This is a genomic window from Dyella sp. 05T440 (assembly GCF_056395965.1).
The window spans coordinates 343,630-400,244 of sequence record NZ_JBFTKN010000001.1 but is presented as its reverse complement, the minus strand read 5'-3'; the positions used below and the strand labels follow the sequence as shown (position 1 = coordinate 400,244).

The 56,615-nt window shown below is 64.9% G+C and carries 54 protein-coding genes (2 of these 54 only partly in view); 31 read left to right on the top strand and 23 right to left on the bottom strand.

Annotation, left to right across the window (positions count from 1 at the left end):
- The 13 genes from AC1DE1_RS01660 to AC1DE1_RS01600 form a co-directional block, all read left to right on the top strand.
- A protein-coding gene (locus AC1DE1_RS01660; RefSeq protein ID WP_441605502.1) for an AAA family ATPase crosses the window boundary here: on the top strand, positions 1–2,198 show its 3' portion. Its footprint begins 595 nt before the window's first position; the window shows 2,198 of its 2,793 coding nt (coding positions 596–2,793); the start codon falls outside the window, past its left edge; it ends in the stop codon at positions 2,196–2,198.
- On the top strand, positions 2,198–2,539 hold the full coding sequence (locus AC1DE1_RS01655; protein WP_441605554.1) for an EF-hand domain-containing protein: 342 nt from the start codon (positions 2,198–2,200) through the stop codon (positions 2,537–2,539). Before AC1DE1_RS01660 ends, AC1DE1_RS01655 begins: the two co-directional genes overlap by 1 nt.
- 162 nt (positions 2,540–2,701) lie before the next feature.
- Complete coding sequence (locus tag AC1DE1_RS01650) at positions 2,702–4,078, top strand: TCR/Tet family MFS transporter (protein WP_441605503.1); 1,377 nt, start codon at positions 2,702–2,704, stop codon at positions 4,076–4,078.
- Positions 4,075–4,581 (top strand): DUF1993 domain-containing protein, encoded by a 507-nt coding sequence (locus AC1DE1_RS01645; protein WP_441605504.1) that lies wholly within the window; start codon positions 4,075–4,077, stop codon positions 4,579–4,581. Before AC1DE1_RS01650 ends, AC1DE1_RS01645 begins: the two co-directional genes overlap by 4 nt.
- Before the next feature lie 174 nt (positions 4,582–4,755).
- A complete protein-coding gene (locus AC1DE1_RS01640) occupies positions 4,756–5,409 on the top strand; it encodes a DsbA family oxidoreductase (protein WP_441605505.1) in 654 nt (217 codons plus the stop codon).
- A gap of 156 nt (positions 5,410–5,565) precedes the next feature.
- Complete coding sequence (locus AC1DE1_RS01635; RefSeq protein ID WP_441605506.1) at positions 5,566–7,203, top strand: NAD(P)/FAD-dependent oxidoreductase; 1,638 nt, start codon at positions 5,566–5,568, stop codon at positions 7,201–7,203.
- A gap of 82 nt (positions 7,204–7,285) precedes the next feature.
- Positions 7,286–7,438, top strand: a complete 153-nt coding sequence (locus tag AC1DE1_RS01630) for a hypothetical protein (protein ID WP_441605507.1) — start codon at positions 7,286–7,288, stop codon at positions 7,436–7,438.
- A 72-nt stretch (positions 7,439–7,510) separates the two neighbouring features.
- Positions 7,511–9,613 (top strand): ATP-dependent DNA helicase DinG, encoded by a 2,103-nt coding sequence (dinG, locus tag AC1DE1_RS01625; RefSeq protein WP_441605555.1) that lies wholly within the window; start codon positions 7,511–7,513, stop codon positions 9,611–9,613.
- Positions 9,610–10,170, top strand: coding sequence for a HutD/Ves family protein (locus AC1DE1_RS01620; protein WP_441605508.1), 561 nt, complete (start codon positions 9,610–9,612; stop codon positions 10,168–10,170). Before dinG ends, AC1DE1_RS01620 begins: the two co-directional genes overlap by 4 nt.
- Before the next feature lie 78 nt (positions 10,171–10,248).
- Positions 10,249–10,827, top strand: a complete 579-nt coding sequence (locus AC1DE1_RS01615; protein ID WP_441605509.1) for an NnrU family protein — start codon at positions 10,249–10,251, stop codon at positions 10,825–10,827.
- Between the two features lie 69 nt (positions 10,828–10,896).
- Complete coding sequence (locus AC1DE1_RS01610) at positions 10,897–11,094, top strand: hypothetical protein (RefSeq protein ID WP_441605510.1); 198 nt, start codon at positions 10,897–10,899, stop codon at positions 11,092–11,094.
- On the top strand, positions 11,095–11,688 hold the full coding sequence (locus tag AC1DE1_RS01605) for a DUF938 domain-containing protein (protein WP_441605511.1): 594 nt from the start codon (positions 11,095–11,097) through the stop codon (positions 11,686–11,688).
- Positions 11,689–11,778: 90 nt separating this feature from the next.
- Positions 11,779–12,201, top strand: a complete 423-nt coding sequence (locus AC1DE1_RS01600; RefSeq protein ID WP_441605512.1) for a YchJ family protein — start codon at positions 11,779–11,781, stop codon at positions 12,199–12,201.
- Between the two features lie 107 nt (positions 12,202–12,308).
- Here the strand turns inward: AC1DE1_RS01600 and AC1DE1_RS01595 are convergent, their stop codons facing one another.
- The 4 genes from AC1DE1_RS01595 to gltB all read right to left on the bottom strand — a co-directional run bounded on the left by AC1DE1_RS01595 (position 12,309) and on the right by gltB (position 20,067).
- Positions 12,309–13,064 carry an NRDE family protein gene (locus tag AC1DE1_RS01595; RefSeq protein ID WP_441605513.1) on the bottom strand — a complete coding sequence of 252 codons (756 nt, stop codon included), beginning with the start codon at positions 13,062–13,064 and terminating at the stop codon, positions 12,309–12,311.
- A gap of 59 nt (positions 13,065–13,123) precedes the next feature.
- Positions 13,124–13,993 (bottom strand): methylglyoxal synthase, encoded by an 870-nt coding sequence (locus tag AC1DE1_RS01590; protein ID WP_441605514.1) that lies wholly within the window; start codon positions 13,991–13,993, stop codon positions 13,124–13,126.
- Between the two features lie 186 nt (positions 13,994–14,179).
- Positions 14,180–15,625, bottom strand: a complete 1,446-nt coding sequence (locus AC1DE1_RS01585; RefSeq protein ID WP_441605515.1) for an FAD-dependent oxidoreductase — start codon at positions 15,623–15,625, stop codon at positions 14,180–14,182.
- Entirely contained in the window at positions 15,622–20,067 is a 4,446-nt protein-coding gene (gltB, locus tag AC1DE1_RS01580) for a glutamate synthase large subunit (protein ID WP_441611470.1), read from the bottom strand. The genes AC1DE1_RS01585 and gltB overlap by 4 nt, the downstream gene beginning before the upstream one ends.
- Positions 20,068–20,454: 387 nt before the next feature.
- On the opposite strand from gltB, the gene AC1DE1_RS01575 reads away from it, so the two are divergent.
- Positions 20,455–21,654 carry a murein hydrolase activator EnvC family protein gene (locus AC1DE1_RS01575; RefSeq protein ID WP_441605517.1) on the top strand — a complete coding sequence of 400 codons (1,200 nt, stop codon included), beginning with the start codon at positions 20,455–20,457 and terminating at the stop codon, positions 21,652–21,654.
- 159 nt (positions 21,655–21,813) lie between these two features.
- On the top strand, positions 21,814–23,193 hold the full coding sequence (locus AC1DE1_RS01570) for a S41 family peptidase (RefSeq protein WP_441605518.1): 1,380 nt from the start codon (positions 21,814–21,816) through the stop codon (positions 23,191–23,193).
- Between the two features lie 512 nt (positions 23,194–23,705).
- On the opposite strand, the gene AC1DE1_RS01565 is transcribed toward AC1DE1_RS01570, so the two are convergent.
- From AC1DE1_RS01565 to AC1DE1_RS01540, 6 genes are all read right to left on the bottom strand, one after another.
- Entirely contained in the window at positions 23,706–24,101 is a 396-nt protein-coding gene (locus AC1DE1_RS01565; RefSeq protein WP_441605519.1) for a hypothetical protein, read from the bottom strand.
- Positions 24,102–24,268: 167 nt separating this feature from the next.
- Entirely contained in the window at positions 24,269–24,751 is a 483-nt protein-coding gene (locus AC1DE1_RS01560) for a cupin domain-containing protein (protein ID WP_441605520.1), read from the bottom strand.
- Positions 24,748–25,512, bottom strand: a complete 765-nt coding sequence (gene tatC / locus AC1DE1_RS01555) for a twin-arginine translocase subunit TatC (protein WP_441605521.1) — start codon at positions 25,510–25,512, stop codon at positions 24,748–24,750. Before tatC ends, AC1DE1_RS01560 begins: the two co-directional genes overlap by 4 nt.
- The gene (gene tatB, locus AC1DE1_RS01550) at positions 25,499–25,864 is read right to left on the bottom strand and encodes a Sec-independent protein translocase protein TatB (RefSeq protein ID WP_441605522.1); all 366 of its coding nucleotides are present in this window, start codon (positions 25,862–25,864) and stop codon (positions 25,499–25,501) included. Before tatB ends, tatC begins: the two co-directional genes overlap by 14 nt.
- Positions 25,865–25,879: 15 nt before the next feature.
- A complete protein-coding gene (gene tatA / locus AC1DE1_RS01545; RefSeq protein ID WP_441605523.1) occupies positions 25,880–26,116 on the bottom strand; it encodes a twin-arginine translocase TatA/TatE family subunit in 237 nt (78 codons plus the stop codon).
- Between the two features lie 66 nt (positions 26,117–26,182).
- Positions 26,183–26,872 (bottom strand): lipid-binding SYLF domain-containing protein, encoded by a 690-nt coding sequence (locus AC1DE1_RS01540; RefSeq protein WP_441605524.1) that lies wholly within the window; start codon positions 26,870–26,872, stop codon positions 26,183–26,185.
- 109 nt (positions 26,873–26,981) lie between these two features.
- On the opposite strand from AC1DE1_RS01540, the gene hemH reads away from it, so the two are divergent.
- The 4 genes from hemH to AC1DE1_RS01520 all read left to right on the top strand — a co-directional run bounded on the left by hemH (position 26,982) and on the right by AC1DE1_RS01520 (position 31,690).
- Positions 26,982–28,046 carry a ferrochelatase gene (gene hemH / locus AC1DE1_RS01535; RefSeq protein ID WP_441605525.1) on the top strand — a complete coding sequence of 355 codons (1,065 nt, stop codon included), beginning with the start codon at positions 26,982–26,984 and terminating at the stop codon, positions 28,044–28,046.
- Entirely contained in the window at positions 28,043–28,900 is an 858-nt protein-coding gene (locus AC1DE1_RS01530; protein WP_441605526.1) for an alpha/beta fold hydrolase, read from the top strand. The genes hemH and AC1DE1_RS01530 overlap by 4 nt, the downstream gene beginning before the upstream one ends.
- 44 nt (positions 28,901–28,944) lie before the next feature.
- Positions 28,945–29,742: an AraC family transcriptional regulator gene (locus AC1DE1_RS01525; protein WP_441605527.1), complete on the top strand. Its 798-nt coding sequence runs from the start codon at positions 28,945–28,947 to the stop codon at positions 29,740–29,742.
- Between the two features lie 73 nt (positions 29,743–29,815).
- Positions 29,816–31,690, top strand: coding sequence for an aspartyl protease family protein (locus tag AC1DE1_RS01520; RefSeq protein ID WP_441605528.1), 1,875 nt, complete (start codon positions 29,816–29,818; stop codon positions 31,688–31,690).
- Between the two features lie 109 nt (positions 31,691–31,799).
- Here the strand turns inward: AC1DE1_RS01520 and AC1DE1_RS01515 are convergent, their stop codons facing one another.
- The 7 genes from AC1DE1_RS01515 to AC1DE1_RS01485 form a co-directional block, all read right to left on the bottom strand.
- Entirely contained in the window at positions 31,800–32,255 is a 456-nt protein-coding gene (locus AC1DE1_RS01515; protein WP_441605529.1) for an REP-associated tyrosine transposase, read from the bottom strand.
- Positions 32,256–32,406: 151 nt separating this feature from the next.
- Positions 32,407–34,110 carry a dipeptidyl-peptidase 3 family protein gene (locus AC1DE1_RS01510; protein WP_441605530.1) on the bottom strand — a complete coding sequence of 568 codons (1,704 nt, stop codon included), beginning with the start codon at positions 34,108–34,110 and terminating at the stop codon, positions 32,407–32,409.
- Between the two features lie 118 nt (positions 34,111–34,228).
- Entirely contained in the window at positions 34,229–35,431 is a 1,203-nt protein-coding gene (locus AC1DE1_RS01505; protein WP_441605556.1) for an ABC transporter permease, read from the bottom strand.
- Between the two features lie 2 nt (positions 35,432–35,433).
- Positions 35,434–36,168, bottom strand: coding sequence for an ABC transporter ATP-binding protein (locus AC1DE1_RS01500; RefSeq protein ID WP_441605531.1), 735 nt, complete (start codon positions 36,166–36,168; stop codon positions 35,434–35,436).
- Positions 36,165–37,742 (bottom strand): alpha/beta hydrolase, encoded by a 1,578-nt coding sequence (locus AC1DE1_RS01495; RefSeq protein WP_441605532.1) that lies wholly within the window; start codon positions 37,740–37,742, stop codon positions 36,165–36,167. Before AC1DE1_RS01495 ends, AC1DE1_RS01500 begins: the two co-directional genes overlap by 4 nt.
- 13 nt (positions 37,743–37,755) lie before the next feature.
- Positions 37,756–37,989 carry a helix-turn-helix transcriptional regulator gene (locus AC1DE1_RS01490; protein ID WP_441605533.1) on the bottom strand — a complete coding sequence of 78 codons (234 nt, stop codon included), beginning with the start codon at positions 37,987–37,989 and terminating at the stop codon, positions 37,756–37,758.
- 30 nt (positions 37,990–38,019) lie between these two features.
- Positions 38,020–38,625 (bottom strand): hypothetical protein, encoded by a 606-nt coding sequence (locus AC1DE1_RS01485; RefSeq protein ID WP_441605534.1) that lies wholly within the window; start codon positions 38,623–38,625, stop codon positions 38,020–38,022.
- Between the two features lie 441 nt (positions 38,626–39,066).
- Here AC1DE1_RS01485 and AC1DE1_RS01480 point away from each other — a divergent pair, with 441 nt between their 5' ends.
- From AC1DE1_RS01480 to AC1DE1_RS01460, 5 genes are all read left to right on the top strand, one after another.
- A complete protein-coding gene (locus AC1DE1_RS01480; protein ID WP_441605535.1) occupies positions 39,067–39,600 on the top strand; it encodes a fimbrial protein in 534 nt (177 codons plus the stop codon).
- An 85-nt stretch (positions 39,601–39,685) separates the two neighbouring features.
- Positions 39,686–40,429, top strand: a complete 744-nt coding sequence (locus AC1DE1_RS01475; protein WP_441605536.1) for a fimbrial biogenesis chaperone — start codon at positions 39,686–39,688, stop codon at positions 40,427–40,429.
- Positions 40,426–43,200 (top strand): fimbria/pilus outer membrane usher protein, encoded by a 2,775-nt coding sequence (locus tag AC1DE1_RS01470; protein ID WP_441605537.1) that lies wholly within the window; start codon positions 40,426–40,428, stop codon positions 43,198–43,200. The genes AC1DE1_RS01475 and AC1DE1_RS01470 overlap by 4 nt, the downstream gene beginning before the upstream one ends.
- Positions 43,197–44,153: a fimbrial protein gene (locus AC1DE1_RS01465; RefSeq protein ID WP_441605538.1), complete on the top strand. Its 957-nt coding sequence runs from the start codon at positions 43,197–43,199 to the stop codon at positions 44,151–44,153. The genes AC1DE1_RS01470 and AC1DE1_RS01465 overlap by 4 nt, the downstream gene beginning before the upstream one ends.
- Before the next feature lie 78 nt (positions 44,154–44,231).
- On the top strand, positions 44,232–45,245 hold the full coding sequence (locus tag AC1DE1_RS01460; RefSeq protein ID WP_441611468.1) for a fimbrial protein: 1,014 nt from the start codon (positions 44,232–44,234) through the stop codon (positions 45,243–45,245).
- A gap of 48 nt (positions 45,246–45,293) precedes the next feature.
- Here the strand turns inward: AC1DE1_RS01460 and AC1DE1_RS01455 are convergent, their stop codons facing one another.
- Entirely contained in the window at positions 45,294–45,674 is a 381-nt protein-coding gene (locus AC1DE1_RS01455) for a hypothetical protein (RefSeq protein ID WP_441605540.1), read from the bottom strand.
- Between the two features lie 260 nt (positions 45,675–45,934).
- Positions 45,935–46,678: an FAD-binding oxidoreductase gene (locus tag AC1DE1_RS01450; RefSeq protein ID WP_441605541.1), complete on the bottom strand. Its 744-nt coding sequence runs from the start codon at positions 46,676–46,678 to the stop codon at positions 45,935–45,937.
- 92 nt (positions 46,679–46,770) lie between these two features.
- On the opposite strand from AC1DE1_RS01450, the gene AC1DE1_RS01445 reads away from it, so the two are divergent.
- The 3 genes from AC1DE1_RS01445 to rluF all read left to right on the top strand — a co-directional run bounded on the left by AC1DE1_RS01445 (position 46,771) and on the right by rluF (position 49,327).
- Positions 46,771–47,724, top strand: coding sequence for an ABC transporter ATP-binding protein (locus tag AC1DE1_RS01445; protein ID WP_441605542.1), 954 nt, complete (start codon positions 46,771–46,773; stop codon positions 47,722–47,724).
- A complete protein-coding gene (locus AC1DE1_RS01440; protein ID WP_441605543.1) occupies positions 47,721–48,494 on the top strand; it encodes an ABC transporter permease in 774 nt (257 codons plus the stop codon). Before AC1DE1_RS01445 ends, AC1DE1_RS01440 begins: the two co-directional genes overlap by 4 nt.
- 113 nt (positions 48,495–48,607) lie before the next feature.
- Positions 48,608–49,327, top strand: a complete 720-nt coding sequence (gene rluF / locus AC1DE1_RS01435; RefSeq protein ID WP_441605544.1) for a 23S rRNA pseudouridine(2604) synthase RluF — start codon at positions 48,608–48,610, stop codon at positions 49,325–49,327.
- 314 nt (positions 49,328–49,641) lie between these two features.
- Here the strand turns inward: rluF and AC1DE1_RS01430 are convergent, their stop codons facing one another.
- From AC1DE1_RS01430 to AC1DE1_RS01420, 3 genes are all read right to left on the bottom strand, one after another.
- Positions 49,642–50,088: a DUF6491 family protein gene (locus AC1DE1_RS01430; protein WP_441605545.1), complete on the bottom strand. Its 447-nt coding sequence runs from the start codon at positions 50,086–50,088 to the stop codon at positions 49,642–49,644.
- A gap of 58 nt (positions 50,089–50,146) precedes the next feature.
- Entirely contained in the window at positions 50,147–50,878 is a 732-nt protein-coding gene (locus AC1DE1_RS01425) for a hypothetical protein (RefSeq protein ID WP_441605546.1), read from the bottom strand.
- 120 nt (positions 50,879–50,998) lie between these two features.
- Entirely contained in the window at positions 50,999–51,892 is an 894-nt protein-coding gene (locus tag AC1DE1_RS01420) for a LytTR family DNA-binding domain-containing protein (RefSeq protein ID WP_441605547.1), read from the bottom strand.
- 154 nt (positions 51,893–52,046) lie between these two features.
- Here AC1DE1_RS01420 and AC1DE1_RS01415 point away from each other — a divergent pair, with 154 nt between their 5' ends.
- Positions 52,047–53,270 (top strand): acyltransferase family protein, encoded by a 1,224-nt coding sequence (locus AC1DE1_RS01415; protein WP_441605548.1) that lies wholly within the window; start codon positions 52,047–52,049, stop codon positions 53,268–53,270.
- Positions 53,271–53,291: 21 nt separating this feature from the next.
- On the opposite strand, the gene AC1DE1_RS01410 is transcribed toward AC1DE1_RS01415, so the two are convergent.
- Positions 53,292–53,591 carry a DUF3247 family protein gene (locus tag AC1DE1_RS01410; RefSeq protein WP_441605549.1) on the bottom strand — a complete coding sequence of 100 codons (300 nt, stop codon included), beginning with the start codon at positions 53,589–53,591 and terminating at the stop codon, positions 53,292–53,294.
- 139 nt (positions 53,592–53,730) lie between these two features.
- On the opposite strand from AC1DE1_RS01410, the gene AC1DE1_RS01405 reads away from it, so the two are divergent.
- From AC1DE1_RS01405 to AC1DE1_RS01395, 3 genes are all read left to right on the top strand, one after another.
- Positions 53,731–55,005 carry an MFS transporter gene (locus tag AC1DE1_RS01405; RefSeq protein ID WP_441605550.1) on the top strand — a complete coding sequence of 425 codons (1,275 nt, stop codon included), beginning with the start codon at positions 53,731–53,733 and terminating at the stop codon, positions 55,003–55,005.
- Between the two features lie 102 nt (positions 55,006–55,107).
- Entirely contained in the window at positions 55,108–56,313 is a 1,206-nt protein-coding gene (gene ubiM / locus AC1DE1_RS01400) for a 5-demethoxyubiquinol-8 5-hydroxylase UbiM (RefSeq protein ID WP_441611466.1), read from the top strand.
- 75 nt (positions 56,314–56,388) lie between these two features.
- Positions 56,389–56,615, top strand: the 5' portion of a protein-coding gene (locus AC1DE1_RS01395; protein WP_441605552.1) for a hypothetical protein. The gene runs 94 nt beyond the window's last position; only the first 227 of its 321 coding nucleotides appear in the window; its start codon is at positions 56,389–56,391; its stop codon lies off the right edge, out of view.

Here is a 56,615-nt window from a genome sequence, read left to right as displayed (position 1 = left end):
CCGATCGCGAGCTGCACGGCCTGGAACATCAGCTCTCCCTGATCGGCGTGAGCCTGCAGGAGGCCGAGGGCCGCGTGCGCTCATGGCAGGAGTGGGATGCGCTCAAACATGAGCACACCGACCTGGTCGCCGAAACGCTCCCGCGCACCGAACTGGCCGAACTGCACGCGGCCATCCGTGGTGCGCGTCCCCAGTTGCTCGGCCTCAAGCGCAAGTGTCGCGATCTGTCCGCGCGCGACGTGGAGCTGCAGCGGGGCCTGCAAGCGCTGGACGTCAAGGAAGAATCGCTGCGAGGCGAACAGCACGCAGCCGACCAGGTCCGCCAGCAGGCCAAGCAGCAGCTCGACGAAGCGCGCCGCGCCGAAACAGAGAACGCCACCTTGCTCAAGCAGGAGCAGCATCTGCGCAAACTGGTCGCCGAACAGGACGGCGCCGATCACGAGCAGCAAGGCAAGCAGCTTGTCGAAGCACGCAGCCAGCTTGGTCGCCTGCAGAATGACGAAGCACGACTGCGCGAGCAGTTGTCGACACTGACCGCGCAACTCGGCGCCTGGCGTCGCGGCCAGCGCTACACGCCGGAGTTCGAGCAATCGTTCCGACGCGCCCTGGACGAGGCCAGCATCGGCCACAGCATGCTCAGCGAGATCGTCGAGATCACCGAGCCGCGCTGGCAGGCAGCAGTGGAAGCGGTGCTCGCCGGCTATCGCCATGTGGTGCTGCTCGATCACCCGCGTGACCGCGAAGCAGCGTGGCGCCTGGGCGAGCAACACCGCTACAAGCATTTCGTGGTGGCCGAACGCTCGCCCAGCATCGCGGCCACGCGTGGCTCGCTGCTGGAAGTGGTCGACTTCACCGCAGCGGCGCCGGAATGGCTGCTGCGCCAGCTCGACCGCATCCGCCGCGTGGAAGACGTGGCCGACGGCGCCAAGCTCGGCAAGGAGCAGGACTGGATCACGCCGCAGGGTTATTTCCGCGAGCGCCGCGGCGGACGTCACCTCGGTGTCGACGATGTGTACTTCGGCAGTGCCGCGCGCGAACGCCAGCTGCGCGAGGGCGAAGAGCGACTGCAGCAGATCGAGAAACAGCTGCGCGCCATCGGCGACAAGCGCAAGACCTGGCAGGAACAGGCCAGCGACGCCGAAAGCCTGCTGCGCGGCGCCAACGCCAGCAACCAGCTCGCCGACCGCGCCGATGAATTTGCCGTGGCGCACGAAGCGCTGTCTTCGCTGCAGGACGACGTGCAGCGCTGCGCCGACAGCTACGCCGCTGCCGAGGCGCATTACGAAGGCGTGCGCGAGCAGCGCCAGCAGAACTCCCGCCAGCGCGACAACGAAGCGCGCGAGCACAAACAGGCGCAGCAGCAGCTGGCCGACAGCGCGCGCCAGTTTGCGCAATACCGTCACGAGCAGGTCGATCGCCTGAAGGCTTTCCGCCACAAGCGCAGCCACGTGCGCCCGTCGCATCGTTCGCGCCGCGCCATGCTGGAACTGCGCGAACGCTATGAGTCGCCCGCTGCCGTACGTCGCGAGATCGACCGCATCGAGCGTCGCCTCAACGAAGGGCACTGGGAAACCGACGACGGCGTGCTGCCGCTGCGCGACAAATACGCCAACGACCACGAAGGCCTGCGCGAGGATCTGCAGCGCCGTCGCGTGCATCTGGAACGTGCCGGCCGCATCACGACGGAAGCGCGCGCCGCGTATCTCAACGTGCTGCGCAATACGGTCAAGCGTTATGCGCGCAACCTGAAAGTGCTGGCGGATCTGGCCGGCATCGGCGTGGAAACGGACCTGCCTGAATTGGTGAATGAAGACCTCGCCCTGGCCCAGGCCGGCCTCAACGTGCGCTTCGAGTTCGACAAGAAGGGCTGGATCGGCATGGACGACGGCGAGGCCTCGGGCGGCCAGCAGGTGATGAAGTCACTCTTGCTGCTGGTGGCGTTGATGCGCGACGAGGATCGCCCCGGCGGCTTCGTCTTCATCGACGAGCCGTTCGCGCACCTGGACATCTTCAACATCGACAAGGTGGGTGCCTTCCTCAAGTCCACGCGCGCCCAGTACATCCTCACCACGCCGGCCACGCACAACATCAACGTGTTCCAGCCCAGCGACCTCACCCTGGTCACCAGCAAGCGCCGCCCCGGCGCCACCTGGGCGCAGCCGCTGGCCGTGCTGCGCCGCCGGACCGAAGCCGCATGATGCGGCGGCCTGCCCGCGCTGCAATGCTGGCAGGCCTGCTGCTGGGGCCGGTGATCGCGTGGGCGCAGTCCACGCCGGCCGAATACCTGCGGGAGTTCGACACCGATGGCGATGGGCGGGTGAGCGAGGCGGAGTACGTGGCGCATCTGAGCCAGGGCTTCTACCGGCTCGATACCAATGGTGACGGCGTGCTCCAAACCGATGAGTTGCCCGGCGGCCACGGCAAACCCATCACGCTCAAGCAGTTCCAGGACAACCTGCGCCGTCAGTTCCACAAGCTGGACCGCAATCACGACGGCTATCTCGACGCGCGCGAGCTGACGCAGCCACCGCAGGGTTGAATCGCCCTCACCCCTCTGTTGTTGTGGGAGCGCACCCTGTGCGCGACTGGCCTCACCGGTCGGCTTCGTAGCGACTGTCGCGCACAGGGTGCGCTCCCACAACAGAAGGCGTTGCGCCCTCCTACTGCACTGCACACACAGCGTCATCTGGAATCGGCTATCGTGCGCGTCTCACCGCCAGCCGCCCCCATGGACCAGACCGCCGACCCCGAGCTCCATCCGCGCCGCCGCGCCGCGCTGGCGTTCATTTTCGTCACCGTGGTGCTGGACATGTTGGCGTTCGGCATCGTCATCCCGGTGCTGCCGCATTTGATCGAGCAGCTCGCCGGTGGCGGCATCGCGAATGCGGCCTGGTGGGTCGGCGTGTTCAGCACGGTGTTTGCGATCGTGCAGTTCGCGTTCTCGCCGGTGCAGGGCGCGTTGTCCGATCGCTTTGGGCGCCGGCCGGTGATCCTGATCTCCAATGCGGGCCTGGCCATCGACTTCTTCGTGCTCGCGATGGCCCCCACGCTATGGCTGTTGTTCGTGGCGCGCGTGGTGCTGGGCATGACGGCCGCGAGCTTCACCACGGCCAATGCGTATATCGCCGATATCACGCCCAAGGAAAAACGCGCGGCGGCCTACGGCATCCTCGGCAGCGCGTTCGGGCTGGGTTTCATCATCGGGCCGGGGCTGGGCGGTTTCCTCGGTGATATCCACCTGCGCCTGCCGTTCTGGGTGGCCGGTAGCCTGGCCGCCTGCAATTTCCTCTACGGCTTTTTCGTGCTGCCCGAATCGCTGCCCAAGGAACGCCGCACGCCGCGCTTCGAAATGCACAGCGCGCACCCGCTCGGCTCGCTGAAACTGCTCGCGCGCTATCCGCTGGTGATGCGCCTGGCCGTGGTGATGTTCCTGGTGTATCTGGCGCATTACGTGCTGCAGACCACCTTCGTGCTGTACGCCGATTATCGCTACCACTGGGGTCCGCAGGCGGTGGGTTATGTGCTGATGCTTGTCGGCGCCTGCGATGGCTTCGTACAGGCCGTGCTGACCCGACGTCTGGCCCCGCGTTTCGGCGAACGCCGGCTGATGCTGGGCGGCATGCTGTGCGGCATCGGCTCGTTCCTGGTGATGGGCCTGGCCGACACCGGTTTTGCCTTCCTGATGGGTATTCCGCTGATGGCGCTGTGGGGCCTCTCGCAGCCGCCGATCCAGTCGCTGATGACGCACGAAGTGGATGCGGCCGAACAAGGTCGCCTGCAGGGCGCCATCAGCAGCCTGGCGAGTTTTGCGGGCATCTTTGGCCCGTTCCTGTTCGCCCAGGTGTTTTCGTTCTCGATTTCGCCGTCGTCGCCGTATCACCTGCCTGGCCTGGCCTTCGTGCTGTCGGCCGTATTGCTGGCCATCGGCACCGTGATCGCGCTGCGCGCGACGCGGCATACGCAGGACCTCGCCAAGGGCGAGGAACCCGTGCCTCATACCATCCCGGGCGAACCGTCCTCGGTGATCCCTTTGCAAGCCACCATCACTCCCCTAGAACCACCGGAGCATTCCCCATGACTTTGTCGATGTACCAGGCTTCCGTTCCTGTTTTCCTGCGCGCCCTGAGCAATCTGCAGCACGTGCTGCGCAAGGGCGAGGCGCACGCGCAGGCGCGCAAGTTCGAGCCCTCCCTGCTGCTGCAGGCCCGCCTCACCGCCGACATGCTGCCGCTGACCAGCCAGGTGCAGATCGCCACCGACATGGCCAAGAACGCCTGCGCGCGACTGGCCGGCGTGGATCCGCTGAAGTTCGAGGACAACGAAACCACCTTCGCCGAACTGCATGCACGCATCGAGCGCGCTATCGACTACATCAAGAGCTTCAAGGCCGACCAGATCGACGGCAGCGAAACGCGCGCGATCACGCTCAAGATGCGTTCGGGCGAGCAGCACTTCGAAGGCGAAGGCTATCTGCTGCACTTTGTGATCCCGAACGTGTTCTTCCACTGCACCACTGCCTACGCGATTCTTCGCGAGGCGGGTGCCGAGCTGGGCAAGATGGATTTCATCGGCAAGCCGTAAGCCGGGCTGCAAGACCGGGGCGGCGCAGGGCTTTGCGAACCTGCGCCGCCCTTTTTTTTGGCCAGCAGCCGCAACATCCCGGACGCCTGGGGAATGGGTCTGGCGGACCGGGGCGGCACTTGATTGGCGCCTTGTCCGATCCCATTTAGCCGGGATCGCATCGAGGACTTGCCCATGGCCAACGCCAAACCCATCAAGATCGACTTCGTCTCCGACGTGGTGTGCCCGTGGTGCGCCGTCGGCCTCAAATCGCTGGAGCAGGCGCTGCAGAATCTGGGCGACGAGGTGGCGGTGGAATTGCATTTCCAGCCATTCGAGCTGAACCCGAAGATGGCGCCCGAGGGCGAAGACATCATCGAGCACATCGCGCACAAGTACGGCAGCTCGCCGGCGCAGATCAAGCAGAACCAGGAAGCCATCCGCGAACGCGGCGCTGCGCTGGGCTTCACCTTCAACATGGACAAGCGCAACCGCATCGTCAATACCTTCGATGCGCATCGCTTGCTGCATTGGGCCGCGCTCGAAGGCCGCCAGGCGGAACTCAAGCAGGCCTTGCTGGGGGCGTACTTCACCGACGGCCGTGACGTGAGCTCGCGCGACGTGTTGGTCGACGTGGCCGCATCGGTGGGTCTGGACGCCGGTGAAGCGCGCCGCGTGCTGGACGAGGGCCGCTACGCGCAGGATGTCCGCGCGCAGGAGCAGTTCTACCAGTCGCAGGGCGTGCGCGCGGTGCCGTCGGTGATCATCAATGATCGGTACCTGGTGCAGGGTGGCCAGCCGCCTGAGGTGTTTGAGCAGACGTTGCGGCAGGTGGCGGCGGAGGGCTGACCGCTGTCGCAAGATTGAGTCGCGCACAGGGTGCGCTCCCACAGGGGCACCGGCAGCCCTTGTGGGAGCGCACCCTGTGCGCGACTGGGCGCTGCAGAACCCCAAACCCCCAGACATGCGAAAATCCCCGGCCAGACCGCCTGACCCCGTGCCCGCATGATCCGACTCACCGACATCAAGCTCCCGCTCGACCACGCCGAGGGCGCCATCGATGCTGCCGTGCGCGCCAAGCTGGGGCTGGGCAAGGACGGCCTGCACAGCGTTTCGGTCTTCCGTCGCGGCTATGACGCGCGCAAGCGAGGCAGCATCCAGCTGATCTACACGCTGGATGTGGAAGTGGCCGATGAAGCCGGCCTGCTCAAGCGCCATGCCGACGACAAGCATGTGCAGCCCACGCCCGACACGAACTATCGCTTCGTGGCGCAGGCGCCGACCGATCTCAAGCAGCGCCCGATCGTGATCGGCTTCGGTCCCTGCGGCCTGTTCGCCGGATTGCTGCTGGCGCAGATGGGCTACAAGCCCATCATTCTCGATCGCGGCAAGGCCGTGCGCGAACGCACGGTGGATACCTGGGGCCTGTGGCGCAAGCGCCAGCTCGAGCCCGAATCCAACGTGCAGTTCGGCGAAGGCGGCGCGGGCACGTTTTCCGACGGCAAGCTGCACAGCCAGATTTCCGATCCGCATCACCATGGGCGCAAGGTGCTCACGGAATTCGTGAATGCGGGTGCCCCGGAAGAAATCCTATACGTCAGCAAGCCGCATATCGGCACGTTCCGCCTCGTGACGATGGTGGAAGCGATGCGCGAAACCATTCAGGCACTCGGCGGCGAAATCCGCTTCACTCAGCGCGTGGATGATCTGCTGGTGGACACCGCTGCCGATGGCTCGCGCCAGCTGCGCGGCGTAGTGCTGGCCAGTGGCGAGCAGCTGCTGAGCGACCATGTGGTGCTCGCGGTGGGACACAGTGCGCGCGATACGTTCTTCATGCTGCACGATCGCGGCGTGTACATGGAAGCGAAGCCGTTTTCGATCGGCTTCCGCGTGGAGCATCCGCAGTCGATCATCGACCAGGCACGCTTCGGACCGCAGGCGGGTCATCCGATACTCGGCGCCGCCGACTACAAGCTGGTCCATCACTGCAAGAACGGCCGCTCGGTCTACAGCTTCTGCATGTGCCCGGGCGGCACCGTGGTTGCCGCGGCATCGGAACCCGAGCGCGTCGTCACCAATGGCATGAGTCAGTATTCGCGCAACGAGCGCAATGCGAACGCGGCCGTGGTGGTCGGCATCGAGCCCAAGGATTTCGCCGCCTTCGACGACAGCGGCAGTCCGCTGGCCGGCATTGCCCTGCAACGCGCCCTCGAATCACGAGCGTATGACATGGGCGGCCGCGATTACAGCGCGCCAGGCCAGCTGGTCGGCGACTTCATCAAGGGCAAGGCATCGACCGAATTCGGCAACGTGCAGCCTTCCTACAAACCCGGCGTGCACCTCACCGACCTTGCCGACTTGCTGCCCGACTACGCCATCGAAGCGATCCGCGAAGCGCTGCCGGCGTTCGATCGCCAGATCAAGGGCTACGCCATGCATGACGCCGTGCTCACCGGCGTGGAAACGCGCACGTCTTCACCCGTGCGCATCCGTCGTGGCGAGGATTACCAGAGCCTCAACACACGCGGCCTCTACCCGGCCGGCGAAGGCGCCGGTTATGCAGGCGGCATTCTTTCCGCGGCGGTGGATGGGATACGCGTGGCCGAAGCGGTGGCAACGAGCATCAACGCCACCGCTGACTAAGCGCTGTTTCAGACGCATCCCGTAGCCCCGCATCGCCCGGCCCGCGAAAATACCCCTCGCCCCACCTGCCTACGGATGGTGCATGGGCTCGCGGCGACGCGGGCCGCGCTTCCGGGAGCTGGATATCCAGTCGTTCAGCAGCCCGGAAGCGCTGGGGCATTCCAACCTGGTGGAGAGTGAGCGGGTGGCCACGGCCATCCGCTTCTTTTTTGGGCGCTTTTCGGGCAGCCCATGAGCGGGCCGGCAGGGCCGGTGCGGGCATGCGAGAATGCGCCTCCGACGCGCCGTTTCGCGCCCGACCCGCCCGATGCTGACCGATACCACCAAAGACGCGATCCGCGCTTCCTATACGCGCCTCAAGGAAGGCCTGCCCGGCTTTCGCGCCCGCGCGTCACAAGGAAAGATGATCGCCGAGGTGGCCAAGGCGCTGGCACAGGAAGGTGGCGCCGCGGTGATCGAGGCGCCCACCGGCACCGGCAAATCGATGGCTTATCTGATCGCCGGCGTCGAAGTGGCGCGGGCGCAGAAGAAGAAGCTGCTGATCGCCACCGCCACCGTGGCGCTGCAGGAACAGCTGGTCCAGCGCGATATTCCGCTCTATCTCAAGCTCAATGGCACCGAGGCCAAGGTGGCCCTGGCCAAGGGCCGCGGACGTTACCTGTGTCCGCGCAATCTGGCGATGGCGAGCAACAGCCTCAATGAAACCGCGCAGATGGGCCTGGGTTTCGATGCCGATCTCGCGCTGTGGAGCAAGCCGCCGCAGGAGCGCGACAAGAAAGCGCTGACCAAGCTGATGGACTTGTTCGACCGGCACGAGTGGGACGGCGACATCGACGTGGCGCCCGAACCCATCAGCGACGTGCTGCGTCCGATGATCACCACCAGCGCCGGCGGCTGCACCAGCCGCAAGTGCGCGCATTTCATGCAGTGTCCGTTCTTTGCCGCGCGCCGCGCGGTGGGCGATGCGGAGATCATCGTGGCCAACCAGGATCTGGTGCTGGCCGATCTCACCATGCCGCGCGAAGAAGACGGTTTCGGTGGCGTGATCCTGCCCAAGCCCGATGAAACGCTCTACATCTTCGACGAAGGCCACCACGTGCCGGCCAAGGCGATCGATCGCGGTGCGGCCGAGGTCTACATGAACGTGGCGGTGCGCCAGCTGAGCCGTCTGGGCCGGCAGACCCACGCCGCCTATTCGCTGACCGACAAGGAAGTGATCGGCAAGCTCTCGCTCGACGCCGGCGACCAGAAGCTGCAGGACCTCAGCAATGGCCTGGAGGAACTGGAGCGCGAGATCCGCCTGAGCTGGCTGCCGTCGCCCGACGATCAGGAGCCGATGTACCGCGGCTCGCTCGGTCAGTTGCCCGAGGCCTGGGTGGAACACGCGCGCGCACTGTATGTCTTCACCGGCGAGATCGAACGCTGGGTCGGCGCCGTGCGCCGCGCCGTGCTGGAGATGACCGAGACCGGCCCCACCCATGAAGCGCTGTCGCGCGAACTGGGCATGGCGCTGGAGCGCATCGACCGCCAGGTGCGCACCTGGCGCGCGTGGTCGGCGACCGATGGCGACAACGCGCCGCCGCTCGCCCGCTGGGTCACGCTGAGCGGCGACCAGCAGCTGGTCTGCCATGCCTCGTCGGTGTCCGCCGGTGGTCTGCTGCGCAGCGTGCTGTGGGGCAATGCTAGCGGCGTGGTGATGACCTCGGCGACGCTGAGCGCGGGCGGCAATTTCCGCGGTTTTGCCGACTCGGTGGGCTTGCCCGACGATGCGGTGACACTGAGCCTGCCTTCGCCGTTCGACCTGGCCATGCAGGCACGCCTGGAAGTGCCGGCGATGCGCTCGCTGCCCGATGCTCGCGAGGAACACGTGCAGGAAATCTGCGACTGGCTTGCCGAGCATCTGGACTGGAGCGCCGGCAACCTCGTGCTGTTCACCTCACGCGTCAAACTCGACCGCGTGCTGCAGAAACTGCCCATCGAATTCGTACGCAAGGTGCGCGCGCAGGGCTCGCTGGGCAAGGCGCAATTGGTCGCCGAGCACATCGTCGACGTCGAAGCCGGCAAGGGCAGCACGCTGTTTGGCCTGGCCTCGTTCGGCGAAGGTCTCGACCTGCCCGGCAAGCTGTGCGAAACGGTGGTGATCACGCAGCTGCCGTTCGCCGTGCCGACCGATCCGGTGGGTGCGACCTACGCCGAATGGCTGGAATCGCGCGGCCGCAATCCTTTTATCGAAGTCACCGTGCCGGAAGCGACGCGGCAGCTCACGCAATATTGCGGCCGCCTGATCCGCACCGAAACCGACCGCGGCCGCATCGTGCTGCTCGACCGCCGCGTGGTGCTCAAGCGTTACGGCGAGCGCATGCTGCGCGCGCTGCCTCCGTTTACCCGTGTCATCGAGAAAGTTGCATGAGTTTCCGCATCCTTCGTGCCGCCGACATGAAACCCCAGCCGTGGAAGAACGGCATGGGTGTCACGCGTGAAATCGCCCGCTTTCCGGCCGATGCCGGCAGCGATGATTTCATCTGGCGCATCAGCGTGGCCGAGGTGAACAGCGCCGCGCCGTTCTCCATCTTTCCCGGTATCGACCGCCAGATCGTGCTGCTCGATGGCGACGGCTTCACCATGACGCTGGATGGCAAGCAGCAACACGCGCTGACCACGCCACTGGAGCCGTTTGCTTTTGCCGGCGAAGCACAGGTGGATGTGGCGATGGCCGGCGGTGCCACGCGCGATTTCAATCTGATGGTGCGGCGTGCGGCGGCCAGCGGTCGCATCGAGGTGATTGCCGGACTCTGCAGTCACGTGATGCCGCCCGAGGGCATCCTGGTTTACCTCGCCCGCGGCACGGCGGACACGCTGGACGGGCCGTTGAGTGCGGGCGACGCGTGGCAGCCCGATACCAGTCCCATTGAGTTGCATGAGGGCTCGGTGGCGCTCGTCGCCTGCGTCGTCCAGCAGGGCGGCTGACAGCTCAACCTTCGGCGCATGCGGCCGGCCCTCGATGCGTGCCATGATCGGAACACTCCGCCCGTCTAGGTGATCCGCATGGCACTGCTCATCCTCGGCCTGGTGTTGTTCCTCGGCGTCCACTCCCTGCGCATTTTTGCCGACCCATGGCGCACGCAACGTCGCGCGCAGCTGGGCGAGATGCGCTGGAAGGGGCTTTATTCCGTCGTATCGATCATCGGTTTCGTGCTGATCGTGATGGGCTTTGGCCTGGCGCGACAGCAGCCCGTACTGCTCTACGTGCCGCCGCTGTGGCTGCGCCATCTCAACGCGCTTTTCACTTTGCTGGCCTTTGTGCTGGTCGCGGCAGCCTACGTGCCGGCCAATCACTTCAAGGCCAAGCTCGGCCATCCGATGCTGGCGGGCGTGAAGGTCTGGGCGTTCGGCCATCTGCTGGCGACCGGCATGTTGCATGACGTCGTGTTGTTCGGCGCCTTTCTGCTGTGGGCCATCGTGGATTTCGTCAGCGCGCGCCGCCGCGATCGCGCCGCGGGCGTGGTTTACCCGGCCGGCACGGCCAAGGGCGACATCATCACCGTGGTGGCCGGCGTGGTGGGCTGGTTCGTATTCGCCTGGTGGCTGCACACATGGCTGATCGGCGTGAATCCCATGGGGTGAAACTAGTCATCTACGCCGCCCAGGCGGGCTGAGCTAGAGTGGCGCTGTTTTCGGCATGAGGATCGGGCCATGGTTGCCTTCCTGCTTTGGCTGTTGCTGCTGGTGTTCTGCTGGCCGCTCGCGCTGCTGGCGCTCGTGCTCTATCCCATCGTGTGGCTGATTGCGCTGCCGTTTCGCCTGGTGGGCATCACCGTGGGCGCCGTATTCGCCTTCCTGGGCGCCATGTTGATGCTGCCCGCTCGCGTGCTGCGCGGGCGGCCCGCCTGAGTGGATAAACCCAACGCGCCCTCCTGCGAGCGCAATCGCGCCCCCATCCTCGAGGTATTGCGCACGCATTTCGCCGGCTGCCGGCAGGTGTTGGAGATCGGCAGCGGCACCGGACAGCATGCGATCCACTTTGCATCGGCCATGCCAGATCTGCTGTGGCAATGCACGGATCGCAGCGAGTACCTGCCCGGCATCCGGCTATGGCTGGACGAGGCGCAGCTTCCCAATACACCCGCTCCCTTGGTGCTGGATGTGAATGGGCCGTGGCCGCCCCGTCGCTATGACGCCGTGTTCAGCGCCAACACCTTGCACATCATGAGCTGGGACGAAGTGGAGCTGCTGTTCTCGCGTCTGCCTGAGGTAACCACGGACGACGCGACGCTGGCGATCTACGGTCCGTTCAACTACGACGGCCACTACACCAGCCAGAGCAACGCCGCGTTCGACGACTGGCTGCAGGAGCGCGGCAGCCATATGCGCATCCGTGATGCCGAAGCGGTGGATGCGCTGGCCGAGATCGCCGGCTTCGAGCTGATCGACGACGTCGCCATGCCGGCCAATAATCGCCTGCGCATCTGGCGGCGCGCCCGCTGAACGGATTGGCCGTCCAATCATTGGCATTTTTGCCGCGATCGCGTCAGGATGCGCATCAGAGGGCGCCCCTGCTCGCGCCCGCCCCACGCCATGCGCCCTTACGTCCAAGCCATCGACACGCTCACGCCCTGCCCCTGCGGCAACAACGACGGCTATGCGCGCTGCTGCGGCCTGCTTCATGAGGGTGCCGCGGCCACTACTGCCGAACAACTGATGCGCTCGCGTTACAGTGCCTACGTGCTCAAGCGCGAAGACTATCTGCTGGCCACCTGGCACCCCAGTACGCGCCCCGCCCATCTCAAGCTCAGTGCGCAGCAACCGGCGCCGACGTGGCTGGGTCTGGCCATCAAGCGGCATGAGAGCGACGGCGATCAGGCGGTCGTCGAATTTGTCGCCCGTCTTCGCCTGGGCGGCGGCAAGGCACAACGCATGCATGAGGTCAGCCGCTTCGTGCGGGAGCAAGGGCGCTGGTATTACGTAGACGGCGAGTTTCCCGAGAAATCGGGCGAGTAACGACGCCGCGCTGTGTGTGTGGGAGCGCACCCTGTGCGCGACAATCCAACGGAGCAATGCACCCAGGCGTGGCCGTCGCGCACAGGGTGCGCTCCCACAGAGAGTGGCTAGAACGGAACCGCAGTCTCGCCCTCGTCGCTTCCATTCGGACCAAACCGCCGCTCCACTACTAGACCGCGCCCGTCGTGGCCGATCGCCACCACGGTGCTGGCACGCGTGCCATAGCGATCACCGCGGATGAAGGCCGACGACAGCCAGCGCTCGCGTTCCACGCCAACACCGGTATCAGGCAGCTGATCATCCGGATACACATGCGGATCGGCCAGCGCGGCAAACAGCGGCGCGAATTCATCATCCTGCCCCGCCGCTATCCACGCGCTCAAATGATCCATCAAGGCGCGCGTCTTCGGCCACGGTGTATTGAAGTCGGCATTGGACAGCCCATGCACGCCGGGTTGCACCGCTTGCGCGCGCGAATCCGGACGGTTGCCGATATAGAACGCGTGGGTGGCGTCGAACGTCAGCAGATTGAACGGCCGATAGTCGGCCGCTGTGTGCAGCAGCGACGCGGCGTGGGCTACGGCATCGTCGCGGCCGGCGAGATAGTCGAGCGCGAGCAGGCCGCGGGATCGTCCCAACTGCGGGTCGCGCGGATCGCGCACATTGGTCACCACGCTGCAGCGTCCGTCGTCGGCCACGCCCAGCCAGGTGCCCCCGGCTTCCAGATCCTTTCCGGCGACGATGGACGGCTGTTCCCAGCGCGCCAGCGGCAAGCTGGGACGCGCATGGAATTCATCGCGGTTGCCGATCAGAACAAGCCGCCAGCGCGGATGCGCCTGCCAGGCGAATGCAATCACGCACATGGGAATACCTGCTCCACGATCACGACGCGACGAGTGCGCCAGTATGCACCCCTCACCGATCAGCGGCTCGCTCGCCGCTCCACGGCGGCGGCCCAGCGCGCTGCGACCTTGGGTGTGGTCATGCAGACTGCGTCGTCGGTTCGCGTGGTGACAGCACGCTCGAGCAGCTGGATGTCGGCTTCATGCTGGCGTGCCACGTGCGGGTCTTCAAAAAAGATCGCGCGCTGGCAGCGGCGTTCGAGCACCAGATCGGCAATCTGCGCGTCGCCGCCCAGTGGGCCGCTCTGGTAACGCTCCACCCATGCCTGGTCCTGCGGCCAGCCGCGGCTCCACGCCAGTTCATTGAGGCGCTGGCCGGTGGTGCCGGTAGCCACGCGATGCACAAAGCGCGACAGCACGTCGAAGTGTTCGGCGGCATAGGCCAGCATCTGCGGCTTCATGGCGTCATGTGCAATCAGCGCCAGCGTCTGCGATTGGAGATCGTGAAATATCTGGGCGCCGGGGTCAGGCAGAAGTCCCGCGTGGATGCGCTCCATCTCGATCCAGTCGCGTGCCGTGGCGACGGTGGAAATAAAGGGCTTGCCGTGGATCACGCACTGGCGCTTGAGCGCGATCGCCTCGGGAAAAATCGAAGACGGGTCGACCGGATCGATCAGGTAGATGGCGCCATCGAGCACGCGCTCATCGCCCAGACCTACGACCTCGGCCACCAGCTTCATCAGGCCGCCTTCGCGGCCATAGGGATAGCGCCGCAGCGGAAGATAGCGCTCCAGGTAACCGGCGCGATGAATCGCATCGTAGGTGCGTCCCACCGCATGCAGGCCCAATTCCAGTTCGCGGATGCCCGCCTCGCACGCATGCAGCCAGCGGAACAGCGCGGCGTTGGCGTGGGCGTGGTGCAGCTGGTTGGCGGCTAGGCCGAGGCGCATGAGTGCTGTTCCGTGACGAGGTCGCCGCGCAGTGTCGCATTGGGGTGTTGCGCTGCGCTACATCGATGCCGTGCCGATGCACCCTTCCCTGTGGGAGCGCACCCTGCGCGCGACTGACATTGCCCCGAGGCAACGGGCGTCGCGCACAGGGTGCGCTCCCACAGGTGGGGGGTGAGGGGTTAATGGTCAGGCGTGCGCGAGCGCCGGCGCATCGACCTGCTGCAACAGACAGACGATCGATCCGGCAGCTTCTCGGCCGTCGTACACGGCACGCACCACCAGATCCGCGCCACGCACATTGTCGCCCCCGGCAAAAATCTGCGGATGACTGGTTTGCAGCGGCAGCGCACCGTTCGCGCCGGTGATCACGCGGCCGGTCCTGTCCAGCGCCACGCCATGCGTGCGCAGCCAATCGGGCGGACTGGGCAGGAAACCGAACGACTGGATCACCACGTCGGCGTCGATCACATACTCCGTGCCCGGCACGTTCTGCGGACGCATGCGCCCATCGCCGTCATCGAGCAACGCCGTTTCCACTACGCGCACGCCGCGCACATTGCCGCGCGCGCCGCCCAATATCTCCAGCGGCTGGCGCTGGAACAGGAAGTTCACGCCTTCCTCGCGGCTGTAGTTCACCTCGCGCGCCGAGCCGGGCATGTTCGCCTCGTCGCGGCGATACACGCAGGTCACGCTGGCGGCGCCAAGGCGGATCGCCGTGCGATTGCAGTCCATCCCGGTATCGCCGCCACCGAGCACGACGACGTGCTTGCCGCGGAAATCGAAGGCCGGCGAGACCGCGCCATCGCGCAGCAGGCGTTCCGTGTTGGCGATCAGGAACGGCAGTGCATCGTGCACACCATGCAGCTCGCGGCCCGGCAGTTGCGCATCGACATAGGTGTACGCACCGGTGCCGACGAAGACCGCGTCGTATTCGTCCAGCAACTGACCGAACTCGATATCGCGCCCCACCTCGCGGTTGAGCAGAAAGCGCACGCCCATGCCTTCCAGCAATTGGCGACGCGTGCGCACCACACTCTTGTCGAGCTTGAAGGGCGGGATGCCGAACGTGAGCAGGCCGCCGATTTCGCTCTGGCGGTCGTACACATCGGCGGCGATGCCGGCGCGGCGCAGTCGATCCGCACAGGAGAGGCCGGCCGGTCCGGCGCCGATGATGGCCACGCGCTTGCCGGTCTCGCGCACGGCGGAGAGATCCGGCTTCCAGCCTTGGCGCAACGCTTCGTCGGTCACCCAGCGTTCGATGCTGCCGATGGTGACCGCACCGAACGCGGTCTGCTCCAGCGTGCACGCGCCCTCGCACAGACGATCCTGCGGGCAGACGCGTCCGCAGATTTCCGGCAACGGATTGGTTTCGTGCATCAAGGTCGCCGCTTCCATCAGGCGACCGTCCTGCACCAGCTTCAACCAGTTCGGAATGTAGTTGTGCACCGGGCACTCATGCTCGCAGTACGGATTGCCGCAATCGATGCAGCGCTCCGCCTGGGTGCCCGCCTGCGACGCGCCGAAATCGCCGGAGATCTCGCCATAGCCGAGCACGCGGATCGACACCGGCACCGTGCGCGGCGTCTGTCGCTGCACGTTGAGGAACTGGAAGGTCTTGGAGTCTGCGCTCATGCAGCGCTCCTCAGCTCTTCGGCCAATGCCGCCAGGCTTGCCGCCTTGGGTTTGACCAGCCAGAACTTGTATTGCAGGCCGCGGAAGTCCGCCAGGATCCGACGACCCCAGTCGCTGCCAGTCAGCTCGACATGACGTGACACCAGGGAACGTAGGTGCTGCATGTAATGCTCCATGCCTTCCGGCGAGATGCGCAGGATGTCGACCAGCTCGTGGTTGTAGCAGTCCACGAAGCTGCGCTCGATATCGAGCACATAGGCGAAACCACCGGTCATGCCCGCGCCAAAGTTCAGGCCCACCTTGCCCAGCACAGCGACGACGCCGCCCGTCATGTATTCGCAGCAGTGATCGCCGGCGCCCTCGACCACGGCGAGCGCGCCGGAATTGCGCACCGCGAATCGTTCGCCGGCCCTACCGGCCGCAAACAACTCGCCATCGGTGGCACCGTACAAACAGGTGTTGCCGATGATGGAGGCATCGTGACTGGCAAACGGCGAATCCGCTGGCGGACGCACCACGATGCGTCCGCCCGCCATGCCCTTGCCCACGCCATCATTCGCCTCGCCCACCAGGTCGATATGCACGCCGCCGGCGTTCCAGGCGCCAAGACTCTGCCCGGCGGCACCGCTGAGTTTCAGCAGGATCGGGCTTTCGTCCATGCCGTGGTCGCCATGCAGGCGCGCCACTTCGCCCGACAGCCGCGCACCAATGGCGCGATCGGTATTGGCGATCTCGAAGGCGAACTCGCCACCTGCCTTGCTCGCCACGACCGCGCGCGTCGCCTCATCGATGCGCGTCGCCAGTGCGGCGTCATCGCGCATCGGATTGCGCGGCAGCGTACAGGCGAAGTCCACGTTATCGGCCAGCGCTCCCGAGCCGAGTAGCGGCGCAAGATCGAGCTTGTGCTGCACCGGCGTGGTGCCGTCCACCTGTTCCAGCAGATCGGCGCGACCGATGATGTCATCCAGGCTGCGCGCGCCCAGCGAAGCCAGATGCGCACGCACGTCCTCGGCGAGGAAACCGAAGTAATTCATCACCATCTCGGGCAGGCCGATAAAGTGTTCCTTGCGCAGCACCGGATGTTGCGTTGCCACCCCGGTGGCGCAGTTGTTGAGATGGCAGATGCGCAGGTACTTGCAACCCAGCGCCACCATCGGGCCGGTGCCGAAGCCGAAGCTTTCCGCACCCAGCATCGCCGCCTTGATCACGTCGAGACCGGTCTTGAGGCCACCATCCGTCTGCAGGCGCACGCGGCCGCGCAAGTCGTTGCGGCGCAGGGTCTGCTGCGTTTCCGCCAGTCCCAGTTCCCACGGCGTGCCCGCGTACTTGATCGAGGTGAGCGGGCTCGCACCGGTGCCGCCGTCGTGGCCGCTGATGGTGATGAGATCTGCGCCGGCTTTCACCACGCCGGCCGCCACCGTGCCGACGCCGGCGTGACTGACCAGCTTGACCGACACGAGCGCGTCGGGATTGACCTCCTTGAGGTCGTGGATCAGTTCGGCTAGGTCTTCGATCGAATAGATATCGTGGTGCGGCGGCGGCGAAATCAGGCCAATGCCGGGCTTGGCGTAACGCAGTCGCGCGATCGTGCTGTCCACCTTATGGCCCGGCAGCTGGCCGCCTTCACCGGGCTTGGCGCCCTGCGCGATCTTGATCTGCAGCACCTCGGCATTGACCAGATACTGCGGCGTGACGCCGAAGCGACCCGAGGCGACCTGCTTGATCTTGGACGTCTTCTCGGTGCCGTAACGCGCCGGATCTTCGCCGCCTTCGCCGGAATTGCTGCGCGCACCAAGCCTGTTCATCGCGATGGCCAGCGCCTCGTGCGCTTCGGGCGACAACGCACCCAGCGACATGCCGGCCGAATCGAAACGACGCAGGATGCTTTGCGCCGATTCCACTTCCTCGATCGGCACGGCATTGCCTAGCGGCTGCGGCGACAGCAGGTCACGCAGTGCCGACGGCGGACGATGGTCGACGAAGTTTGCGTAGTTCCGATAGTCGGCCTGACTGCCCGTGCGCACGGCCTTTTGCAGCGTACCGATCACGTCCGGGTTGTACATGTGGTACTCGCCGCCGTACACGAACTTGTACAGGCCGCCCGCACGCAACGGCGAGGCATCGCTCCATGCTTCGGCAGCGAGGATCTGCTGGTCGTGTTCCAGTTCGGCAAAGCCCGCGCCGCCGATGCGCGACGGCGTGCCCGGGAAGCACAACGCCACCACGCTCGGGGCGAGACCGACGATCTCGAACAGCTGCGCACCGCGATAGCCGGCCACGGTGGAGATGCCCATCTTGGACAGGATCTTCAGCAGTCCTTTGCGGATGCCGCGGCGATAGCTGCGACCGATCTCGAAACGGTCGCTGGCGATATGCCCTTCGCGACCCAGCTCAAACAGGCTCTGATAAGCCAGCCACGGATAGATCGCGGTCGCGCCAAACCCGAGCAGACAGGCGAACTGATGCGGATCGCGCGGCGTCGCCGTTTCCACCAGGATGTTGCACTGGCAACGCAAAGCCTGATCGATCAGATGCGCATGCACCGCACCCACCGCCAGCAGCGAATGGATCGGCAACAAGTCCTGCTGCGGATAGCGGTCGCTTAGGAAAACCAGCTGGCAGCCCTCGCGCACCGCCTTCTCCACCTCGCGGCAGAGGCGCTGCAGCGCGGCTTCGAGGCCTTCCTCGGGCGCATACATCAAGTCGAAGCGTGGCGTGCCCACGAACTGCGGCAGTCCCAGCAACTGCCGCAGCTTGCGCTGCGAAAGCACCGGCGAATTGATCAGAATCTGCTTCGCGTTCTCCGGCGTGAGGTCAAATACATTGCTCTCCGGACCGATCTGCGTCACCAGCGACATCACCAACTTTTCGCGCAACGGGTCGATCGGCGGATTGGTGACCTGGGCAAAGCCCTGGCGGAAGCGATCGAACAGCGGACGCACCTGGCGCGACATGGCGGCGATGGGCGTGTCATCGCCCATCGAACCAGTCGCTTCCTGCTCCAGCTCCACCATCGCCTTGAGCACGGTTTCGCGCTCTTCGCGTGAGAGGCCGTAGAGCTTCTGGTAACGGCGCAGTTCGTCGGCCGGCAGCGGCTCTGCAGCGAGCGAAGGATCGATCAGGTCCGACTCTAGATAACTAACTCCCGCACGTAGCCAGTCGCGGAACGGTGCGCGCTTGCGGTTGATATCGTCGATGTCGGCGTCGCGCAGCAAGCGATGCTGCTGCAGATCCACCGCAATCATTTCACCGGGGGCGAGGCGGCCCTTGGCCACAACCTGCGAGGACGGCACATCCCACAGGCCTGCTTCGGAGGCGACAATGAGGTGATTGTCCGCCGACAACGCCCAGCGCGCGGGACGCAGGCCGTTGCGATCGAGCGTGCACGCAGCGTAATGCCCATCGCACATCACCAGACCTGCAGGGCCATCCCACGGCTCGCTATGCAGCGCGTAATACTCGTAGAACGCAGCGAGGTCTTCATCGATGCCCTCGCGCGCGGCAAACGCCGGCGGCACCAGCACACGCATCGCGGCAAGCAGATCGAGGCCGCCGGCGATCAGCACTTCCAGCGCGTTGTCGAGGCTTTCCGAATCCGAGCCCGTCTGGCGTACCAGCGGGCCGATATCGGAGAGGTCGACCAGCGGCGAATGCAGGATGGATTCGCGCGACTGCATCCAGCGGCGATTGGCGCGGATGGTGTTGATCTCGCCGTTGTGCGCCAGCAGGCGGAACGGCTGGGCGAGCCGCCATTGCGGCGTGGTGTTGGTGGAGAAGCGCTGGTGGAACACCACCGCATCCGCGCTCAGCGCCGGATGCACGAGATCGGCGAACACTTCGCGCAGGCGACCAGGCGCCGCCATTGCCTTGTAGCCAATAACTTGCGCGGACAGCGTCACCACATAGAAATGCTCGTCGGCCGCAAGCGCCGCTTCGGCACGACGGCGCGCGCGGAACAGCGCACGCTCGAACACGCCCTCGTCCATCGATGCCGCCGGTTCCACAAAGACCTGGCGCACGCGCGGCTTCGCTGCGGCAGCGAGGGGACCGCAGGCCTCGGCATTCACCGCCACATCGCGCCAACCGGCAACGTGCAGCCCTTCTTCGCGCAGATAGTCTTCCAGCGTAGAGGCCGCGGCGTCATCGCCCTTCGGATCGAGGAACACCACGCCCGCAGCGAAACGCTCGCCCAACGCGATGCCCGCTTCATCGGCAAGCGCTTTCAACCAGCCCAGCGGACGATGAAAGAGCACGCCGCAGCCGTCGCCGCTCACGCCGTCGGCATTCACGCCGCCGCGGTGGGAAAGTTTGGCCAACGCATTGAATGCGGTGTCCACTACCCATGCGCTCGCGCGACCGTCGATCTGTGCGACCAGACCAAACCCACAGCTGTCGTGCTCGAACGCAGCGTCGTATAGCGTCGCTGGACCTGCCTGCGCCATCTTGCCTCCCCGGCCGATGGTGGGAGACGCGTCGTCCCAACGGTGCCGAGGGCGCCGCTGTCACGCATCCATAAGTGTGGCCTCGACTAAAGCACATATGGTGCGTCGCGTCAAAGACATCTTTACGTCCAAATGAAAGTTTCAACTGGAAGCTTTTTTTGTCGGCAAGACATCGCGCGCACCGCGAAGACACCATGTATCCATCGATGACGTCGTCGCTGCTTGTTGCCGGTGCACGCACTTGTATCAGCGTGCGCATACACCCGATCGATCGTCGCGGGCATACCAGTGATCGCACCGGCCTTGCGATGAAGAGCACATGACCGGGACCAGCGGGCGATGCAGACCCGCTCGCACGCCGTCATCGCGCTCTGTGATAATCGCCCGATGCCAATACCACTCCGTCGTGCCCGCCCCCTTGCCTGCGCCGTGACCGGCGCGCTCGCCCTCGCCATCGCGGCCCAGCCGGCGTGGGCCCTGCAGGACAGCAAGACCAAGGCCGAGCAGGCCGAGGCTCAGAAAAAGCTGCAGGAGCTGCACAGCAAGATGGATGCGCTGGCCAAGGAACAGGCCGAGACCGCCGCCAAGCGCGACAGCGCCACCGCCGAGCTGGCCAAGCAGGCCAATGCCGTGGCCGGGGCCGCCAAGGCCGTGCGCGAGACCGACACCCAGCTCTCAGCCAAGCAGAAGGAGCTGGCCGACCTGCAGGCCCAGCGCGCCGAGCTGCAGAAGAACCTCGAAGGCCAGCGCGCCGCCATCGCCGACTTGCTGCGCGCCACCTATGCCCTGGGGCGCGGCTCGGACCTGCGCCTGCTGATGGGCGACGACGACGTAACCCGCATCGCCCAGGCGCTGGCCTATTCGAAGTATTTCCAGGAAGACCGCGTGGCCCGCGTGCAGAAGCTGATGGGCGACCTGGCCAAGCTGCAGGACCTGGAAACCGAGATCACCGCCCAGCAACAGGCCCTGCAGGCCGCGCGCGCCGAGCGCGAGACCCAGGCCAAGGCATTGGAGCAACAGCGCGCCAGCCAGGCCAAGCTGGTGGCCGAGACCGATGCCCAATACAAGGACCAGGCCGGCAAGCTGGCCGCCCTCAAGCAGAACGAGGCCTCGCTGAACTCGCTGGTCGCCACGCTTCAGAAGGCGATCGATGAGGCCGCCCGCGAGGCCGAACGCGCCGCCAAGGCCAGCGAAGGCAAGGCCGCGCCGCCCGCCGGCAAGGGCCTGGCCAATATCCGCGGCAACCTGCCCTGGCCCGCTGCCGGCGTGGTCAACAGCTACGGCAGCGGCGTGCTGATCAAGGCGCCGGGCGGCAGCGAAGTGCGCGCGGTGGCAGCGGGTCGGGTGGTCTATGCCGCCTTCCTGCGCGGCTACGGGATGCTGGTCATCGTCAGCCACGGCGGCGGCTGGATGAGCATGTACGGCAACAACGAGACCGTCCTGCACGGCGTGGGCGACCAGATCACTGCCGGCGAGGCCGTGGGCACGGCCAGCGCGCCCACCGGGGTCAATACCGGCGTCTACTTCGAGCTGCGCCAGAACAACCAGCCGGTGGACCCGCGCACCTGGCTGGGCAAGAAAGGTTGATCCAGGGATGTTCTGATCTATTCCACGATTGACGCCGCCTACGCAGCGTCGCAGGCTAACCTGCGTACCATGTTGAATTTTGGCGACATCCGGCGGTCAAAGCGGCAACGCGGCCCGCTGCCGGGCACGCCCCCACGGCTATACCGGAGTCCCCCATCCATGCGGTTTCCCACCTTGAGCCTGGCCGTCCTGCTGCTGGCGGCGCCGCTGGTGCAGGCGCAGACCGCGCCCACCCCGGCCAGCCCCGCCAAGAAGGCCGCCGACGTCGCACCGGCCAAGGCCTCGTCCGCCCCCGACCGCGTAGACCTCGACGACGTGCGCAACTTCAGCCGCGTCTATGAAATTGTTCGTCAGGCCTACGTGGAGCCGGTGGACAACAAGACCCTGATGAAGGCCGCCATCAGCGGCATGCTCAGCGGCCTCGATCCGCACAGCGAATACCTGGACAAGGCAGGCCTGGACGAACTGAGCGAGGACACCACCGGCCAATACGGCGGCCTCGGCATCGAAGTGCTGCAGGTCGACGGCACGCTGCGCATCATCGCCCCCATCGACGACACACCCGCCTCGCGCGCCGGCATCAAGCCGGGGGATACCATCGTGAAAGTCGATGGCAAGGTGGTGGACCCGGAGAACATCGACGACATGTTCAAGGCGCTGCGCGGCGATGCAGGCAGCAAGGTGACGCTCACCATCCTGCACGAGAAGAGCGACAAGCCCATCGACATGCCGCTGGTGCGCGAGAAAATCTCGGTCACCAGCGTCAAGACGCGCGAGATCCAACCCGGCTACGCCTATATCCGCATCAGCCAATTCCAGGATGACACCGCGCCGGATCTGGAAAAGAAGCTCGGCGAGCTGATCCGCAAGAACGGCACGCAAAAGGGCGCCATCCTGGATCTGCGCTCCAATCCGGGCGGCCTGCTCACGGCAGCGGTGGGCGTGAGCGATGATTTCCTCAACGCCGGCACCATCGTCACCACGCGCGGTCGCCTGCAGGATTCCAATCTCAGCTTCGAGGCGCACGCCGGCGATTTGCTCAATGGCGCGCCCATGGTCGTACTGGTGGACAACGGCACCGCCTCGGCCGCTGAAATCGTGGCTGGCGCACTCAAGGACAACCGCCGCGCGCTGATTGTCGGCCGCCGCACGTTCGGCAAGGGCGTCGTGCAGACGGTACTGCCGCTGGACAACGAACACGCGGTGAAGATCACCACCGCCCGCTATTACACCCCCAACGGCACCTCGATCCAGGCCGAAGGCATCAAGCCCGATATCCCCCTCGCCGACCTCGCGGTGAACAAGGCCGACAGCGCCGCCGTGCTGGTGAGCTCGGAAGCCGACCTGCCCAATCATCTTGCCAACGAAGATTCGAAACTGGGCAAGGACATCGACAACGACGGCAGCGCCGAGAATGCGAAGCTGGCGACGCAGGACTATGCGTTGTCGCAGGCGTTGAATGTGTTGAAGGGGTTGGCGTTGAATCGCGGGCCCTATGCGGCGCCGGTGCCGGCGACGGCTGCGCCGAGCAAGCATTGATCCGTCTTAGCTGATCGTTTGTGGGGATGACCTGTGAGGGTTGTTCCTGGGTGGAGCGAACGATGTGGATGTTCTGGAGGAGCCGCCTTGTTTGAGGCGGCTTTTCTTTTTGGGCGGTGCGGGGTGGATCGGTTTTGATCGTCATCCCGGTGCGGGGACGCCTTCGCTTTTCATCCCTGCGCCATAACACCCGCAGCATGGTGCCGCGTGCTGGTCTGTGGGCGCGCACCCTGTGCGCGACAGCCACGCTGCGGTGCACCGCTCCGTAGGTTTGTCGCGCACAGGGTGCGCTCCCACAAAGAGCCGATCGGTACCGGCCTGCGCGATCCCTTGTAGGAGCGCACTTGTGCGCGACCGCAGCGCATGGGTGTAACGCTCCGTCGGCTGGTCGCGCACAAGTGCGCTCCTACAAAAGAGGCGCGCGGCAACGGCGGGCGTTGTTTGGCTCGTGATGTAGCGCTTGCCGCCCGGGTGCCCGTCTGACGCGACGGGCGAGGCAGATCGCGACAACGTTACAAACAGTACAACCCGCCAGCGATCTCCCCCACATCCCCCATGCGATCGATCAACGCCCCATCCTCCTCGCACAGGACAATATGGCTGACCTCATCGTCTGGATCCGCCGCCTGAGGCGCCACGTCGGCCGCCATCAGCAGGGCGCCCTTCGAACCCACGACACGCGAGACATAGCGCTCACACACATCCATGGCGCAATGAGCCGCGTATTCGCTCAAATGGATGTTCTCCACCCGCGATACATCGCCGATTCGATCGGCGATAGGCGGCAATTCGCGCGCCGCGAATTCCAGGCTGCTTCCAATCCTGTGCTGGGTCCAGGCGAACGCCGCGCCACCCAGGATCATCAGTACCGCCAACACCACCAGAGATGCTTTCACGAACTTGCTCACGCCTAGCCACTCCTTGCAGACCCAACCGGGCACGGGACATCACGTCCGCAGCCCTTCGGACCCAAACTGCAACTATGGAGCGACCATCCGAGGCAGACCATCGGATCAGTCTTGGAAGTAGATCGAAGCTCTCTTCGTCGCGAAGACGAGCAACCGCACGTGGCCGCTCAGGACAGCGGAATTTCCGGAGCCAGGCCCGCCAGATGACCAGCCAATGTGGCGTCCTCGGAGAGGATCTCAAAGCCCTCATATTCGAACGCAGGCGCCACCAGGCAAGTCACCAGGGTGTAACGGCCGAGCGGTCGAGCTGCCTGCCAGGCGCCGGCCGGTACGACGGCCAGCGTGTCCACGCCTGGCGCCAACGGCCCGAGACAGCAACGCTCCAGGCGCTTGTTGGCCGCGTGGTAGATCAGCAGCTCCAGCGGTTCGCCTTCGACGAAGTGCCAGGCTTCCTCGGCATCGACCCGATGCCAGTGGCTGAATTCGCCCGCCTCGAGCAAGTAGTGGATCGCGCTCAATGCGTGCCGGGCGCCGGCGCCGTCGCCACCCGCCTTGGGCGGATGGATGCGGCGATAGTGGCCGCCTTCCACGTGCGGCTGCAGCTGCAGCGCCTCTTTCAGTTGAGCAGCGCGGGCAGCGGCATCGCTCATGTGGCTGGCGCGTCGGTGGGCTTGATCAACCAGCGTACCGCCAGCATGCCCAGCTCATAGAGCAGGCACATCGGAATGGCCAGCATGATCATCGAGGTGATGTCAGGCGGCGTGATGAAGGCGGCAATGGCGAACGCGCCGACCACGGCATAGCGACGACCGTTGCGCAGCTGCTCCAGGTTCACCACGCCGATCGCGGCGAGGATCACCACCGCCACCGGCACCTCGAAGCACAGGCCAAACGCGAAGAACATCAACATCACGAAGTCGAGGTAGTGCGTGATGTCGGTCATCATTTCCACGCCCTGCGGCGTCACCGCCGTGAGGAAGCGGAACGCCGCCGGCAGCACCAGGAAATACGCGAAGGCGCAGCCGAGATAAAACAGGAACAGCGCTGCCACCAGCAGGGGGCGCGCCAGTCGCTTCTCGTTGCGGTACAGGCCGGGGCTCACGAAGGCCCACAGCTGGTAGACGATCATCGGCATGCTGATGAACAGCGCCGCATAGAAGGCCAGCTTCAGCGGCGTGACGAACGGACTGGCCACCTCGGTGGCAATCAGATGGGCGCCCTGCGGCAGGCGCGACACCAGCGGCGCGGCCAGCTCCGTGTACAAGCGGTTGGCGAATGGCACGAGGGCGCCAAGCACCAGCAGCACGGTCACGATCGCGCGCATCAGGCGCGAGCGCAGTTCGATCAGATGCGAAAAGAGACCTTGTTCCAGGTCATCGGCCCCGGGGCCTTCGAGCTCAGGCGCCGCCATGCGGAGCTTCCTTGGTCGCGGTGGCGGTGGCGGCGGCCACGTCCGCTACCGGCTCGGCAACGGGTGGCTCGGACGGTTTGGACGGCACGCCTTCAGGACGCATCTTGCGCAACGTCTCGTCCAGCTCGGCCTGGGCGGCTTCGGCTTTGGAGGCCACTTCGCGCGCCTGGCGGCGGATCTCTTCCACCTGCAGCTCGCGCTCCACTTCCGCACGCACGCTGTCCCAGCCGGTACGCACGCGCCGCAGGAACACACCCGCGGTGCGAGCGGCATGCGGCAGCTTTTCCGGGCCAAGCACGATCAGCGCGACGAGCGCGAGCAAGACCAGCTTGCCGAAGCTGATTTCGATCATGACCCTCGAGCCGCCTTACTTGGGTTCGGTGGTGTCGTGCTGGTTCTGCGTCTGGCTGGGGCCAGCGGGCGGCGGATCGGCGCGCAGGGTCGCGTTCGGATCGTTCGGCTTGGGGGCTTCGTCGCCGCCATCCAAACCCTTCTTGAAATCGCGGACGGCGCCGCCGATGTCGCCGCCGATATTGCGCAGCTTCTTGGTGCCGAAGATCAGCACGACGACGACCAGCAGGATGAGTAGATGGGTGATGCTCATTAGAATCAGGCCTCGAATGGTAAGCGGCGGAACGAAACTGTCACGCCGTCGCGCCGCCGCTCCCTATCATCGCTGAGTGTACTCCTCAAGGCGATCCCTGAAATCGACCACCTGGGTCGGCACGTTGCCCACGCCACCCTCGAAGATGCGGCGCGGGGTGATGCCCTTGCCGTAAATGGCCTCGTTGGCGTCGTAGTCGATGCGCAGGGCCGAGCCGTCCAGGGCCACGCCCGCAAACAGGCCGCGCGAGCGGGAATAGGAGTAGATCTCGGCCTTGAAGTCGCTGTCGGTGGAGGCCTGGGCCGTACGGCCCACCGGGCCGGCCGCGGCGGCGGCGTCCGCGCCGATCGTGAATTTGCCGTTGACGATGCTGTCCACGCCGCGCTGGGTACGGAACACCAGGATCACGTCGGTCGACGAGGCGCCGGCCTGGAAGCCCACGCTGCCGCCTGTCATGGTGATGAAGCTGGGGTTGGACCAGGTGCCGTCCGGCCCCTTCACCGAGATCAGGCCCTCGCCGCGACGGCCGCCGAACACGAAGCCCACCTTGAGCAGGTCAGGGATCACGGCGATGGCCTTGGCTTGCTTGAGCAGGTCGGTCGGGATCGACTTGTCCGGCGCCTCCATGATGTCGCTCAACACGCGCACGGCGTTCTGGGCGCGCACCAGCGGCGGGTCTTCCGCATGCGCGGCCATGGCCGGCAGCAACAGAACCAGGGACGCGAGCAACAGACGGTGCAGCGATGCTTTGAACATGGACGACTCCTTGGCTTGAATTCGGGGTGGCAGCCTGCGGCGATGATGTCCACGGCGGCTTCTTTGGCTTGTGGCAGACTTGCGGCGGATTTCTTCCGTCTGAGCCACGATGCCACGCAGCGATGACTATACCGGCGTTGCCGGCGCTTCCCGAGACCTTCCCGTTCAGGCTGCAGTGCTGTTGGTGAACCTGGGCACACCAGAGGCGCCCACGGCCAAGGCGGTGCGCCCGTATCTCGCCCAGTTCCTGGGCGACCGCCGAGTGATCGACTATCCGCGCTGGCTCTGGTGGCTGATCCTGCACGGCGTGATCCTGCGTGTGCGCCCTGCGCGTTCGGCCCACGCCTACCAGCGCATCTGGACGGCGCAGGGCTCGCCGCTGCGCGTGGGCAGCGAGGCACTGGCCGCGCGACTGCAGGACAAGCTTTCGGAGACATGTGCGGAACCCGTGCGCGTGGCGTTGGCGATGCGTTATGGCCAGCCCTCGGTGCCCGCGCAAATCGAGCGGCTGCAACGCGAGGGCGTGCGTCACCTGTTAGTACTGCCGTTGTATCCCCAATATTCCGCCACCTCCACCGGCTCGGTGATCGACGCCGTGGCCGAGTCCATGCAGTCGTTGCGCTGGCCGCCCGAGCTGCGGCTGGTCAACGACTATCACGACGACCCGGGCCATATCGAAGCGCTGGCGCGCAGCATCGAGCAATGGTGGGCGGCGCACGGTCGCGGCGACAAGTTGCTGCTCTCCTTCCACGGCATTCCCGAGCGCTATGTGCGCGAGGGCGATCCCTACTTCGACCAGTGCCAGGCCACCGCACACGCGTTGCGACAGCGACTGGCGCTGGAGGAGCCGCAGCTGCTGGTGAGCTACCAGTCGCGGGTGGGACGCGAGTCCTGGCTGCACCCCTATACCGACGCCACCGTGCGCGAGCTGGCGGCGAGCGGCATCAAGCGGCTCGACGTCGCCTGCCCGGGTTTCGCCGTGGACTGCCTGGAGACGCTGGAAGAAATCGCCATGCAGAACCGCGATTTTTTCGTCGAGGCCGGCGGCAGCGAACTGCGTTACATCCCAGCGCTCAATGACACGCCCGAGCAGATCGACAGCCTGGCCGCGCTGGTGAGACGCCACACCGGCGGCTGGTCCGCCTTCGCCCCACGCGTCGGCACGCCGGCATGAAAGCCCCGGTCGAGCGCGAGGTACGGCTGCCGCATCTGCGCCTGAGCGCGCAGGTGTGGGGCGACGAACAAGCGCCGCCGCTGCTGGCCCTGCACGGCTGGCTGGACAATGCGTGGAGCTATGCGCGACTCGCTCCGCTGCTGGCCGAACGCTGGCAGGTGATTGCGCTCGAACTGCCGGGTCATGGTCATTCCGATCATCTGCCGCCCGGCATGCAATATCACCTGGTCGACTACGTGCGCTCGGTGCTTGGCGCGATCGATGCGCTGGGACTGACGCGTTGCCACCTGATGGGCCACTCGCTGGGCGCGGGCATCGGTTCGATGGTTGCCGCGGCCAAGCCGGAGCGCATCGACCGACTGCTGCTGATCGAAGGGCTGGGCCCGATCGCCGACGATGGTCACCACACATTGCGCCAATTCCGCGATGCGATGGCGAGCGAGGCCACCGGCCGTTCGCTGCGTTCGTTCCCGTCCATCGACATGGCGATCAGCGCGCGCACCATGGCCAGTGGCCTGCCCGCCGATCAGGCGCGTCCCATCGTCGAGCGTGGCCTGCACAAGAGCGAGCACGGCTGGTACTGGCGCAGCGATGCACGAGTCAATCGCCCCTCCTCCATCCGACTCACCGAAGAACAGGTGCGCGCCATCCTGCGCGGCATCGAAGCGCCCACCGCGCTGCTGCTCGCCCGACCCGACACGCCCTACCTGCCCGGCCCCCGCATGCAGGCACGCGCCGCCTGCGTGGCCGATATCGCGGTGACGCATCTGGATGGCGGCCACCATCTGCAGCTGGAACACCCCGAAGCCGTCGCCCGCTGGGCGAACGCGCATCTGGACGGCGAGCACGCCTGACCGACGGCACATGCCCCGGCGCGGCAGCGGTCTAGACTGGCGCCATGCAACATCTACAACGCGCCAACTACGGTCAACCCGAACGGCTGCGGCAACTCGGCGACCTGCAGGTGTCCGCCACGCCGTATGCCGGCGGCAGCGCCTTGCCGTGGCATGAGCACGACGAGGCGTATCTGTGCCTGGTCGCTACAGGCGGCTATACCCAGCAAGCGGGCGAGCAGGAACTCGAATGCCGACCGGGCGCGCTTCTGACGCATCCGCAGGGCCATCGACACGCCAATCGCTTCGGGCCCGAAGGCGCGCGCTGCATCAGCATCTTTCTCGACGATATGGCCGGCGACGGGGTATCGCGTCTGCTTGGCGAACATCGCCAACTGCGACTGCCCGATGCGGATCGCCTGCTCGCCCGCATCGAACGCGAATTGCGCGCGACCGATGATGCCGCCGCGCTCGCTTTGTCGTCAGCCGTGTTGGAGCTGGTGGCGCTCGCCTGTCGTGCTGACGACCAGCGACGCCCCGCCTGGCTGCAGCGCGTCCTGGATCGCCTGCACGATGACCCCCTCGCCACGCCGTCATTGCAGGAACTGGCGGCTTTGGCAGGCGTCCATCGCTCTCATCTCGCGCGCGGCTTTCAGCAGGCCAAGGGCACCTCGATCGGCGAATACCAGCGCGGCTTGCGCATCGCGCTCGCGCGCAAGGCGCTGGGCGAGTCGCAGCGCTCCATCGCCGAAGTGGCCGCCATGGCCGGCTTCAACGACCAGAGTCATTTCGCTCGCGTGTTCCGTCACCTCACCGGTGAAACGCCGCGTGACTACCGGCACAGAACGCAACGCACGTGCTGATACGCCACGCACGTCCTAGACCGGGCGCGCCAACCGACGGACCATGACGACACCCGACCACGGAGTGTCCCCCATGCTGCATCGCGCCCGTCCCCTGCTCGTGTTGTTGCTCGCCGGTGCGCTGAGCCAGGCTTTCGCTGCACCCGCTGATGACAGCGCCGCCGTACTTGCCAGTCTGCGCCAGGCCCACGGTGGCGACCGCTGGCAACACGTCGCCGCACTGCAGGCCGAAGGCCGCGAAGCAGGCGACGGACTGACCGGCCCCTGGCAGGCCACGGTGGACCTGCGTAGCGGCCATTACCTCACGCGCATGCACAACGATGTGTTCGGCACTGCCGAGGGCATCGATGCGCAAGGCCACTGGCGCGAAGACATCACCGGCATGATTCATCCGTTGGATTCGGATGAGGCACGCACCGTCGACGTCACCGCTAGCTGGCTGCGCCGCTACGGCTTTCTCGATGCGGATTCCTCCGTCCAATACCATCACCTGCCCGACGCGCAGGACAACGGCCACACCTATCAGCGCATCGAAGCCACGCCGGCCGGCGGGCGTCTCGTCACGCTGTGGATCGATGCCACTACGCATCGGCTGGATCGCGCGATCTACGCGACTTCCTTCCTGATCGCCACCGAACGCTACAGCGACTACCGCGATGTGGACGGCCTGCCGCTACCCTTCCGCATCGCCAGCTCGCGCGCCAACCTCGCCGGCAATGCCGATGGCGAGAGCGTGGATACCGTCGAACGCTATCGCGTACTCAGCAATGTTCCGACAACCGATCTGCAGCGTCCCGATGGCAAGGTCCGCGACGTCACCATGGTCAACGGTGCGACGGAGGCGGTGACGCCCATGCAGCTCGAAGGAGGCATCCTGATCGTCGATGTGAGCATCGACGGGCGTGCGCCGATGCCCTTCATCCTCGACACCGGCGGCCATGCGATTCTCACCAGCGACGCGGCCAAACAGCTGGGTTTCCAGACACAGGGCCAGGGCGTGAGCGGCGGCTCGGGATCAGGAACGATGAGTACGTCGTATACCAAGGTGCATGACACTGGTCTGGGTAACGCGCATATCCGCGATCTCACCTATACCGTGCTGCCCTACCCCTACAGCTTCTACGAGCGCGGCAACGGTGCGCCGATCGCCGGCATTCTCGGCCTGGAAATGTTCGAGCGCTTTGCGATCACGTTCGACTACGACCACCATCAGCTGCACCTCAAGCCGTATGACCTGGGCGAAGCACCGCCGATCAAGCAAGGCGACGTCGTGGCGCTGCGCTTCACCGATGACATGCCGCTGGTGGAGGCCAATCAGGACGGCCATAACGGCATGTTCGGCATCGACACCGGCAACGCCGGCTATGTGCTCACCTTCCCCCAGTGGGCTCAACGCAACGGCATCGCGGCACGCTACGAGCAGGGCCTGCCGATACCCACCGGCGGCGTCGGCGGCCTCTTCACCGCACACATCGCCCACGCCAAGGAGTTCACCCTCGGCACGCAGCGCATGGACAACGTCGTCGCCATGCTCACCCGCAACGACGCCGGCGCCACAGGCAACCCGAGCGAAGCAGGGAATATCGGCCAGGACATCCTGTCGCGCTACAACGTGCACTTCGACTACCGCCACCAGCAGATGGTGCTGATGCCACGCGACCCTGTCCCCGTGTGGCACTACGGCATGGCGGGCTTTCGCGCTGAGAAATCCCAGGACCATCCGGATCGCTTCAACGTCATCAACGTCACGCCGGGCAGCCCCGCGCAGCAGGCTGGACTCAAGAAGGGCGACGCGATCGTGGCAGCGAATGGAAAAGCGGCAGCGAGCATGAGCTTTGGCGCGCTGCGCGATCTGAGCATGCATCTACCTGATGGCACACCGTTGGCGTTGAAATTGGCGGATGGCCGGGAGTTGAAGATGGTGCTGAGGGATATCGCACCGCGGTAAGAGCCCCCTCTCCCTTGTAGGAGCGCACTTGTGCGCGACAACCCGGCGGAGCGATACATCCCAGCGCTGCGATCGCGCACAAGTGCGCTCCTACAGAGGGAATGGCGAGCTACAGCCAGATGCAATTCCAATAGGGGTAATCAAGCACGCTATCCACCAGGCCCGCGCGCAAGGGATTGGCAACGATGTACCGCGCCACCGTCCTGATATCGTCCTCATGACGAAGCGCGCGGTCATGGTAGCCGCGCCCCCATACGACCGCAGTCCGCGTGCAATTCAATTGCCGCGCCACGGCTGCCTTGAAGCGATTCATGACCATTGGCAGCGAATCGCGATGCCCGAGCTGCACGAGTCCATGCCAGTGATCCGGCATCAGCACCCAGCACAGCAGAGACGCATCGCCCCAATTCTCCCGCTCATGGATGCAGCGACAGGCGGATCTAGCCAGCTCGCTGTTCTTGAACAGCGGCCGGCGATAAGCCGTCACCGTTGTCAGGAGGTAGATGTGGCCCGGGTGGGAAATTCTTCCCGCGCGCAGAGCTCGATGTCCCGGAGGAGAGGTCATGCGCGGACGGTTGCATCGTCAGCGCGGGATGGATAGCGGGGCCTTCGCTGCCCTTTCGTAGGGGCGTGCCTGGCATGCAATAGACAACGACCTGGCGATGGGGCGGGTTGTGTTCGCGCACAAGTGCGCTCCTACAAGGTTGTCGCGTTCGTCAGGGTTTTTGCAGCCCCAACGTCTCCAACCCCTGCTCAAACGTTACATCCACCGGAATCTTCGCCTGATCCAGCCGCTTCAGATCACCAGCCAGCGCGGCGTCGACATTGCCCATGCGATCGGTCAGCTGCTTGGCGGCATCGTAATCACCATCGCCCTGGATGGTGAGCAACTTGGCGGACAGCGCGTTCATGGCAGCCGTCATCTTGTCGAAGTCGACGCGATAGCGCCCCGTCGTGGCGTCACGGCTGAAAGCACCCTGCTGCTGGAAGAAATTGAAGCGCACCATGTTGGCCTTGGCGTGCGCATCACTGGCGCCAAAACGCACCGAGCGCAGGATGCCGGCGAGGAAGGTGACGTAGTTGTCCATCAGCTTGGACTTGTCCAGCTCACCCTTGTCGGCGAGCTTGCTGACCATATAGAGGCCGAGGATATCGGCCTTGCCTTCCTCGAAGCTCGATGCCTGGTCCTTCAAGGCCGTGCGCACCATGCCCTTGCCGTTGAGCGTGTTCTTGATGCCCAGGCCGTGCGCGACTTCATGGAACATGGTGTTCTCGAAGAAGGCATCGAAGGTGAGGTGCGACTGCTGATCGTCTGCCACCAACGCCTTGGCGATCGGCAGCATGATCTTGTCGAACTTCGCCTGCATCACGTTTTCCAGTTGCAGGCGACGCGTGCCCTTTTTCAGCTGCACTTCTTCGTCGTTGGGCAGGTTGATCGCGATGGTCTTGGCGCCGACGTTGGCGTCGCCCGCGTAGTACACGGCGAAGTAGGCATTGAGATCGGCATCGGCGCCGGGCTTCTCGGCCTTGTATTTGTCGCCCACCGGCAGCTCGCGCTGCAGTTCGGGCAGGTATTTGGTGAAGCGCGCGAGCTTGGCGCTCCACGCCTGGTCCTTCACCAGCACATAGCTTTCGTAGCTGGCCTTGTAGCCGAACAGTTGGTCCTCATAGGTTTCGATGGGACCGATCACGATGTCGACCGGATTATTCTTCATCGACATCCAGGCGAAATCGCTGGGGCGATAATCGTCGCTGAGCAAGGCATCGGCGCGCTTCTTGAGATAGCCCGCGAATTCCTTGTCGGCTGACAGATCCGCCGCCTGGCGCAGCAGTCCGGCGGCGCGCTGCAGGTCGGCCTGGTAGGCCTCGTGATAAGGCACCACCGCCAGTGCGTTCTGGGCATTTCGACGCAGCACGGTGTAGAGGCCGGCCTTGTCCTTGAGATCGGACTTGTCGAATTCCTCTTTGGTCATGTCAGCCGGATAGAACTGGGCGCCCGGCGGGCGAGGACCCACGCCGGCGACGAAGGGCTGGTCGTTGTTCAAGCGATCCCATGGGCCGTAGTTGATCTGGGCGTACTGGCGCGTGACATCGTCGGGAATGCGCGCCATCAAGGCAGCCTTGTCGCCCCACGATTGCTGCCAGTAGATGTCGTTGGTGACATCGGCCGCCTCGATCAGCAGCGCGATCATCTGCTTCTGCTTGTCGTCGAAGCCGGAGAGATCCGCCGTGAGCTTGACCGACGCGTAGTTGGCCAAGCCCTGGGTGGCGATGTCCGCATCCGTGGACGGCGGCGGCACGGTCGGCGTGGTGCTGGCCGGCGCGGGCGCGGAAGCAGCTCCGGCAGGCGCGTTGCTATCGTGCGAGCTGCAGCCGGCCAGGATGGCGATAAGACTCAGGGCAAGCAGATGGCGACGCATGGCGCTTTCTCGATAGAAGGAAAGCGCCATGGTAGCGCGCGGCGAGTTACGCGCGTCTACCTCCATTTTCGTCATTCCGGCGCAGGCCGGAATGACGAGCTAAAAAACAGCGCCTACCTCACCCCGAAATCGCCAGCCGCTCGGACTGATACAAATGCGCCGTCGCCAGCACCCCCACAATGGAGGCGGCCAGGCTACCCGCCAGGCACAGGCCGAACTGGTCCGCCGTGACGCCATCGCCACGCAGCAATTGCATGATGCCCAGGTGCTGCCCGAGCAGCGGCACGGCGTACATCCATTCCTGTGCCTTGATGGGCATGGTGGACAGAAGGATGCTGGGCAGCACCGGCACGAACATCAGCAGCGAAACATAGGTTTGCGCTTCGCGATAGCTCTTGGCGAATGCCGCCACCATCGACTGCAGCGCGGCCAGCAACACGATCAGCGGCAGCATCAGCAACAACACCTGCCCGCTGAAGCGCAGGCCGAGATCCAGCTCCATGCCGAGTTTTTCCGTCGGAATGAAACGGCCCACCACGGCGAACGCCAACAGGCTGATCAGCAGGCTGATCGCCGAGAACGTGCAGATGGCCGCCAGCTTGCCGGCAAGAATCTTCCAGCGCGCCACCGGATTGGCGAACAGCGGTTCCAGCGATTGCCGCTCGCGTTCGCCCGCAGTGAGATCGATCGCCAGATACATGCCGCCCATGAACACGGTGAGCACGAAGAAGTACGGCAGGATCGAAAACACCAGTGCGGCACGCGCCTGCGCCGTGGCCTGGTCGCGCTTGGCGGCAACCACCGGCCACGCGGTACTCGGCGAAAGTCCGCGCGACACCAGACGCATCGCACCCTGCTGGCGTGCATAGGTTTCGACCACTTGCGACAAACGATCCACCGCAGCATTGGCATCGCGTTGCGAGGAGTCGTAGATCAACTCCACCTGCACGGCCTCGCCCTTGCGCCACGCCGTGGCATAGTCGGGCGAAATGCGCAGCACCACATCGGCATCCTGCTTGCGCACGGCCAGTTCGGGATTGGCGATGGGCGGCTTGGGTACGATGCCTTCGGCCTTCAAGGCGTTGATCAGGTTGGGGGCGTACTCGGCCCCGGCCACCGGCACCGGCAGCGGCTTCTCGGCCTTGTCCAGCTGACGGTTGAGAGTGATGTTGAGCAACATCACCATGATGATCGGCCCCAGCAGCGGACCGGTGAGGAACGCACTCATGATGGTGCGTCGGTCGCGCAGGTTCTCGCGCACCTCCTTCATGTACACGGTGAGGAAGGCGCGCGTGCGTGCCACCGGCGTGATAGTTTTCATGTTCATGCGGCGAGGCCCTCTTCGCTGCCGATGATCTTCACGAAGGCATCCTCGAGGTTAGCCTCGCCTGTCTGGTCGCGCAGCGCAGCCGGCGATTCGTCCGCCACGACGCGGCCGTTGGCGATGACCACGATGCGATCGCACAGCGCCGCCACCTCCTGCATGATGTGACTGGAGAACAGCACGCAGCGCCCCTCGCTTTTCAGCTGCTGCATGAACTGCCGCAGCGCTCGCGTGGCCATCACATCCAGGCCATTGGTCGGTTCATCGAGAATGACATTGCGCGGATCGTGGATCAGCGCGCGCCCGATCGCCGTCTTCACACGCTGGCCCTGGGAGAATCCTTCGGTACGGCGATCGGCGAAGTCGCTCATTTCCAACGCCTTCACCAGCGCCTCGCGGCGACTGACGATCAAGTCCTCGGGCAGACCGTGCAAGCGAGCGAAATAATCGATGTTTTCGCGCGCACTGAGGCGCTTGTACAGTCCGCGTGCATCCGGCAGCACGCCCAGCTGGCGTCGCACGGCAAGCGCGTCGCTGGCGGCATCGATGCCGTCCACCAGCACCTGGCCGCGATCGGGCTTCATCAGCGTATACAGCATGCGCAGCGTGGTGGTCTTGCCTGCACCGTTGGGACCGAGCAGGCCGGTGATCTCGCCATCGCGAGCCTTGAAGCTGACGCCATCCACCGCTTTGACGGTGCCGAACGCCTTGTGTAAATCCTTTACCTCGATCATGGCGTCGCTCCGTTGAAGTCGATGAAGGTCGGCGTGGGATGCATCCGCTCCAGACAGGTGGTGTCCAGTACCTTGGGCTTGAGGTCTTCGATGAAGTGCTTGACGATCTGCGGCGCGCAGCCCGCGTTGATCACGTTGTGACCCTGGCCGGCGAGCACGAGGTGGCGCGAGTTGGGCAGGTTCTTGGCCACCTCGTCGCCGTAGCGCGGCGGCGTGACCGGATCGAACTGGCCGGAGAACAGCAGCACCGGCGTATCGGTTTTCAGCGGCTCGTGGAAATCGGCCGGCCGCGAACCCTTGGGCCACACCGAACAGGTGTTGCGCAGCGTATCGACCATGCGCGTGCCCAGGATGCTGTGCGCATCCTCTTCGCGCGGCGTCAGCAGATCGGCATCCTCACTGCAGATCACCGCGAGCTGCATGCCGCCGTTCATGGTGTCGGAAAGATCGCCCGACAGCAGCTTGGCCTGCCCCAGCAGCGGGCCGACGTCGCCATGCGCCGCGGCATCGATGGAAAGCGGCAGCAGTGCGGCCGTGAGCGGTGAATAGGCGAACATGCGCACGACGCTGGCCAGCGAGTATTCGCTGAGGGTGCGCTGCACGCTCTGATAGGTTTGCGGATCGCGGAAGCTCACCTTGTGCGGATTGGCGCGCAGCGCGTCGCGCAGCTGGAACAGCGTCTGGTACGGATCGTTGAAACGCTTGCGGCAGGCCTCGTTGGCCGTGCACTGCGCGAACTGCGCCTTGAGCGCATCGTCGAGGTTGCGGGCAAAGTCTTCGCCGAGCACCAGTTCGTTCGGCACCACGCCATCGAGCACCAGGCTGCGCACGGCCTGGGGATAACGCATGGCGTACTGCTGCGCCATGCGCGTGCCGTAGGACACGCCGACCAGATCAAAGGTCGGCGAACCCAGCGCCTTGCGCACGTCTTCCAGATCCTGTGCGGCGATGGTGGTGGTGTAGTAGCGAGGATCTGCCTTGCCGTCGAGCTGCTTGAGGCAACGTTCGGTTTCCTGCTTCTGCCGCTCAGGACTGGCGTCGACATCTTCGGAGCCGCCTTCCGTGCCCTCGCCTTCATCCTTGCAGGTGAGCGGATTGGAGCCGCCGGTGCCACGCTGATCGAGCAGCGCCACATGGCGATGCGCGAGCAGCGGCTGCAGGGCCGTCGACACGCCCGGCCACGATTCCGTGGCCGCCTGTCCCGGCCCGCCCGCCAGCATCACCAGCATGTCCTTGCTGGCGACCTGTGCACTGCTGCGGATCACCGCGAGCTTGAGGTGGATCTTGCGGCTGTTCGGATCGTCGCGATTCTCGGGCACTTCGAACGGTACGCACCACGCGGCAGTGGAAAGCCCGCTGTTGGGCTCCCCCAGCTCGCACGGCGTGAGCGTGAGCGAGCCCAGCGTCCACGTCTGCGGTTTAGCGGCTTTGGCGGGCGCCTGGGTTGTGTCGGCGGAAGCGGCGGTGTCTTGCGCGCCTGCACTCGCCTGCGGATGAAATTGCTTCCAGCCCAGTATCGCCAGTGCGATGACCACGATGCCTAGGCGAAAGGCGGTTCGTCCTTTGCTTGCCATGGGTGTACTCCCCTCACTCCATTGGATGTCGCGAAATCGCCGGTAGCGTCACCGGCGGTTCCGGTTCGAAGATCGATTCGATGGAAAGGCCAAACAGCCGCGCAATCTTGAAGGCCAGCGGCAGACTTGGATCGTACTTGCCTGTCTCGATCGCGTTCACCGTCTGGCGCGATACATCCAGACGATCGGCCAGGTCGGCCTGCGACCAGGCGTGCTCGCCGCGCAGTTCACGGATACGGTTATTCACGGTACGCCCACCAGGGCACGACGATTCCGGTTAGTCATCGGGCAGCCCACGCGTGCGCCAGCGCGCCATGCCCAGCAGCAGCCCGAGCACCGCCGACGCGCCCGCCATGCCGCACAACAGCCCGATGCGGAAGCTGTCCCAGTCATGTCGCCATGCGTAAAGCGCTGCCACGCCCGTGATCAGGGCGAGCAGCAACAGACGACCGGCCGGCGCGAGGCCGCTCTCGCCTGTGCAGGCCGCGTCATGCCCATAGGCGCGCGCCACGTACCAGCGAGTGATTCCGTAGCTGGCCATCATCAGTGGAAAGACCCAGATCAGCACCGAACCATCCAGCGGCAGCACCTGCGCAATCGACAGGAAGCCACCCAACAAGCTCAGCGCCGCGGTTACCCCGGTCGCCACGCCCAAGGCGATCAGATGGGTGCGCTGCTCCAGCTCATCGCTGTCGCGGATAAGCCGGGCCAGCTGGGCCAGCACGTAGAACATGGGAAGCAGCGGCGCCAGCGCGAGCAGGATCTTCAGGGGCAGGCTGCCGACCGTATGGACGATCGGCCAGACGGACAGCATGAACACCGTATAGAGGGTGATCGCGAACAGCGTGCGCCGCTGGTATTGCCGATAGGTGAGGCGAGACATAGAGGCCCTGAGTCCAGTGTCAAGCTGACTTGACACAGGCTACGTCCAGCCCCTGAGGCGTGTCAAGCACGCTTTACACAGAGGCCTGTATCGGCCGGCCCGGCGCAAAACTTAACGGTCCTGGCCATCGGACATCTCCGAAAATGTGACCCAATTTGCACATTGAGCTGCCCATAGCGTCGGATGTGACCCAGCTCGACTCACAAAATTCGTCACTTGCATTTAACAACTACATCTCACTTTCGGCAGATTGCGGGGTTTTTAGCGTCTCGCTGTCGTTGGCACGGGGGTTGCTTTGAGGGCGGTAAGCGAACTGGAAGACCGACCCGAGGGGTGGGGGCCAGAAGCCTAAAAGGCGCTGCGGGGGGCGATGTCCCATTTGGTCCGAAAGCGCATGACTCGTTGCTTGCTCAAAAACTTACGTCAATCAAAGGACATCGTATGAAGAAGATTCTGGTTTCCGCCGCTCTGGCCGCCATCCTCGGCACCGCTGCCTTCTCGGCCTCGGCCGTCGACGGCACCATCACCATCAGCGGCAACATCAACGCCTCGACCTGCAAGATCAACGGCGCCAACAGCCCGGCCGCGATCGCCGTGACCCTGCCGACCGTGTCGACCACCTCGCTGAATGCCGCAGCCGCTGTTGCCGGCCGCACCCCGTTCTCCATCGCCCTGACCGGCTGCGGTTCGCTGACGAAGGCCACCACCTTCTTCGAGCCGGGTCCGACCGTGATGGGCGACGGCAACCTGAAGAACGCCACCGGCACCGCCACCGGCGTTGAAGTGCAGCTGCTCAATGGCGCTGATTTCTCGGCCATCGCGCTGAACAGCGCTTCGGGCGCACAGAACTCGACCCAGGCCACGCTGACCGGCGGCGCCGGCACGCTGAACTACTACGCCCAGTACTACGCCACCGCCGCTGCGGGTGCCGGTACGGTCGCCACCAGCGTCCAGTTCACGATGCTTTACCAGTAAGTCGCAACACGCGCCGGAGCCACCTGGCTCCGGCGCACTCCCGCTGACAACATCAGCGGCCCTGATCCCACTGAGGTAATTCCCGATGAGGAAGTTAGTCTGCGCAATCGGCGCGGGCCTGATGGCCCTGTGTCTCAGCGCTCCCCAGGCCCAGGCCAATGTGTTGATCGGCGGCACCCGCGTGGTGTTCCCCGCGAAGGACGGCGAAGTCACCGTCCGTCTGACCAACGACAACGACCACCCCGTGCTGGTGGAATCCTGGATCGACCGCGGCGACGTGCATTCCACGCCCGAGTCAGTCGATGTGCCGTTCCTGATCACCCCTCCTCTGTTCCGCATGGAGCCGAAGAAGGAACAGAGCCTGCGCGTTGTCTTCACCCATGAGCAGCTGCCGGCTGACCGGGAATCGCTGTTCTGGCTCAACGTGCTCGAAGTGCCGCCCAAGCCCACCGGCCCGCAAGCGGAAGGCCAGAATCTTCTGCAGCTGGCGCTGCGTTCGCGTCTGAAGCTTTTCTACCGTCCGACCGGCCTGCAGGGCGACCCGCTCAAGGCACCGGGCGCGCTTACCTGGAAGATCGTGGCCGACGGCAAGGGCTTTGCGCTTGAAGCGCACAACCCCACGCCCTACCACGTAACGATCTCCGAACTGTCCGTCGCCAGTGGCGGTAACAACGTCGGTGCCGAAATCGGCATGGTCGCTCCGCTGTCGGACCTGCGCCTGCCGCTGCATGGCAACAGTCAGAAGCCGGCGGCCGGTAGTGTCGTGTCGTTCTCGGCCATCAATGATTACGGCGCAGCCGACAGCTACAAGAGCACGGTGTCGCCGTGATTCATCTGCGCGCCTGCCATAGCCACCGCACGAGCACCAACGGCCTCGCCGTCGGCGCCCGCGTGGTGCTGAGCGTGGCTATCGCCGGCGTGCTATTTGGCCTGAGTGCTTCTTCCCATGCGGCTGCCGCCGCAGCCGCCTCCGGTGCCGATGCATCGGCAGCGATCGATGCGAACTTCGATCGCAGCCTGCTCTCCGGCGCCGGCAGCAACACGAACGACCTCTCGCGCTTCGAGCGCGGCAACGTGGTGATGCCTGGCGTGTATCGCACGGATATCTTCGTCAACAACGCCTGGATGGGCCGCGCCGACGTGCGCTTCGCTTCGCCCTCGGCGGATGCGCCGGCCATCGCATGCCTGACCAAGGCCATGTTCGAGCAGTTCGGTCTGCCGATGCAGAAGCTCAGCGCCGAACAGCAGGCGAAGCTGGCCAACGACGCGGGCAGCTGCGTGGCAATCGGCGACCTGATTCCCGCCGCCACGATGAATTTCGATCAGCCGAACCTGCGACTGGACGTGAGCATCCCGCAAGCCTGGCTGGGTACCCGCGCGCGCGGCTACGTCAGCCCCGAGAACTGGGACCGTGGCGTCAACGCCGCCCTGCTCAACTACAACTTCAACAGCTACCGCAATCACAGCAACGGCGTCACGCAGACCTCGTCGTTCCTGGGCCTCAATGCGGGTCTGAATCTGGCTGGCTGGCAGTTGCGCAACGATTCCACGGTGGTGATGCAGTCGGGCGGTGCCGCGGGCACGCCCTCGACCACGCACTGGCAGAACATTGATACCTACGTGCGCCGTGACATTCCTTCCATGCGCTCGCAGCTGACCATCGGCGATTCCTACACGAGTGGCGATCTGTTCGACGCGGTGAGTATCCGCGGTGTCCAGCTGACCACCGACGACCGCATGCTGCCCGATTCTCTGCGTGGCTACGCACCGACGGTGCGCGGCGTGGCCGAAACCAATGCCAAGGTAACCGTTCGCCAGAACGGCATCGTGCTGTACGAAACCACGGTGGCACCGGGCCCGTTCACCATCAGCGACCTGTACGCCACCGGTTACGGCGGCGACCTGGCCGTGACCGTGACCGAAGCGGATGGGCGTGTGCGTTCGTTCGCCGTGCCATACGCCTCGGTGCCGCAGTTGCTGCGTCCGGGCGTGATGCGCTTCTCCGTCGCCGCGGGCGAACTGCACGACGCTTCGATTCACGCACATCCGGCGCTGGTAGAGGCCACCCTGCAGCGCGGCATCACCAACATGCTCACCGGCTACGCGGGCGTGGTCGGCACGAATGGCTACGGCGCGGTGCAGATCGGCACCGCACTCAATACCAAGTACGGTGCACTGGCGCTCGACCTGACCGACGCACGCACGGAGATCCCGGGCCAGTCCACGCAGAACGGCCAGAGCGTGCGCCTGAGCTACAGCAAGATGCTGCCGGACACGAACACCTCGCTGACGGTTGCCACCTACCGCTACTCCACCAGCGGATACCTTGGCCTGCGCGACGCGATGACCATGCGCGACATCGCCAACGGTTATCGCTACGTCGACCCGTCCACGCAGACCACGATCGACGGTGTCACCACGACCAACCTGCTCACGCCGGACCAGATCCGCGCGCTGCAGGGCAACCAGGGCAACTTCAGCACCTACACCAGCCAGCTCGATCGCCAGCGCAGCCGTTTCGACATCAGCTTGAACCAGCGCCTGGGCGACCACGGCGGCACGATCTATGTCACCGGCTCGGCCATTGACTACTGGAACCGCAACGGCACGGATGTGCAGTTCCAGGCCGGCTACAACAATACGTTCCGCCGCCTGAGCTACACGATCTCCGCCACGCGTACCCGCGATGCGTTCTCGCGCATGAGCAACCAGATCTTCGCCAGCTTCACGCTGCCGCTCGGCAACAGCGTGCATGCACCGAACTTCGGCGCCAACCTCACCCACGACAGCACGGGCCATACGCTGGACCAGGCGACGATCAACGGGACCCTGGGCGTGGACAACCAGTTCAGCTACGGCGCCACGGCCTCGCACGACAACGGCCAGGGCGACGGTGGCAGCGGTGGCAATGCCGGTACGGTCTACGCGGGTTACCGCAGCCCCTATGCACAGTTCAACGGAAGCGTGGGTGCAGGCAACGGCTATTCGCAGGCGTCGCTTGGCGTGTCCGGCGCCGTCGTTGTTCACCCCGGCGGCGTCACCTTCGGCCTGCCGATGGGCGACACGGTAGCCGTTGTCGAAGCCAAGGATGCCGCCGGTGCGCGCGTGCTCAACTCCTCCGGCGTCCGCATCGACCGCTTCGGCTATGCACTAGTGCCGTACATGACGCCTTACGGCCTCAACACGGTGCAGATCGATCCGAAGGGCCTCCCGCTGAACGTGCAGCTGGAAGCCACCAGCGCCCAGGTTGCTCCGCACGCCGGCGCGGTGGTGATGCTCAAGTTCAAGACGGAAAACGGCCGCACGGTGCTGCTGCGCATCCGCCAGTCGGACGGCAAGGCCATCCCGTTTGGCGCCGACATTGTCGATGAAAAGAACCAGCCCATCGGCGTGGTAGGCCAGGGCGGTCGCGCGCTGGTGCGCGGTGCGAAGGACGAAGGCCGCCTCAACGTGCAGTGGAAGCTCGATGACAGCTCACCGATCAGCTGCGGCTTCTCTTATCACCTCAAGCCATTCGACAAGAAGAGCGCCAAGATGGACGGCCTGGAAACGATCGACGCCACCTGCTCGCCCATCGCTTCCAGTGGAAACGCGTCATGAGCCAACTTCGTTCCGCATTGACCCTCCTGGTTCTGCTGTCACTCGCGTTTCTGCCGATGACGTCGTTCGCCTCGTGCACGCTGACGGGCAACAAGGAACTGGTCAACATGACGCTTCCGGCCACGATCATCCTTGATCCCAGTGCCCCGGTAGGCACGGTGCTGGCCACCTCGCCCGCGGTCGACCCCAGTCCCAAGACCTCCTCGGTCGACTGCGGAAGCACAACGACAATCGGCGTGATCAATCTTCTCCCCGGCGGTCAGCCCAACGGCAGCTCGACGATCTATCCGACGGGTGTCGCTGGCGTGGGTTATCGCATCCTGCACCCCGACTCCAGCAAGTTCCTGCCCCCGTGGGGTTTCGACACCATCGCCTCGGGCACGTACGCGTTGTCGGTGCAGTCGGCCATCCAGTTGGTCAAGACCGCCCCTATCACCGCCGGGTCCACGCTCAACGCCGGAACGGTTGGCTTCTGGCAGTACCAGGGGTCACGCAACACTTTGCGCGTAGAGGACTTCGTCCTGGCCAACAACGTGAAGTTCGTGGCGCCCACATGCACGGTCACCACGCCGAGCATCTCGGTAACGCTGCCCACCGTCTCCAATACCGCGTTCAACGTGGCTGGAGCCACAGCCGGCGCCACTGCGTTCAATATCGGACTGAGCTGCTCCAGTGCCGCGTCTGGCCAGGACATCGCCATCCAGTTCGACACGAACAAACAGCCGAACGGAACCACTGGCGTAATCACACCGACTGGTACGGCGAAAAACGTCGGCGTGCAACTCGTTGACAGCAAGTTCAATCCCATCACCTTCGGCGCCGCTGCCGATGCCGGCACGACACCTACCGGCGCCCTCAACCTAACCTATTACGCGCGCTACTACGCCGTCACGACGGGCGTCACCGCCGGCACGGTGAATGCCACGGCCACTTTCACAATCAGCTATCCATAATTCGGTCGCAGGGGAAATCCTTCGATGCGCTAATAATGCGCGTCACGGAGGTGTTCTGATTTCCTGGAGGTTTGCGACATGTCGCCGTTACATCATGACCGGGGCCGGTTTGCGCATCGCGCCGTTTGGCTGCTGCTTGTGCTGCCCTGCCTCGGCTTCATGCCGAGGTATGCCGCGGCGGCGACCTGCTCGGCCAGTCCGGCCGGCGCAGCGCTCAGCGTTGCCGGCGTGACGGTCACCACGGGCACGCCCGTGGGCACGAAACTCGGTACGCCCGGTACCATCGGCATCACCTTCACTTGCAGTGGCCTGGCGACCTCGGACACGGCCACCATCCAGGTCGGCAACCTTGCGCCGCGCGATGCTTCCGATCCTCCGGCCGGTGGCGGCATCAGTTTCGCAACCAACGTTCCCGGCATCGCGCTCGTACTGACGGCGTCGCCAGTGCAGGCGTCAGACAACAGTTGCCTGCGTTGCGGCCCCGGATCCACGCCGGGTTGGGAGGCGGCCTCGATGACGAAGGCCCAGAACTCCACCACGGTGACGCTGACCGGACAATTCATGAAGACGGGGGCCGTGACAGCAGGCACGGTGTCGTCGATCCAGCTCGCGCAGTTCTGGTGGTACATCTACGGATCGACGAACAGCGTGGGGCCACTGTCGACGCTCACGCTCAACTCCGCGGCGATCGCCGTGCAAGCCTGCTCGGTCAATACCGATTCCACAAATCTCACGGTGACGCTGCCCACGGTAAGCACGCAGGCGCTGAAAACCAACGGCGCGGTTGCGGGTCGTACACCGTTCAAGATCAACCTGACGTGCCAGTCGGGCGCGAACGTATCGATCACCATGATCCCGTCCACGGCCGGCGTTGCCACGGGCACCATCGCCAATTCGGGTACAGCCGCCAACGTCAACGTGCAGTTGCTGGACGGTACGTTCAACCCGGTGACGTTCAATACCTCTAAGTCGCTGGGCGCGGCGCCAAACGGTACGTTGTCGTTGCCCTACTACGCGCAGTATTACGCGACGGGCGCTGTGGGCGCAGGCAGTGTGAAAGCCACGGCCACTTTCACCATGACATATCAATAGCGATGGCGCGCAATTGGCACTCAAGCGGTGCGGGTTGCCGCCGATAAATCAATCGTACGCTTGAGTGACCAAGTTCATGCGAGCGTCCGCATGGCCAGACGCTTTCACATAACCGGAAAAGTACCCGATCAGACGATCGGCGCTCAGGGAAGACGACTCCAGCGGCTCCACCGTCAACGTATAGGACGAGGGAAAAGCATGCGAGGCAGTGCCGGGCAAACCATCGCCACCGCATTCGAGTCGTCGACGCGATGTCGCCGCCTGTTGCGCTGGCAACATCGCGGTCATGCTCTCGCTGCTGGCGGCACAGGTGGGCGCCACCACGGCTCCGGAGAACGTGATCGTTCCCCCATCGGCGTGGGCCACCGGCACACCCAATGACACGGCGACAACGCAACCCATCCAGGTCTTGCGAATCCAGCCCTTCATAATCGCCCCTTCCCGTACCCCCTTTTTGGGGATACCTGATGGGATCTATCGGCGTGGGCCCCTTGCGCTTGATATCGAAAACCCGCGCAGGTCTTCGCAACGTGAACTGCGTCACGCTTTTGGCGGGTGTCGGGAAGGCGACCCGTGGAACGGCGGATTGGGCAGTGGCGAAGGGCGTCGCCGGGCTGATCCGGTTAGCGGCCGGTCTCAGCCGAACTTGAGCGTCTTGTTGGGCAACGGTTTAGGATCGGTTGCGCGACTTAACGTGAGGAGACGTACTTCTCGCGGCGGATATGCGCCACCGGCAGGCCGAAATCCTTCAGGGCGGTAAACGCCGCATCGACCATGTTCGGGTTGCCGCAAAGATAGGCGATGTCCCGCTCGGCGCTGGGCGCCAGCTCGGCCAGCACCTGCTGCACGTGGCCGGGGCGATCGTTCGGACGCGGCACCTCGCGGGGCTGGCGGCTCAGGCAGCCATGGAAGGTGAAGCCGGGGTTAGCCTGGGCAAAGGCCTCGAACTCCTCGCCGTACAGCAGCTCGGTTTCGTTGCGCGCGCCGTACAGCAGCACCACCTCGCGGCCCTGCTTCACCAGCTCGGTGATCTTGGGCAGCATGGCGCGATACGGCGTCACACCGGTACCGGTGGCCAGCAGCAGATAACGGCCATTGCTGTCGTTCGGCTGCAGGCAGAAGCGGCCGTAGGGGCCGCTGGCGCTGATTTCGCCGCCGATCGGCAGCTCGCCCAGCAACTTGGTGGCGGCGCCGCCTTCCACATAGCTCACGGCAATTTCGATGCGCTGCACCGGCGAGGAGCCATCGCCCACCGTACCCACCGAATAGCTGCGCTTGGTGGCGCTGCCATCGTCGTAATTGAAGTGGATCTGCAGGAATTGCCCCGGCGTGAAGGCCAGCGGCTGGCCGTCAGCGCGCTCGAAAGCCATGTGCCTGACGGTGGGCGCCAGCATGGTGCTGTCGACGAGACGGAGCTGAAAATGATCTGCCATGGGGTTTTCCGGGAAACAGTGCGTGCGTCGGCCGAGGCCGGGCGAGAGAGCAAGCCACGTATAATAGAAGGCTGGCCCCTTCGGTGCAGCCCATGTCCCCCTCTTCAACACCCGCGCTGGTAGTCGAAAACCTGCGCAAGACCTATAACAACGGCGTCGAAGCCCTCAAAGGCATCAGTCTCACGGTTCAGCCCGGCGATTTCTTCGCCCTGCTCGGCCCCAACGGCGCCGGCAAATCCACCCTGATCGGCATCCTGTCCTCGCTGGTGAACGCCACCGACGGCGACGCCAAGGTGTTCGGCGTCTCGGTCAACAAGCAGCGCGGCAAGGCCATGCAGCTGATTGGCCTGGTGCCGCAGGAAATCAACTTCAACCAGTTCGAGAAGCCCTTCGACATCTGCGTGAACGAGGCCGGCTTCTACGGCATCCCGCGCAAGGTCGCGATGGAGCGCGCCGAGAAGTACCTCAAGGAACTGCGCCTGTGGGACAAGGCCCACCATCAGGCACGCATGCTCTCCGGCGGCATGAAGCGTCGCCTGATGATCGCCCGCGCGATGATGAACGAGCCCAAGCTGCTCATCCTCGACGAACCGACCGCCGGCGTGGATATCGAGATCCGCCGTTCGATGTGGCAGTTCGTCAGTGGCATCAATGCCGCCGGCACCACGGTGATCCTCACCACGCATTACCTTGAAGAAGCGGAAACGCTCTGCCGCAACATCGCCATCATCGACCACGGCACCATCATCGAGAACACCTCGATGAAGCGCCTGCTGTCCTCGCTGGATGTGGAAACCTTCGTGCTCGACGTGAGCGACGCGCCGACCGACCTGCCCAACATCCCCGGCATCACCCTGCGCCGCGTCGACGACCACACGGTAGAGGCGGAAATGTCCCGCTCGCATGATCTCAACTCGCTGTTCGCGGGCCTGAGCGAGCGCGGCATGACGGTGACCTCGATGCGCAACAAGACCAATCGTCTGGAAGAACTGTTCGTGCGACTCGTCGAGAACGGCCGAAAAGACACCACGGAGAAGGCCGCATGAACGGCACGGGCAACCTCGTTGCACTCAACACCATCGTCCGACGCGAAATCGTGCGCATCATGCGCATCTGGACGCAGACGCTGATTCCGCCTGCGATCACGATGACGCTGTACTTCGTCATCTTCGGCAAGCTGATCGGCAGCCGCATCGGCCAGATGCACGGCTTCACGTACATGCAGTACATCGTGCCCGGCCTGGTCATGATGAGCATCATCACCAATAGCTACGGCAATATCTCCAGCTCGTTCTTCGGCGCCAAGTTCAGCCGCGCCGTGGAAGAAATGCTGGTGTCGCCCATGCCCAACTGGGTGATCCTGCTGGGCTACGTCACCGGCGCAGTCACCCGCGGCCTGGTCGTCGGCGCGCTGGTCTTGCTGATTGCGCTGTTCTTCACCGACCTGCACGTGGCACATCCCGTCATTACCTTCCTCTCGGTGCTGCTCGGTGCCACGGTGTTTTCGCTGGCAGGCTTCGTCAATGCGGTATTCGCCAAGAAATTCGACGACATCGCCCTGGTACCCACCTTCGTGCTCACCCCGCTCACCTATCTCGGCGGCGTGTTCTATTCGGTGGACCTGCTGGGCGAACCGTGGCGCAGCATCTCGATGGTCAACCCGATCCTCTACATGGTGAACGCCTTCCGCTTCGGCGTACTCGGCGTGAGCGACGTGCAGATCGGCGTGGCGTTCGCGGTGATGCTGGTGTTTGTGGTTGGCCTCGCGGCTGTTGCGCTGCACCTGCTCAAGCGCGGCATCGGCCTGCGTTCGTAATAGCGAAAACCTTGTAGGAGCGCACTTGTGCGCGACCGCAGAGTTGCGATGCACCGCTTCGCCTGGTTGTCGCGCACAAGTGCGCTCCTACAAAAGGAACCAAAGATCCATCCATGCGCGTCAACAAATACATCAGCGAAGCCGGCATCTGCTCCCGCCGCGAGGCGGACGAGCTGCTGCTGGCCGGCCGCGTCACCATCAACGGTGAAGTCGTCAGCACCGGCGCCAAGGCGCTGGAAGGCGACGAAGTGTGCGTGGACGGCGAGATCGTCAAGGCACGCGTGCTGGCAGCGACGCCGGCAGCCAAGCGCGCCGTCTACATCGCCCTGAACAAACCGGTCGGCGTCACCTGCACCACCGACCAGACGGTGAAAGACAACATCGTCGATTTCGTCGACCACAAAGAACGCATCTTCCCGATCGGCCGACTCGACAAGGATTCCGAAGGCCTGATCCTGCTCACCAGCAACGGCGATATCGTCAACGAAATCCTGCGCGCGGAGAACAACCACGAGAAGGAATACCTCGTGGCCGTAAACAAGCCCATCACCGACGAATTCCTCAAAGGCATGGCGCGCGGCGTACGCATCCACGGCCAGATGACCAAGCCATGCAAGGTGCGCAAGATCGCCAAGTTCGGCTTCGGCATCATTCTCACGCAGGGATTGAACCGGCAGATTCGTTTGATGGCTGCGGAGTTTGGCTATCGCGTGACCCAGTTACGGCGCGTGCGCGTGATCAACGTGAAGCTTGGGCACCTGAAGGTGGGCCAGTGGCGCAACCTGACCGAGATGGAGCTCAAAGGCTTGTTGCCAGGGCGGACGCAGTGGTGAGCTCGTTACACCGCAGCGCGGCGAGGATTTAAAGAAGAACTCGCTGCGCGCCGGCTTCGAAGCTCACCCTTTGTCGTGCCGGCTCGTCTGTGGGAGCGCACCCTGTGCGCGACAGCGACGCTGGGGTGTACCGCTCCGTAGGCTTGTCGCGCACAGGGTGCGCTCCCACAAAGAGCGATCGCAAGATTGAATGGGCGCCACAGCGTGCGAAATCCTTGTAGGAGCGCACTTGTGCGCGACCGTAGCGCCTGGGTGCTCCGCTCCGTCGGCTGGTCGCGCACAAGTGCGCTCCTACAAATAGCGGAACGGCACCCTCACTTCGCCGGCCGCGCCGCCTCCTCCACTTCCCTCGGCTTCCCCTGCTGCGGCGAATCCAGCTTCTTGATATCCACCGGCCGGATCTGCTTGATGAAGCACGGCGCATCGGCACCACCCGTGATGACGCGGTCGAACTTCGCCGACACTTCGCTGGCGCTCGAGGTCAGGGCGATGTGGTTTGTGAATTCGAGGTTGCGGCAGCGGCCGTCCAGATCGATCAGCCACGCTTCGTTCGAACGCGTATAGACGGCCAATTCCGTATCGCTCAACGGCTCCCACGACCACAGGCTGAAGTAGTGGAAACTGCTGACCGGTGCGCCGGCGGCAGCGGCGTAGGCCTGCTGGCGGGCTTGCATGCGCGAGGTGTAATCCTTGCCCACGCGGGTGCAGGCGCTGAGCGCTGCGATCACCGCGACGGCGGCAAGTAGGGATTTGGCTGCCATGATTTTCATCTCCATCAGTGCTGGTCTTGCAAACGCATGACGCGCAAGCGCGTGGACCTTATTTCTTTTTGCCGGACGACTTGCTGACTGGCTGCCACTTGGCCGGGTCGAAACCACCGGTTTCAAAAACCAGCGTCACCTTCTTCTCACCGTCCTGCAAGGTCACGTCCATGGTGATTTTCTTGGCCTTCTCCAGATGGGCGATGAAGCCCTTGTCGTCCTTGAACAACAAAGCCGGCTCACCCGTGGTCGGCGCAAACGCGGGGATGCTGCCGGGCTTGCCGTCGAAGGTGGCCTTGATCGAACACACGCCCTTGCACACGAAGCCATGCGGGCCGCCATTGAACAGGAAGGCATTCTGCCCCCACTCGGTATGACGGCGCAGCACCAGTCGCACGCGGTCCTCGCCCGCAGGCTGGCTGGTGTAGATGGTGGCGGTGGACTGCGTGCCGCCCTGCATCGGCGAGACCTGATACAGCCACAGGCCGGCGAGGCGGTTCTTCTCGCTGTTTTCCTTGTAGCGCTGTTCGATCGCCGGGAGGCTCTGCTGCACTTCCTTGGCCGCCTCGGTGTTGGGATAGCGCTTGAGGATCTCATTGCCCATCGTCACCGCCATCTCGTCGTTGCCGATGCGCTGCAGCTGGCGATAGGTGTCGAGCTTGCCCGCGGATTCGTCGGCCGGCGCCTGGGCCTGTTGCGGTGCCTGGGCCTGGTCGCCCGACTGGGAGCAGCCGGCAAGCATGAGCACGGTGCCGAAGGTGGTGGCGGCGAAGCGGAGGCGCTGGTTCATGGGCAAGGTCCTGTTGCGGTTAGGCGCTTAGAGTGGAACGAGGGTGAGTGGCGGCGCAAGCTGGGTGGCTTTGGGCATGACCGGGTCGCGCACAGGGTGCGCTCCCACAGGTGACAGGTCTCAGGCGCTGACGGGGGTGTCGCCGAAGCGTTCGCGCAGTTGGGTGCGGAAGCGTCGGCTGCACGGCAAGGTGGCGCCGTCGCGCATGGTCAGGCGCGCGTCGCCGGTTTCCAGCGGCTCCATTTCAGAGAGGTAGTCGAGGTTCACCAGATAGCTGCGATGCACGCGCACGAAGCGCGTGGGATCGAGCCGCTCCTCGATGCCAGCCATGGTGGCGCGCAGGGGATAGTCGCGGCCGCGCACATGCAGGTTCACGTAGTTGCCCGAGGCTTGCAGCCATTCGATCTCGCGTGCGGCGACAAGGAATTCCCTGCCGAGCTTGCGCACCAGGAAGCGTTCGGGGCGGTCGACTGGCTCGACCGGCGGGCCCTCGTCGGGTTCGGCCAGGAGGCTGGCCTCGCCCTGCAAGCGCAGGAGCAGCAGCCGATAGCCGCCGATGGTGGCCAGGAACAGGAAATAGGTGCGGATGTCCTTGAGGTATTCGTAGCCCAGTTGCCGCAGCCAGTCGTCACCGAAGTGGTACTGCCAGCCCAGCAGCGCCCGGTAGGCAACCATGCGCAGCACGATCATCAAACCGACATGCACCAGGCAGAACGCCACGCTCAGCGCCAGATGGATCTTCAGGTTCTGCCGCCAGTTGTCGAAGCGCAACGTCCAGCGGCGGCTGGCCATCACCACGAACGGCACCAGCGCCAGCATGACCAGGCTGCTGGTGGCCTCCCAGATCCACGGCTCGATGCTCTCGGCACGGTGGGTGCGATAGCTGTCGTCGAACCATGCGACGACCCCGTTGAACACGGTGTTGACGGTCATCATGACGACCCAGAAGCCGATCTCGAAGGGTCGGCGCCAGCGCTGGAAACGGGCGAAGTCGAAGGACGGCTTGGGTCTCATGTGCGGATTCTACGTGCACGGCGGCCGAACCCGCTCTTTTCGTCCCTCGCTGCCCCCTGCTCGTCCCTGTTTCAGGTCGATCAGTCACTTAGCGGCAGACGGCGACTGTGGCGCGACGGAGCATGCGTCATCCCGACCATGGAGTCCGCCGCTCATGAACCGCCGCCACGACATCGACGCCCTGCGCGTCCTGGCCTTCGGCCTGCTGATCCTCTACCACCTGGGCATGCTCTACGTGGGCCCTGCCGACGACTGGACGTTTCACCTTAAGAGCAGCTACATCGCCGACTGGCTGAAGTACCCGATGCTGGCCTCCAACTTCTGGCGCATGGATCTGCTGTTCCTGATCTCGGGCATGGCGATGCATTTCCTGCGCGGTCGCCTGAGCCTGCCGGCGCTTGCGTGGAAACGGACCGTGCGGCTGATGCTGCCCTTGCTGTTCGGCATGGCAGTGGTCGTGCCGATCCAGCCGTACGTGCAGGGCGTCGACAGAGGACTGGTGGCGCCGGGGTTCGGGCACTTCCTGTTGCACTACTGGACCGGTGGCCCATGGCCGGCGGGGGCGTTCGACGGCTGGCAGTACGGGGTCACCTGGAACCACCTGTGGTATCTGCCGTATGTGTGGAATTTCACGCTGGTGCTGATCGCGCTGATGCCGGCGCTGGAATCGGCGCCCGGGCAGCGCATGATTGCGACCCTGCACCGGCTCCGCGGCTGGCCGCTGCTGGTACTTCCCGCACTGCCCATGCTCGCTTTGAACCTGTTGCTGGCTGCCCGCTTCCCGCAGAACCACGCCGTGATCGGCGACTGGTACGCCCATGCCAGCTACGCCACGATGTTCTTCTACGGGTATGCCATCGGCAGGCATCCGGCGATGTGGGAAGAACTGGCGCGCCTGCGGCGTCGTTCGCTAGGCTTGGCCGCGTTCTGCTTCGCCGCCTTCGTGTTACTGGATCGGCTCGATGCCATCGTGGACATCAGCGGGTGGTCGTCCACCGTATTGGCCGCGGGGCATCACGTAGTCCGCGTACTGCGATTCATCTACATGTGGAGTGCCATCGCCGCAGTGCTTGGCTGGGGCCATCAATACCTCAACCGCCCTTTCCGCTGGCTGCCCTATGCGCGCGAAGCGGTGTTTCCCTGGTACATCCTGCATCAGAGCGTGCTGCTGGCAGTGGCTTACTGGCTGATCCCACTGAAGCTCGGTCCGGTGTTGGAGCCTACCCTGTTGCTGCTTGGCACTGTGGGTGGCTCCGCAGCGCTGCACGAGTGGGTGATCCGTCGCACGCCGTGGCTGCGTCCGTTGTTTGGTCTAGACGCCAGGCCGCGCACCGCACGATCGCAAGCGAATCTGGCGGCGCAGACGCAAAGCGCCTGAACCTGGTGCGGCAGCGGGAGCTCAGCTCTCGCTGCCCATCGAATCAAGATGCTCCACACGATGGATATCGCCCAGCCACAGGTAACACGTCCACGCCGGCGCATCGGGCCGCTCGAGGCGCACCACACCATTGATGCCCTCATTTTCCTGCGCATCGCGAAACACCTGCACATTCGGGCGTTCGCACACGACGCCGTCGTAGCTGGTGCCGTCCCTCATCTGCAAGACCACGTGGCCCTGGGTCGGCAATTGGTCGACCAGGTCTTCCAGGCGGCGGATCCTGGCGGGATCGGTGTATACGCGTTTGGCTAACTGGCCCATGCTTCACCTCAACGACTCGGTGACATCGCGACGCTAGGGCCGGCGTCGCCAACAGCCGGTCACACTCGTGTGAAGCTGCAGTGCTTTGCCTCGGCGCTTCAGCTGCCGATAATGGTCTCGCCCCCGCAAGGATCCCCTCATGCCCCCTGCTCCCGCGCAAGCTTCTGCGGAATCGCTGCGCTCGCACCCTGCATTCGTGCAGTTCTGGTTTGCCCGCATCTGTTCGGGCTTCGGTTTTCAGATGTTGTCGGTAGCGGTGGGTTGGCAGATCTACGCCATCACCGGCCGCGCGCTCGACCTGGGTCTCATCGGCCTGGTGCAGTTCTTTCCGTCGGTGATGCTGGCCTTGCCCGCGGGGCATGTGGCCGATCAATTCGAGCGTCGTCGCATCGTGATGTTCGGGCAGATCGTGGACATGCTTGCGATTGCCGTGCTCGCGGTGATCAGCCTGATGTACCTGGCGCAGGAGACGACGATACTCGCGCTGGTGTTCGTGATCGGCGTCGCCAAGGCCTTCGAATTCCCGGCACTGCAATCGATGCTGCCGGCGCTGGTGCCGTCGTCCATCCTGCCACGCGCGATGGCAGCCAGCGCATCGGCGGGACAGGCGGCGATGATCATGGGTCCTGCCGTTGGCGGCCTGCTCTATGTGGCGGGCGCCGGCGTCGTGTACAGCGTTTGCGCGGTGTTGTATCTGATCGCGGTCGTGCTGATGGCGCGCATGCGTTACGAGCAGGCGCAGCCCAGGCGTGAACCAGCCACGCTGAAGAGTTTGTTTGCGGGTGTGCATTTCATCCGCCGCCGGCCGGACGTGCTCGGCGTGATTTCGCTTGACCTGTTCGCCGTGCTGCTCGGCGGCGCCACCGCGCTGCTGCCGATTTTCGCCAAGGATATCTTGCATACGGGCCCCTGGGGATTGGGCCTGCTGCGCGCCGCGCCGGCAGTGGGCGCGCTGCTGATGTCGCTGTGGCTGGCACGCCACAGCATGGAGCGGCGCGTCGGGCCGATTATGTTTGCCTCGGTAGCCGGCTTTGGCGTGGCGACCCTGGTGTTCGCCTTGTCCAAAGTGCTGTGGCTTTCGCTGATCGCCCTGTTCGCGCTCGGCGCGTTCGACATGGTGAGCATGGTGATCCGCGGCGCGCTGGTGCAGCTGGACACGCCTGACGACATGCGCGGCCGCGTGAGTGCGGTCAATGCCATCTTCATCAATACGTCCAACCAGCTCGGCGAATTCGAGTCGGGCATGCTCGCCGCGTGGCTGGGTGCGATCAACGCCACGGTGATTGGCGGGATCGGCACGCTGGTGGTGGTCGGCCTGTGGATGGCGATGTTTCCCAGCCTGCGTCGTCGCCAGAGCCTGCGCGCCGAACCGCTGCCGGTGGTGGAGCCGACAAGCGCGGAGACGACCATCTAGGCATGCCCAGCGCCATCCGGCGCACCGTGCTTTGATCTACATCAAGTGCGGCCTGCAGCGGCTCCTTAGCATGGCGCTGTCTCCAGTCCGGCCCCACATCCCATGCACGTCGATATCGCGATTGTTGGCGCAGGCCCTGCGGGGCTGTGCTTTGCCCGAACGCTGGCACACCGGGGCCTGAGCGTCCTGCTGGTCGAGCAGCAGTCGCTGGCGTCGCTGCGCGACCCGCCGTTCGACGGGCGCGAGATCGCCTTGACGCAACGCTCCGTGCGCATCCTGCATGAGCTCGGCATCTGGCAGCGGCTGGGACCCGCGGACGTCTCACCGCTGCGCAGCGCACGCGTGCTCAATGGACAGTCCCGGCACGGCCTGCGCGTCTCGCCGAACTCCGAAGCTGAGGATGCTCTGGGCTATCTCGTCCCCAATCACCGTATTCGCCGCGCCGCCTACGCCAGCATCGAGCACGAACCGACCATCACGTTCGCGTGCGATACCTCGGTCGAAGCGGTGACGCTCGGTGATGACGCCGCACGCCTGCGCTTGTCGAACGGTGGCGAGGTGACCGCGAAACTCATCGTCGCCGCCGATAGCCGCTACTCGCGCGTACGACGCGACGTGGGCATCGCCGCCGACATGCATGACTTCGGCAAGACCATGCTGGTTTGCCGGATGGCACTGGAGAAGCCACATGGCGATGAAGCGCTGGAATGGTTTGGCCACCACCAGACGCTGGCTGCCCTGCCGTTGAACAACGCAGAGGCTTCGATCGTGCTGACCTTGCCCCCGCACGATATCCAGCGTGTGATGGCCATGGATGACAGGGCCTTCCAGGCCGACATGCGTCGCCGCTTCGATGGGCGCTTCGGCGAAATGCGGCTCACCTCCACGCGACATGCTTATCCCCTGGTCGGTGTTTATGCGCGCCGCTTCATGGCGCAACGCCTCGCCCTGATCGGCGACGCCGCCGTGGGCATGCATCCGGTGACCGCACACGGATTCAATCTCGGCTTGCGCAGCGTGGAGGCGTTGGGCGGTCTGGTCGCCCAGGCTGCTGCCAACGGTGGCGATATCGCCTCCGCCGATCTGCTGCGCCGCTATCAAGGCAGGCATCGCCGCGCCACCTGGCCGCTCTACGCAGCGACCACCGCCATCGTGGCGATCTACACCAACGAGGGACCTGCCGCGCGGCTCACCCGCACCGCGCTGCTGCGGGCCAGCCAGGCCTTGCCGCCCGTGCGGCGCGCCATCGCGCATGCACTGACCGCGGGGCATCCGGTCGCCGCTGAGGTGCGCCGACATCGCAGCTGAACAAACCACCTGATTATTTACGCATCGCTCACACCACCGCTGGCAACGTGAACCAACTTATTGCAGGAGGACGCCATGAGCCGTCACCACGACCTCGAAAATACCGTCAACGGCGTCCGTGACCGCGTACGCCACTACGCTGGCGAGGCCGCCGACCGCGCGGATGAGCTGGTGGAACGCGGCCGCGATGCCACCCGTCGCTTCGGTCGCAACCGCACGACGTACGCACGCCGCATTGGTCATGCCGCGGAAGATTTCGCCGACGAAGCCAACTACCAGTATCGCCGCCTGCGTCGCCACGT

Excerpts from the sequence above, each read along its gene's own strand:
- AC1DE1_RS01655 (WP_441605554.1), top strand. The coding sequence starts at position 2,198 with ATGCGGCGGCCTGCCCGCGCTGCAATGCTGGCAGGCCTGCTGCTGGGG.
- AC1DE1_RS01645 (WP_441605504.1), top strand. The coding sequence starts at position 4,075 with ATGACTTTGTCGATGTACCAGGCTTCCGTTCCTGTTTTCCTGCGCGCC.
- AC1DE1_RS01640 (WP_441605505.1), top strand. The coding sequence starts at position 4,756 with ATGGCCAACGCCAAACCCATCAAGATCGACTTCGTCTCCGACGTGGTG.
- AC1DE1_RS01635 (WP_441605506.1), top strand. The coding sequence starts at position 5,566 with ATGATCCGACTCACCGACATCAAGCTCCCGCTCGACCACGCCGAGGGC.
- AC1DE1_RS01630 (WP_441605507.1), top strand. The coding sequence starts at position 7,286 with ATGGGCTCGCGGCGACGCGGGCCGCGCTTCCGGGAGCTGGATATCCAG.
- dinG (WP_441605555.1), top strand. The coding sequence starts at position 7,511 with ATGCTGACCGATACCACCAAAGACGCGATCCGCGCTTCCTATACGCGC.
- AC1DE1_RS01620 (WP_441605508.1), top strand. The coding sequence starts at position 9,610 with ATGAGTTTCCGCATCCTTCGTGCCGCCGACATGAAACCCCAGCCGTGG.
- AC1DE1_RS01615 (WP_441605509.1), top strand. The coding sequence starts at position 10,249 with ATGGCACTGCTCATCCTCGGCCTGGTGTTGTTCCTCGGCGTCCACTCC.
- AC1DE1_RS01610 (WP_441605510.1), top strand. The coding sequence starts at position 10,897 with ATGGTTGCCTTCCTGCTTTGGCTGTTGCTGCTGGTGTTCTGCTGGCCG.
- AC1DE1_RS01600 (WP_441605512.1), top strand. The coding sequence starts at position 11,779 with ATGCGCCCTTACGTCCAAGCCATCGACACGCTCACGCCCTGCCCCTGC.
- AC1DE1_RS01595 (WP_441605513.1), bottom strand. The coding sequence starts at position 13,064 with ATGTGCGTGATTGCATTCGCCTGGCAGGCGCATCCGCGCTGGCGGCTT.
- AC1DE1_RS01590 (WP_441605514.1), bottom strand. The coding sequence starts at position 13,993 with ATGCGCCTCGGCCTAGCCGCCAACCAGCTGCACCACGCCCACGCCAAC.
- AC1DE1_RS01585 (WP_441605515.1), bottom strand. The coding sequence starts at position 15,625 with ATGAGCGCAGACTCCAAGACCTTCCAGTTCCTCAACGTGCAGCGACAG.
- gltB (WP_441611470.1), bottom strand. The coding sequence starts at position 20,067 with ATGGCGCAGGCAGGTCCAGCGACGCTATACGACGCTGCGTTCGAGCAC.
- AC1DE1_RS01575 (WP_441605517.1), top strand. The coding sequence starts at position 20,455 with ATGCCAATACCACTCCGTCGTGCCCGCCCCCTTGCCTGCGCCGTGACC.
- AC1DE1_RS01570 (WP_441605518.1), top strand. The coding sequence starts at position 21,814 with ATGCGGTTTCCCACCTTGAGCCTGGCCGTCCTGCTGCTGGCGGCGCCG.
- AC1DE1_RS01560 (WP_441605520.1), bottom strand. The coding sequence starts at position 24,751 with ATGAGCGATGCCGCTGCCCGCGCTGCTCAACTGAAAGAGGCGCTGCAG.
- tatC (WP_441605521.1), bottom strand. The coding sequence starts at position 25,512 with ATGGCGGCGCCTGAGCTCGAAGGCCCCGGGGCCGATGACCTGGAACAA.
- tatB (WP_441605522.1), bottom strand. The coding sequence starts at position 25,864 with ATGATCGAAATCAGCTTCGGCAAGCTGGTCTTGCTCGCGCTCGTCGCG.
- tatA (WP_441605523.1), bottom strand. The coding sequence starts at position 26,116 with ATGAGCATCACCCATCTACTCATCCTGCTGGTCGTCGTCGTGCTGATC.
- AC1DE1_RS01540 (WP_441605524.1), bottom strand. The coding sequence starts at position 26,872 with ATGTTCAAAGCATCGCTGCACCGTCTGTTGCTCGCGTCCCTGGTTCTG.
- hemH (WP_441605525.1), top strand. The coding sequence starts at position 26,982 with ATGCCACGCAGCGATGACTATACCGGCGTTGCCGGCGCTTCCCGAGAC.
- AC1DE1_RS01530 (WP_441605526.1), top strand. The coding sequence starts at position 28,043 with ATGAAAGCCCCGGTCGAGCGCGAGGTACGGCTGCCGCATCTGCGCCTG.
- AC1DE1_RS01525 (WP_441605527.1), top strand. The coding sequence starts at position 28,945 with ATGCAACATCTACAACGCGCCAACTACGGTCAACCCGAACGGCTGCGG.
- AC1DE1_RS01520 (WP_441605528.1), top strand. The coding sequence starts at position 29,816 with ATGCTGCATCGCGCCCGTCCCCTGCTCGTGTTGTTGCTCGCCGGTGCG.
- AC1DE1_RS01515 (WP_441605529.1), bottom strand. The coding sequence starts at position 32,255 with ATGACCTCTCCTCCGGGACATCGAGCTCTGCGCGCGGGAAGAATTTCC.
- AC1DE1_RS01510 (WP_441605530.1), bottom strand. The coding sequence starts at position 34,110 with ATGCGTCGCCATCTGCTTGCCCTGAGTCTTATCGCCATCCTGGCCGGC.
- AC1DE1_RS01505 (WP_441605556.1), bottom strand. The coding sequence starts at position 35,431 with ATGAAAACTATCACGCCGGTGGCACGCACGCGCGCCTTCCTCACCGTG.
- AC1DE1_RS01500 (WP_441605531.1), bottom strand. The coding sequence starts at position 36,168 with ATGATCGAGGTAAAGGATTTACACAAGGCGTTCGGCACCGTCAAAGCG.
- AC1DE1_RS01495 (WP_441605532.1), bottom strand. The coding sequence starts at position 37,742 with ATGGCAAGCAAAGGACGAACCGCCTTTCGCCTAGGCATCGTGGTCATC.
- AC1DE1_RS01485 (WP_441605534.1), bottom strand. The coding sequence starts at position 38,625 with ATGTCTCGCCTCACCTATCGGCAATACCAGCGGCGCACGCTGTTCGCG.
- AC1DE1_RS01480 (WP_441605535.1), top strand. The coding sequence starts at position 39,067 with ATGAAGAAGATTCTGGTTTCCGCCGCTCTGGCCGCCATCCTCGGCACC.
- AC1DE1_RS01475 (WP_441605536.1), top strand. The coding sequence starts at position 39,686 with ATGAGGAAGTTAGTCTGCGCAATCGGCGCGGGCCTGATGGCCCTGTGT.
- AC1DE1_RS01465 (WP_441605538.1), top strand. The coding sequence starts at position 43,197 with ATGAGCCAACTTCGTTCCGCATTGACCCTCCTGGTTCTGCTGTCACTC.
- AC1DE1_RS01460 (WP_441611468.1), top strand. The coding sequence starts at position 44,232 with ATGTCGCCGTTACATCATGACCGGGGCCGGTTTGCGCATCGCGCCGTT.
- AC1DE1_RS01455 (WP_441605540.1), bottom strand. The coding sequence starts at position 45,674 with ATGAAGGGCTGGATTCGCAAGACCTGGATGGGTTGCGTTGTCGCCGTG.
- AC1DE1_RS01450 (WP_441605541.1), bottom strand. The coding sequence starts at position 46,678 with ATGGCAGATCATTTTCAGCTCCGTCTCGTCGACAGCACCATGCTGGCG.
- AC1DE1_RS01445 (WP_441605542.1), top strand. The coding sequence starts at position 46,771 with ATGTCCCCCTCTTCAACACCCGCGCTGGTAGTCGAAAACCTGCGCAAG.
- AC1DE1_RS01440 (WP_441605543.1), top strand. The coding sequence starts at position 47,721 with ATGAACGGCACGGGCAACCTCGTTGCACTCAACACCATCGTCCGACGC.
- rluF (WP_441605544.1), top strand. The coding sequence starts at position 48,608 with ATGCGCGTCAACAAATACATCAGCGAAGCCGGCATCTGCTCCCGCCGC.
- AC1DE1_RS01430 (WP_441605545.1), bottom strand. The coding sequence starts at position 50,088 with ATGGCAGCCAAATCCCTACTTGCCGCCGTCGCGGTGATCGCAGCGCTC.
- AC1DE1_RS01425 (WP_441605546.1), bottom strand. The coding sequence starts at position 50,878 with ATGAACCAGCGCCTCCGCTTCGCCGCCACCACCTTCGGCACCGTGCTC.
- AC1DE1_RS01420 (WP_441605547.1), bottom strand. The coding sequence starts at position 51,892 with ATGAGACCCAAGCCGTCCTTCGACTTCGCCCGTTTCCAGCGCTGGCGC.
- AC1DE1_RS01415 (WP_441605548.1), top strand. The coding sequence starts at position 52,047 with ATGAACCGCCGCCACGACATCGACGCCCTGCGCGTCCTGGCCTTCGGC.
- AC1DE1_RS01410 (WP_441605549.1), bottom strand. The coding sequence starts at position 53,591 with ATGGGCCAGTTAGCCAAACGCGTATACACCGATCCCGCCAGGATCCGC.
- AC1DE1_RS01405 (WP_441605550.1), top strand. The coding sequence starts at position 53,731 with ATGCCCCCTGCTCCCGCGCAAGCTTCTGCGGAATCGCTGCGCTCGCAC.
- ubiM (WP_441611466.1), top strand. The coding sequence starts at position 55,108 with ATGCACGTCGATATCGCGATTGTTGGCGCAGGCCCTGCGGGGCTGTGC.